55 protein-coding genes (2 of these 55 only partly in view) are annotated in these 54,873 nt (G+C 74.0%); 20 read left to right on the forward strand and 35 right to left on the reverse strand.

Translation table 11 applies throughout. The features are described from left to right. The 3 genes in view from HCC30_RS25075 to wecB are tightly spaced (at most 53 nt apart) and all read right to left on the reverse strand, a layout consistent with a single transcriptional unit that may run on beyond the window. On the reverse strand, nucleotides 1-210 hold the start of the coding sequence (locus HCC30_RS25075) for a glycosyltransferase (protein ID WP_169445050.1). Its footprint begins 1,116 nt before the window's first position; 210 of the gene's 1,326 nt are visible here — the first part of the coding sequence; the start codon lies at nucleotides 208-210; its stop codon lies off the left edge, out of view. Nucleotides 211-217: 7 nt separating this feature from the next. Continuing rightward, the gene (locus tag HCC30_RS25080; RefSeq protein ID WP_169445051.1) at nucleotides 218-379 is read right to left on the reverse strand and encodes a hypothetical protein; all 162 of its coding nucleotides are present in this window, start codon (nucleotides 377-379) and stop codon (nucleotides 218-220) included. Nucleotides 380-432: 53 nt separating this feature from the next. After that, complete coding sequence (wecB, locus tag HCC30_RS25085; protein ID WP_169445052.1) at nucleotides 433-1,677, reverse strand: UDP-N-acetylglucosamine 2-epimerase (non-hydrolyzing); 1,245 nt, start codon at nucleotides 1,675-1,677, stop codon at nucleotides 433-435. A gap of 543 nt (nucleotides 1,678-2,220) precedes the next feature. On the opposite strand from wecB, the gene HCC30_RS25090 reads away from it, so the two are divergent. Both HCC30_RS25090 and HCC30_RS25095 read left to right on the forward strand, forming a co-directional pair. Then, complete coding sequence (locus tag HCC30_RS25090; protein ID WP_169445111.1) at nucleotides 2,221-3,495, forward strand: glutamine synthetase family protein; 1,275 nt, start codon at nucleotides 2,221-2,223, stop codon at nucleotides 3,493-3,495. Between the two features lie 29 nt (nucleotides 3,496-3,524). Next, entirely contained in the window at nucleotides 3,525-4,808 is a 1,284-nt protein-coding gene (locus HCC30_RS25095) for a cytochrome P450 (protein WP_346776796.1), read from the forward strand. 52 nt (nucleotides 4,809-4,860) lie between these two features. Here the strand turns inward: HCC30_RS25095 and HCC30_RS25100 are convergent, their stop codons facing one another. After that, nucleotides 4,861-5,682, reverse strand: coding sequence for an SDR family oxidoreductase (locus HCC30_RS25100; protein WP_169445053.1), 822 nt, complete (start codon nucleotides 5,680-5,682; stop codon nucleotides 4,861-4,863). A 198-nt stretch (nucleotides 5,683-5,880) separates the two neighbouring features. Between HCC30_RS25100 and HCC30_RS25105 the strand changes: the two genes are divergently transcribed. Both HCC30_RS25105 and HCC30_RS25110 read left to right on the forward strand, forming a co-directional pair. After that, entirely contained in the window at nucleotides 5,881-6,357 is a 477-nt protein-coding gene (locus HCC30_RS25105) for a GNAT family N-acetyltransferase (RefSeq protein ID WP_169445054.1), read from the forward strand. Between the two features lie 154 nt (nucleotides 6,358-6,511). Next, nucleotides 6,512-6,937, forward strand: a complete 426-nt coding sequence (locus HCC30_RS25110; RefSeq protein WP_169445055.1) for an OsmC family protein — start codon at nucleotides 6,512-6,514, stop codon at nucleotides 6,935-6,937. A 69-nt stretch (nucleotides 6,938-7,006) separates the two neighbouring features. Here HCC30_RS25110 and HCC30_RS25115 read toward each other — a convergent pair whose 3' ends face one another. Together HCC30_RS25115 and HCC30_RS25120 are read right to left on the reverse strand one after the other, a co-directional pair. Then, the gene (locus tag HCC30_RS25115) at nucleotides 7,007-8,704 is read right to left on the reverse strand and encodes an adenine deaminase C-terminal domain-containing protein (RefSeq protein ID WP_169445056.1); all 1,698 of its coding nucleotides are present in this window, start codon (nucleotides 8,702-8,704) and stop codon (nucleotides 7,007-7,009) included. 53 nt (nucleotides 8,705-8,757) lie between these two features. Beyond that, nucleotides 8,758-10,086 carry an NCS2 family permease gene (locus tag HCC30_RS25120; protein ID WP_169445057.1) on the reverse strand — a complete coding sequence of 443 codons (1,329 nt, stop codon included), beginning with the start codon at nucleotides 10,084-10,086 and terminating at the stop codon, nucleotides 8,758-8,760. A gap of 116 nt (nucleotides 10,087-10,202) precedes the next feature. Here HCC30_RS25120 and HCC30_RS25125 point away from each other — a divergent pair, with 116 nt between their 5' ends. After that, nucleotides 10,203-11,177, forward strand: a complete 975-nt coding sequence (locus HCC30_RS25125) for a LacI family DNA-binding transcriptional regulator (RefSeq protein WP_169445058.1) — start codon at nucleotides 10,203-10,205, stop codon at nucleotides 11,175-11,177. A gap of 34 nt (nucleotides 11,178-11,211) precedes the next feature. On the opposite strand, the gene HCC30_RS25130 is transcribed toward HCC30_RS25125, so the two are convergent. The 3 genes from HCC30_RS25130 to HCC30_RS25140 all read right to left on the reverse strand — a co-directional run bounded on the left by HCC30_RS25130 (nucleotide 11,212) and on the right by HCC30_RS25140 (nucleotide 13,705). Next, nucleotides 11,212-11,802 carry a pyridoxamine 5'-phosphate oxidase family protein gene (locus tag HCC30_RS25130; protein WP_169445059.1) on the reverse strand — a complete coding sequence of 197 codons (591 nt, stop codon included), beginning with the start codon at nucleotides 11,800-11,802 and terminating at the stop codon, nucleotides 11,212-11,214. A 62-nt stretch (nucleotides 11,803-11,864) separates the two neighbouring features. Continuing rightward, entirely contained in the window at nucleotides 11,865-12,500 is a 636-nt protein-coding gene (locus HCC30_RS25135) for a response regulator transcription factor (RefSeq protein ID WP_169445060.1), read from the reverse strand. Continuing rightward, nucleotides 12,497-13,705: a sensor histidine kinase gene (locus tag HCC30_RS25140; RefSeq protein WP_169445061.1), complete on the reverse strand. Its 1,209-nt coding sequence runs from the start codon at nucleotides 13,703-13,705 to the stop codon at nucleotides 12,497-12,499. Before HCC30_RS25140 ends, HCC30_RS25135 begins: the two co-directional genes overlap by 4 nt. A gap of 171 nt (nucleotides 13,706-13,876) precedes the next feature. Here HCC30_RS25140 and HCC30_RS25145 point away from each other — a divergent pair, with 171 nt between their 5' ends. Together HCC30_RS25145 and HCC30_RS25150 are read left to right on the forward strand one after the other, a co-directional pair. Continuing rightward, nucleotides 13,877-14,965, forward strand: coding sequence for an ABC transporter permease (locus HCC30_RS25145; RefSeq protein WP_169445062.1), 1,089 nt, complete (start codon nucleotides 13,877-13,879; stop codon nucleotides 14,963-14,965). Continuing rightward, nucleotides 14,962-15,642, forward strand: a complete 681-nt coding sequence (locus tag HCC30_RS25150; protein WP_169445063.1) for an ABC transporter ATP-binding protein — start codon at nucleotides 14,962-14,964, stop codon at nucleotides 15,640-15,642. The genes HCC30_RS25145 and HCC30_RS25150 overlap by 4 nt, the downstream gene beginning before the upstream one ends. Nucleotides 15,643-15,700: 58 nt before the next feature. Here the strand turns inward: HCC30_RS25150 and HCC30_RS28845 are convergent, their stop codons facing one another. From HCC30_RS28845 to HCC30_RS25165, 4 genes are all read right to left on the reverse strand, one after another. After that, entirely contained in the window at nucleotides 15,701-15,832 is a 132-nt protein-coding gene (locus HCC30_RS28845; protein WP_346776797.1) for a putative transporter small subunit, read from the reverse strand. 34 nt (nucleotides 15,833-15,866) lie between these two features. Next, nucleotides 15,867-17,597, reverse strand: coding sequence for a sodium:solute symporter family protein (locus HCC30_RS25155; RefSeq protein ID WP_169445064.1), 1,731 nt, complete (start codon nucleotides 17,595-17,597; stop codon nucleotides 15,867-15,869). A gap of 429 nt (nucleotides 17,598-18,026) precedes the next feature. Continuing rightward, on the reverse strand, nucleotides 18,027-18,866 hold the full coding sequence (locus HCC30_RS25160) for a phosphotransferase (RefSeq protein WP_169445065.1): 840 nt from the start codon (nucleotides 18,864-18,866) through the stop codon (nucleotides 18,027-18,029). Nucleotides 18,867-18,897: 31 nt separating this feature from the next. Further along, complete coding sequence (locus HCC30_RS25165; protein WP_169445066.1) at nucleotides 18,898-19,491, reverse strand: hypothetical protein; 594 nt, start codon at nucleotides 19,489-19,491, stop codon at nucleotides 18,898-18,900. Nucleotides 19,492-19,619: 128 nt separating this feature from the next. On the opposite strand from HCC30_RS25165, the gene HCC30_RS25170 reads away from it, so the two are divergent. Beyond that, the gene (locus tag HCC30_RS25170) at nucleotides 19,620-20,060 is read left to right on the forward strand and encodes a peptidase inhibitor family I36 protein (protein ID WP_169445067.1); all 441 of its coding nucleotides are present in this window, start codon (nucleotides 19,620-19,622) and stop codon (nucleotides 20,058-20,060) included. 72 nt (nucleotides 20,061-20,132) lie between these two features. Here the strand turns inward: HCC30_RS25170 and HCC30_RS25175 are convergent, their stop codons facing one another. Continuing rightward, complete coding sequence (locus HCC30_RS25175) at nucleotides 20,133-20,753, reverse strand: TetR/AcrR family transcriptional regulator (RefSeq protein WP_169445068.1); 621 nt, start codon at nucleotides 20,751-20,753, stop codon at nucleotides 20,133-20,135. A 36-nt stretch (nucleotides 20,754-20,789) separates the two neighbouring features. Between HCC30_RS25175 and HCC30_RS25180 the strand changes: the two genes are divergently transcribed. Genes HCC30_RS25180 through HCC30_RS25190 form a run of 3 tightly spaced genes read left to right on the forward strand, consistent with a single transcriptional unit; the run spans nucleotide 20,790 to nucleotide 23,387 of the window. Next, nucleotides 20,790-21,605, forward strand: a complete 816-nt coding sequence (locus HCC30_RS25180) for an alpha/beta hydrolase (RefSeq protein ID WP_169445069.1) — start codon at nucleotides 20,790-20,792, stop codon at nucleotides 21,603-21,605. Nucleotides 21,606-21,628: 23 nt separating this feature from the next. Next, a complete protein-coding gene (locus tag HCC30_RS25185; protein WP_169445070.1) occupies nucleotides 21,629-22,663 on the forward strand; it encodes an HD domain-containing protein in 1,035 nt (344 codons plus the stop codon). Nucleotides 22,664-22,694: 31 nt separating this feature from the next. After that, nucleotides 22,695-23,387 (forward strand): class I SAM-dependent methyltransferase, encoded by a 693-nt coding sequence (locus HCC30_RS25190; RefSeq protein WP_169445071.1) that lies wholly within the window; start codon nucleotides 22,695-22,697, stop codon nucleotides 23,385-23,387. Here the strand turns inward: HCC30_RS25190 and HCC30_RS25195 are convergent. From HCC30_RS25195 to HCC30_RS25210, 4 genes are all read right to left on the reverse strand, one after another. Then, entirely contained in the window at nucleotides 23,362-24,015 is a 654-nt protein-coding gene (locus HCC30_RS25195) for an HNH endonuclease family protein (RefSeq protein ID WP_169445072.1), read from the reverse strand. The genes HCC30_RS25190 and HCC30_RS25195 overlap by 26 nt on opposite strands. 160 nt (nucleotides 24,016-24,175) lie before the next feature. Continuing rightward, a complete protein-coding gene (locus tag HCC30_RS25200; RefSeq protein ID WP_169445073.1) occupies nucleotides 24,176-24,832 on the reverse strand; it encodes an SRPBCC domain-containing protein in 657 nt (218 codons plus the stop codon). Nucleotides 24,833-24,925: 93 nt separating this feature from the next. Further along, nucleotides 24,926-25,468: a PH domain-containing protein gene (locus HCC30_RS25205; protein WP_169445074.1), complete on the reverse strand. Its 543-nt coding sequence runs from the start codon at nucleotides 25,466-25,468 to the stop codon at nucleotides 24,926-24,928. A 132-nt stretch (nucleotides 25,469-25,600) separates the two neighbouring features. Next, entirely contained in the window at nucleotides 25,601-26,437 is an 837-nt protein-coding gene (locus HCC30_RS25210; RefSeq protein WP_169445075.1) for an AraC family transcriptional regulator, read from the reverse strand. Between the two features lie 107 nt (nucleotides 26,438-26,544). Between HCC30_RS25210 and HCC30_RS25215 the strand changes: the two genes are divergently transcribed. After that, entirely contained in the window at nucleotides 26,545-26,916 is a 372-nt protein-coding gene (locus HCC30_RS25215; RefSeq protein WP_169445076.1) for a cupin domain-containing protein, read from the forward strand. Nucleotides 26,917-27,031: 115 nt separating this feature from the next. On the opposite strand, the gene HCC30_RS25220 is transcribed toward HCC30_RS25215, so the two are convergent. The 5 genes from HCC30_RS25220 to HCC30_RS25240 form a co-directional block, all read right to left on the reverse strand. Beyond that, a complete protein-coding gene (locus HCC30_RS25220) occupies nucleotides 27,032-28,570 on the reverse strand; it encodes an AMP-binding protein (protein WP_169445077.1) in 1,539 nt (512 codons plus the stop codon). 100 nt (nucleotides 28,571-28,670) lie between these two features. Next, a complete protein-coding gene (locus HCC30_RS25225; RefSeq protein ID WP_169445078.1) occupies nucleotides 28,671-31,274 on the reverse strand; it encodes a hypothetical protein in 2,604 nt (867 codons plus the stop codon). Nucleotides 31,275-31,460: 186 nt separating this feature from the next. After that, entirely contained in the window at nucleotides 31,461-31,787 is a 327-nt protein-coding gene (locus HCC30_RS25230; RefSeq protein WP_169445079.1) for a hypothetical protein, read from the reverse strand. A gap of 37 nt (nucleotides 31,788-31,824) precedes the next feature. Continuing rightward, complete coding sequence (locus HCC30_RS25235) at nucleotides 31,825-32,922, reverse strand: hypothetical protein (protein WP_169445080.1); 1,098 nt, start codon at nucleotides 32,920-32,922, stop codon at nucleotides 31,825-31,827. A gap of 148 nt (nucleotides 32,923-33,070) precedes the next feature. Continuing rightward, nucleotides 33,071-33,982 carry a phenylalanine 4-monooxygenase gene (locus HCC30_RS25240; protein WP_240979869.1) on the reverse strand — a complete coding sequence of 304 codons (912 nt, stop codon included), beginning with the start codon at nucleotides 33,980-33,982 and terminating at the stop codon, nucleotides 33,071-33,073. 152 nt (nucleotides 33,983-34,134) lie between these two features. On the opposite strand from HCC30_RS25240, the gene HCC30_RS25245 reads away from it, so the two are divergent. Next, on the forward strand, nucleotides 34,135-34,920 hold the full coding sequence (locus HCC30_RS25245; RefSeq protein WP_346776798.1) for a polysaccharide deacetylase family protein: 786 nt from the start codon (nucleotides 34,135-34,137) through the stop codon (nucleotides 34,918-34,920). Nucleotides 34,921-34,932: 12 nt separating this feature from the next. Here HCC30_RS25245 and HCC30_RS25250 read toward each other — a convergent pair whose 3' ends face one another. After that, a complete protein-coding gene (locus HCC30_RS25250; RefSeq protein ID WP_169445082.1) occupies nucleotides 34,933-35,934 on the reverse strand; it encodes a phosphotransferase in 1,002 nt (333 codons plus the stop codon). Between the two features lie 128 nt (nucleotides 35,935-36,062). Between HCC30_RS25250 and HCC30_RS25255 the strand changes: the two genes are divergently transcribed. Then, nucleotides 36,063-36,902 (forward strand): NAD(P)-dependent oxidoreductase, encoded by an 840-nt coding sequence (locus tag HCC30_RS25255; RefSeq protein ID WP_169445083.1) that lies wholly within the window; start codon nucleotides 36,063-36,065, stop codon nucleotides 36,900-36,902. Nucleotides 36,903-36,933: 31 nt separating this feature from the next. On the opposite strand, the gene HCC30_RS25260 is transcribed toward HCC30_RS25255, so the two are convergent. From HCC30_RS25260 to HCC30_RS25275, 4 genes are all read right to left on the reverse strand, one after another. Continuing rightward, nucleotides 36,934-38,988, reverse strand: coding sequence for a phospholipase C, phosphocholine-specific (locus HCC30_RS25260; RefSeq protein WP_169445084.1), 2,055 nt, complete (start codon nucleotides 38,986-38,988; stop codon nucleotides 36,934-36,936). A 258-nt stretch (nucleotides 38,989-39,246) separates the two neighbouring features. Beyond that, nucleotides 39,247-40,239, reverse strand: coding sequence for a phospholipase (locus HCC30_RS25265; protein WP_169445085.1), 993 nt, complete (start codon nucleotides 40,237-40,239; stop codon nucleotides 39,247-39,249). 202 nt (nucleotides 40,240-40,441) lie between these two features. After that, complete coding sequence (locus tag HCC30_RS25270) at nucleotides 40,442-41,437, reverse strand: NAD-dependent epimerase/dehydratase family protein (protein WP_169445086.1); 996 nt, start codon at nucleotides 41,435-41,437, stop codon at nucleotides 40,442-40,444. Nucleotides 41,438-41,496: 59 nt separating this feature from the next. Further along, nucleotides 41,497-42,267, reverse strand: a complete 771-nt coding sequence (locus HCC30_RS25275) for a helix-turn-helix transcriptional regulator (RefSeq protein ID WP_169445087.1) — start codon at nucleotides 42,265-42,267, stop codon at nucleotides 41,497-41,499. A gap of 143 nt (nucleotides 42,268-42,410) precedes the next feature. Between HCC30_RS25275 and HCC30_RS25280 the strand changes: the two genes are divergently transcribed. Further along, nucleotides 42,411-43,220, forward strand: coding sequence for a sulfite exporter TauE/SafE family protein (locus HCC30_RS25280; protein WP_346776801.1), 810 nt, complete (start codon nucleotides 42,411-42,413; stop codon nucleotides 43,218-43,220). Nucleotides 43,221-43,303: 83 nt separating this feature from the next. Then, complete coding sequence (locus HCC30_RS25285) at nucleotides 43,304-43,930, forward strand: hypothetical protein (protein ID WP_169445088.1); 627 nt, start codon at nucleotides 43,304-43,306, stop codon at nucleotides 43,928-43,930. A gap of 9 nt (nucleotides 43,931-43,939) precedes the next feature. Here HCC30_RS25285 and HCC30_RS29235 read toward each other — a convergent pair whose 3' ends face one another. From HCC30_RS29235 to HCC30_RS25315, 6 genes are all read right to left on the reverse strand, one after another. Continuing rightward, entirely contained in the window at nucleotides 43,940-44,281 is a 342-nt protein-coding gene (locus HCC30_RS29235) for a dihydrofolate reductase family protein (protein ID WP_206324300.1), read from the reverse strand. A gap of 217 nt (nucleotides 44,282-44,498) precedes the next feature. After that, a complete protein-coding gene (locus HCC30_RS25295) occupies nucleotides 44,499-44,828 on the reverse strand; it encodes a hypothetical protein (protein WP_240979870.1) in 330 nt (109 codons plus the stop codon). Nucleotides 44,829-44,919: 91 nt separating this feature from the next. Next, nucleotides 44,920-45,603, reverse strand: a complete 684-nt coding sequence (locus HCC30_RS25300; protein WP_169445089.1) for a response regulator transcription factor — start codon at nucleotides 45,601-45,603, stop codon at nucleotides 44,920-44,922. A 176-nt stretch (nucleotides 45,604-45,779) separates the two neighbouring features. Next, nucleotides 45,780-48,245 carry a histidine kinase gene (locus HCC30_RS25305; protein WP_169445090.1) on the reverse strand — a complete coding sequence of 822 codons (2,466 nt, stop codon included), beginning with the start codon at nucleotides 48,243-48,245 and terminating at the stop codon, nucleotides 45,780-45,782. A gap of 207 nt (nucleotides 48,246-48,452) precedes the next feature. After that, nucleotides 48,453-48,971: a hypothetical protein gene (locus tag HCC30_RS25310; RefSeq protein ID WP_346776799.1), complete on the reverse strand. Its 519-nt coding sequence runs from the start codon at nucleotides 48,969-48,971 to the stop codon at nucleotides 48,453-48,455. A 242-nt stretch (nucleotides 48,972-49,213) separates the two neighbouring features. After that, nucleotides 49,214-49,882 carry a class I SAM-dependent methyltransferase gene (locus HCC30_RS25315; protein ID WP_169445092.1) on the reverse strand — a complete coding sequence of 223 codons (669 nt, stop codon included), beginning with the start codon at nucleotides 49,880-49,882 and terminating at the stop codon, nucleotides 49,214-49,216. Between the two features lie 164 nt (nucleotides 49,883-50,046). Here HCC30_RS25315 and HCC30_RS25320 point away from each other — a divergent pair, with 164 nt between their 5' ends. Further along, entirely contained in the window at nucleotides 50,047-51,420 is a 1,374-nt protein-coding gene (locus HCC30_RS25320) for an MBL fold metallo-hydrolase (RefSeq protein ID WP_169445093.1), read from the forward strand. 82 nt (nucleotides 51,421-51,502) lie between these two features. After that, the gene (locus HCC30_RS25325; protein ID WP_169445094.1) at nucleotides 51,503-52,252 is read left to right on the forward strand and encodes a sulfite exporter TauE/SafE family protein; all 750 of its coding nucleotides are present in this window, start codon (nucleotides 51,503-51,505) and stop codon (nucleotides 52,250-52,252) included. 35 nt (nucleotides 52,253-52,287) lie between these two features. On the opposite strand, the gene HCC30_RS25330 is transcribed toward HCC30_RS25325, so the two are convergent. Further along, nucleotides 52,288-52,566: a metal-sensitive transcriptional regulator gene (locus tag HCC30_RS25330; RefSeq protein ID WP_169445095.1), complete on the reverse strand. Its 279-nt coding sequence runs from the start codon at nucleotides 52,564-52,566 to the stop codon at nucleotides 52,288-52,290. Nucleotides 52,567-52,637: 71 nt separating this feature from the next. Between HCC30_RS25330 and HCC30_RS25335 the strand changes: the two genes are divergently transcribed. Both HCC30_RS25335 and HCC30_RS25340 read left to right on the forward strand, forming a co-directional pair. Continuing rightward, nucleotides 52,638-53,198, forward strand: a complete 561-nt coding sequence (locus tag HCC30_RS25335) for a rhodanese-like domain-containing protein (protein WP_169445096.1) — start codon at nucleotides 52,638-52,640, stop codon at nucleotides 53,196-53,198. Nucleotides 53,199-53,305: 107 nt separating this feature from the next. Then, nucleotides 53,306-54,873 carry the 5' portion of an AMP-binding protein gene (locus tag HCC30_RS25340; protein ID WP_169445097.1) on the forward strand. The gene runs 4 nt beyond the window's last position, so only the first 1,568 of its 1,572 coding nucleotides appear in the window; the start codon lies at nucleotides 53,306-53,308; its stop codon lies beyond the right edge, outside the window.

Consider the following 54,873-nt stretch of genomic DNA (forward strand, 5'->3'; position numbering starts at 1 on the left):
GATGACTTCCTGCTCGTCCAGGCACGGCACGAGGAAGTAGATCTGCCGCACGCCGCCCCGGCCGGTCAGTTCGAGCGGCACCGGTCCGCGCCGTCGCATGCGCCGTTCGTGGCGCAGTCCGCTGATCGTGGTGGCGAGAAAGTAGAGCAGCCCGGCGCAGATGACGACCGCGACGACGGCCTCGTACAGGCCCACCAGTGCTTTCGGCACCGCCGCCTCACCCTTCCCGGTTCGCGGCCTGCGCGCGGCGGCGGGCGATCGCCCGTACCGCGAGAGCACCGAGGACCACCGCCCCCACGGCACACAGCACCCACAGGATCAACGGCGTTCCGGTGTCGGCCAGTTCGGAAGGGGAGGGCGGGAGGGAAGGGGTGTACACGAAGGATTCTTCCGATCTTTCACGGGAGGCGTCCGGGAAGGGCGGTCATCAGGTCAGGCGCTGGCCAGGTCCGGTGGGTGCGGCGCGGCGCCGCGTGGAGCGGTGACGGGCAGGTGCGGGCCGGTGCGCTCTGCGGGCAGTTGCGCGGCTGCGCAGGCGCAGCCGGCCGCACGGTGCACCAGACGGGCGATGCGCGTGGAGGCGCGCCCGTCCCCGAACGGGCTGGGCAGGGACCGCAGTTGGTCATACAGGCCGGGGACCCGGGCCAGGCACTCGGTGACGGCCGTGGCGATCTGCCGCGGCGTCACCAGCCGGGCGAAGTCCGTCATGGCCTCGGGCCGTTCGGTGCTGCGCCGTACCACCACCAGCGGCCGGCCGAGTACGGTGCACTCTTCCTGCATCCCGCCCGAGTCGGACACCACCACGGCTGCCCCGGACGCGAGGGCCAGGAAGTCCCGGGGCGGCAGCGGCGAGGACGGACGGAGCGGGGCGAGCAGGCCGCTCAGGCCGTGGCGGTCGACCGCGGCCAGGGTCCTGGGGTGCAAGGGCAGCACCACCGGGCAGGGGAGGCGGCCGAGTTCGGTCAGGATTCGCCGCAGGACGGCGGGATCGTCGGTGTTCTCCGGCCGGTGCACCGTAGCCAGCACGTACCCGTTGATCCCTACGCGATGGGAGGCGGTGACGCGTTGCCGGTCGGCGTCGGTGGGCAGATTCCGCCGCACTGCCTCGACCACGGTGTTTCCCGTGACGAAAACCCGGTGCCCGGGAATTCCCTCGCGGGTGAGATTGTCTGCGTTCAACTCGGTCGCGGCGCACAGGACGTCCGACAGATGATCGACCAGAATGCGGTTGTGTTCCTCCGGCATGGACCGGTCCCGGGAACGCAGCCCCGCTTCGACATGGACCAGCGGAATACCTCGCGCATTGGCAGCCAGCGCTCCGGCCAGAGTGGCATTCGTATCACCCTGCACCACAACTGAGCGCACCTCGTGCCGGGCCAGCCAGGCATCCACACCGGTGACCCCCTCCCCGATCTGTCGTCCACGGCTGCCGCCGCCGACCGAGAGCTGGAGTTGCGCCAACGGCATCCCCGTCCCGGAGCCGACCTTTCCGGCCAGCTCCGGATCGAAATGCTGTCCCGTGTGGATCACACTCGCCGCGGCACCCAGCAGATTCACGAGCCCGGCAAGTTTCACCGTTTCCGGTCGCGTGCCCAACACCACCGCGACACTCGACGGCGGGAGCCGGGAACAGCGGAACTCGGCGAAGTGAGGCGTGGGCAGAACATCCAGAGACATTCGGCATCTCTCTGTGAGGGGGGGAGGGACGACACTTCAGCCCGAACATCTCAATTCATCATCCATAACGCTGTTCTCACACGATGAATGAATGAAGACTTGCCCCGCCAGGCCCATTCGTCGGATTTTCCGCATTCCCCCCTTGGCCCTACGGGACCGCGGGGACATCGCCACGGACCACGGCGAGGAGGGGGCCCGCACGGACAGACCCTGCCGACGCCCGTGTTCACGACGGCCGGACGGGAGCCCGAACACCCGGGCCCGGTGGGCCAATTCGGCACTCGGCCCTCTTGTGCCCGCCGCCGGGTCTCCCTAAGGTGCACAGTGCCCGGATATTGTTTGATCTCAAACGAGAACCGGCTCCCGCTCAAGTCCCGCACACCCGCCGCCCGGTGCGGCGCACCGTCCCGATCCGCTCCGCAGAAAGGCTGGGACACGGTGAGCAACGACGCAGCACCCTTCTCTCCCGCCACCACCCCCGACGAGGCCGTCGCCGCTCTCCGCGCGCAGGGCACGGACGTCGTCCGCGTCGTGTATCCGGACATGATCGGGGCCGACCGGGGCCGGGACGTCCTGGTCGAGCACCTGCCCTCGGCCTGCGGCCACGGGCTCTCCTTCTGTCACGCCGTGTACCACACCAGTCCGCAGGGCGACGTGGTGCGGGTCCCGGGCGGGCTGGACGCGGGGCTCCCCGACGTCCAGATCCGCCCCGACCTGGCCACCCTGCACCCGCTGCCCTGGGAGCCGGGCGTCGCCTGGTGCCTGGGCGACGCCACCGACCCGGCCACCGGAGCGCCGCCCCACGAGTCGCCGCGCGACCTGCTGCGCGGCGTCGTCGAACGGGTCTCGGGCATCGGCGGGACGGCGCTGACCCCGGTCGTGGGCCCGGAGTTGGAGTACTACCTGTGCGAGCGGGACGAGCGCGCGCCCGGCGGCTGGGCCCCGTACGCGCCGGCGCCCGGGAACGTGTACAGCGCGGGTCGGCGCGGCGATCCGGACTCGCATCTGCTGCGCACCCTGCGGCTGCTGCGCGATCTGGAGATCGGCGCGACCATGGGCAACCACGAGTTCGACAGCGGCCAGTTCGAGGTGAACCTCGACCACTCCACGGCCCTGGACGCCGCCGACCGCGCCTTCCGCTTCAAGTCCGCCGTGAAGGAACTGGCCCGCACCGAGGGCCGCCAGGCCACCTTCATGGCCAAACCCTTCAACGGCCTCGGCGGTTCCGGATTCCATCTGCACCTGTCACTGCTGGACACCAAGGGCCGCAACGTGTTCGACGGTGCGGAGGGCGACGACGGGCTGTCCGCCACCGCCCGGCACGCCGTCGCGGGCGTCCTCCGGCACGCCCCCGCGCTGGCCGCGCTGCTCAACCCCACGGTCAACTCGTACAAGCGGTTCGGCCCGGACACGCTGGCCCCCTGGCTGATCGACTGGGGGCTCGACAACCGCAGCGCCATGCTCCGCATCCCCCCGGAGCGCGGCGCGGGCAGCCGCATGGAGCTGCGGCTCGGCGACGCCTCGGCCAACCCGTATCTCGCCGTCGCGGGCACCCTCGCGGCGATCGGACTCGGGCTGCGCGACAAGTGCGAACCGCCGGCGCCGCTGGACGGCTACGGCTACCGCACGGAGCTGTCCGCCGAGCTGCCCCGGACCCTGCCGGCCGCGCTCGACGCGCTGCGGGCCGACACCGAGTTCGCCGGCCTCCTCGGCCCCGGCTTCACCCGCTCCTTCCTCGCCTACAAGCGCGACGAGGTCCGGCGGTTCCAGCAGCACATCACCGACTGGGAGTTCACCGAGTACGCGGCTCTGACGTGAGCGCACCGCCCCCGACCGAAGGAGTCCCCGTGACCGCCCCGACCACCGCCCGCGCCACCGGTCCGCTCCCCCTGGAGGAGGTCGATCTCGCCGACAACGACAACTTCACCGACGGCGACCTGCCCTGGCGGATGCTGGAGACGCTGCGCCGCGAGGACCCCGTGCACTGGCAGCCGGAACCGGCGCCCAACAGCGGCTTCTGGGCCGTCACCCGGCACGCGGACATCGTGACGGTGGACCGGGACGCGGAGACCTTCACCTCCACCGGGTTCACCAATCTCGAAGAGGTCGACGACGCCCTGAAGGACAAGCGGCGCTCCCTCCTCGAAACCGACGGACTGCGCCACCGCGCCCTGCGGACGCTGCTCCAGCGCCGCTTCACCCCGCGCGCCCTGGCCCCGTACGAGACGTATCTGCGCGGGCTGACGGCCACCACGCTGGACGCGGCACTGGCCCGGGGCAGCTTCGACTTCGTCAAGGAGGTCTCGGCGGACTTCCCGATCAACGTGCTGGCCCGGCTCCTCGACGTCCCCGAGGGGGACACCCGGCAGCTGATCGACTGGGGCAACCGGATCATCGGCAACACCGACCCCGACTACGCCGACGTCCTCCTGGAGAGCGAGGACAGCGAGCGCTACCGGGACCTGCCCTTCCGCTCCCCGGCCGCGCTGGAGGTCTTCGAGTACGGCCGCGCGCTGGCCGCAGCCCGGCGCGGCAAGGACGGCGGTGACCTCGTCTCCGCCCTCGTCAACTCCGCACCCTCGGACGGTGTCCCGCTCTCCCCGCAGGACTTCGACAACTACTTCCTGCTGCTGGTGGTGGCGGGCAACGAGACGACCCGGCACGCCATTTCGCACGCGATGCACGCCCTGATCGAGCACCCGGAGCAGCTGCGCCTCCTCCAGCGGGACCCGTCGCTGATCCCCGGCGCGGTGGAGGAGTTCCTCCGCTGGGCGTCCCCCGTCTACCACTTCCGGCGGACCGCCACCCGGGACGTCGAACTGCGCGGCAAGCGGATCAGGCGGGGCGACAAGGTGGTGCTGTGGTTCGCCTCGGGCAACCGGGACGAGGACGTCTTCGAGGAGCCCGGCCGCTTCGACGTCACCCGCCGGAACGTGGACCACGTCACCTTCGGCAAGGGAGGCCCGCACTTCTGTCTGGGGAACTCGCTGGCCCGGATGGAGATGCGGATCATGTTCGAGGAGCTGCTGCCGAGGATCGCGGACATCCGGCTCGACGGCGAAGTGCGGCGCGTCCGCTCGAACTTCGTGAACGGCATCAAGGAACTCCCGGTCACCGTCACCCGGGCCTGATTCCGCAAGCACGGTGCGGCACCCGGCGAGGGGGCGGGTGCCGCACGGCCGGTCAGCCGGTCCTGGGCTCCAGGCGGTAGTCCAGGGGGACGTAGCCCGGGTCGACGGTGGACGTGCCGCCGTCGACGGTGAGCGCGGCCCCGTTGACGTACGAGGCCCCGGGCCCCAGGAGCCACAGCACGGCGCGGGCCACCTCCTCCGGGGCGGCCGGCCTGCGCTGCGGGACCAGGGCGGTGGCCTCGCGGTAGGCGTCCTCGGTGGAGAGTCCGGACGGGGCGCCGAAGGCGGCCATTTCGGCGTCGGCCATCTCCGAGCGGGTCCAGCCGGGGACGACGGTGTTGGCGCGTACGCCACGCGGGCCCGCCTCGGCGGCGACGACCGTGGTCAGCATGTGCGCCCCGGCCTTGGAGGCGGCGTACGCGGCGGAGCCGGGCGCGGCCCGCAGTCCCGCCACCGAGCCCACCGTCACCATCGCCCCGCCCGTGTCCTCCAGAGCCGGGAGCGCGGCTCTGGCGAGGAGGAAGACGGAGGTGAGGTTGGTGGCGAGGGAGGACTCCCAGTCCTCGTCGGTGAGTTCGCGCAGCGGTGCGGCCCGCATCACCCCGGCACAGGCCACCAGTCCGTCGAGCCGTCCGTGCGCGGCGAGCACGTCCTCGACCAGCTGCCGCACCTCGGCCGGGGAGGTCGCGTCGGCCGGGTGCGCGGTGCCGCCGCACTCCTCCGCGAGCCGCCGCAGCGGGTCCGCCCGCCGCCCGGCCAGGGCGATCCGGGCGCCACCGGCCGCCCCTTCCCTGGCCACCGCGGCGCCGATCCCGCTGCCCGCGCCGACGACCAGGTGGACGGGGGCGGCGGGATGCGTCGGGCGAGCGTTCATCCGGGTCCTCCTCGGGGCGGCGGCAGGGGCCGAACCCGGCGGCGTGGACTGCCGGTTGGGGACACCGGGTTTCATTTGGCCTCAAACGCTAGCCGTCGGCTCCCGTCCCCACAACAGCCCCGCCACCCCGGGCGGCCCGACGCCCCGAACCCGCCTGGCAGACTGCCCCCGCCCGCACCCCGGCGTCCTGGAGCCCGCATGCCGTCACAGCCCGTCGTCCGTCCCGCCCACGCCGGGGACCTCGCGGCGCTCCAGGAGCTCGCCCGGCGCACGATCGACGCCTGCTACCGGCCCTTCCTCGGTGACGAGAACGTCGACGGGTTCATCGGCTCGGGCGCCTCGGACGAGCACCTCGCGCACCATCTCGGGCAGGGGCACGTCCACTGCCTGGAGGCGGACGGCGCCGTCGCGGGACTGACCGTCCTCGACGGGCCGACCGTCGACCTGGTGATGACCGACGTCCGCCACCACCGCCGCGGCCTGGGCACGGTGCTGCTCGCGCGGGCCGAGGAGCTGCTGTTCGCCCGGTACGAGGAGATCCGGCTCGACAGCTTCACCGGCAACACGGCCGCCTTCGCCTTCTACGAGGCGCGCGGCTGGCGGGTGTCGGGCTACACGGAACCGGACGGCGGGCTGCCCGCCAGGGCCGGGTTCGTCAAGCGCCGGCCCGCGTAGCGGCGCGGGCCGGGTGGCGGGAAACGCACGTTCGCCGCACGGGGCGCGGCCGGTGCGGCGGCGGGAAATGCGGCGAATGTGGTCGGATGGCGAGCGGTGCCCGTACGCACGCGGGCCCGCGCAGTGACACTTCCGAGAAGGTGAAGGATTCCACGTGGCAACCACGCGCACCGCACGAACGGTCTGGGAAGGCGAACTCCTCACGGGCAGCGGCAACGTCGCCTTCGAGTCCTCCGGCATCGGCACCCAGCCGGTGACCTGGCCGTCGCGCGCCGAGCAGCCGAACGGCAGGACCAGCCCCGAGGAGCTGATCGCCGCGGCGCACTCCAGCTGCTTCTCCATGGCGCTCTCGCACGGCCTGACCGGCGCCGGCACCCCGCCCACCCGGCTGGAGACCCAGGCGGACGTCTCGTTCCAGCCGGGCGAGGGCATCACCGGCATCCACCTGTCCGTCCGGGGCGAGGTTCCGGGGCTCGACGCGGACGGCTTCGCCGCGGCCGCCGAGGACGCCAAGAAGAACTGCCCGGTCAGCCAGGCCCTCACCGGCACGACGATCACCCTGACCGCCGAACTCGTCTGACCGCACGGCCCGTTCACCCCGCCGCCCGGCCGCCCCTCGGGGCAGCCGGGCGGCGGTGCGTCGGCGCTCTCAGTGGCAGCAGTCGAGGATCTGCGGGGTCCAGTCGCGGGCGAGGACGTCGACGAGGCCCAGGTCGGTGATCTTCATCGTGGGCGAGACGGCCAGCGTCAGCGTCGAGACGCTCATGAACGGGTTGCGGTGACGCCACCCCCAGGCGCCCAGTTCCGCACGCACCCGGCGGGAGGCCTCGGCGACCTCGGCGGCCGGCCCGTCCGACATGACGCCGCCGACGCCCAGCGGCAGCCGCGCCGTCACCACGCCGTCCCGCGCGACGGCCACGCCGCCGTCGTCGGCGAGCACCGCCTCCGTGGCGGCCCGCATCGAGGCGCGGGCGGAGCCGAGGGTGACGAGGTTGTGGCTGTCGTGCGCGTAGGTGGTGGTCACCGCGCCGTCGCCCAGTTCCATGCCGGTGACGGGGACGCAGGCGGTGTGGTCCCGGCCGTGCCGGTTGCGCACCCAGCACAGGGCCGTGTGCCCCTCCCACTCCACGACGCCGCCGGTGACGGCCAGTTCGACCTCGGCCGGTTCGGTGTAGGTGTCGACGGGGTTGACGCGCAGGCCGCGGAAGCGGTGCCGCCCGTCGGGCAGGTCGACCCGCCAGCGGTACTCGTCCTCCGGCACACCCCGCACGTGGACGGAACCGGCGAACGGGTGGGTGACCGCGCGGGGTTCCTCGTACGCGGCCTGCCCGCCGGTGGCCACGATCCGGCCCCCGGCGAGCACCGTGTCGACGGCGAAGTCCTCCAACGGGCCGTCCAGCAGCACCAGATCGGCCCGCTTGCCGGGGGCGACGACGCCGCGGTCGAGCAGCCGGAGGCGCTGCGCCGGGGTCCAGGTGAGCGCGCGCAGCACGTCGAGCGCGGGGAGGCCTGCGGCGACGGCGGTGCGGGCGATGTGGTCCAGGTGGCCGCTGCCGGTGATGTGGTCGGCGGCCAGGTCGTCGGTGACGAGGCACAGCGGGGGCAGCCGGGGCAGGTCCAGCAGGGCCCGGACGACCTCGGGTTCGAGGCACTTCTCCTGGAGCATGACGGTCATGCCGAGCCGGGCCTTCTCCACCACCACCTGTGGGCTGTTCTTGGTGTGGTCGGAGTCGATGCCGGTCGCCATGTAGCGGCTGAGCTCCTCCCCCGTCAGCCCCGGGCAGTGGCCGTCGAGGACGGTGCCCCGGCTGCGGGCCGCCTCGATGATCGCGTGCATGCGGGGGTCGCCGGAGACGACGGCGCGGTAGTCCATGACCTCGGCGAGCGCCTGGACGCCGTCCCAGCCCAGGAGTTCGTCCACGTCCCCGGCGTCCAGGTGGGCGCCGGAGTGCTCGAACCCGGCGAGCGCGGGCACGCAGGAGGGCACGCCCCACAGCTGGGTCTGCGGGGTCCCGCGTCCGGCGTCGATCATCCAGCGCATGGCGGTGCGTCCGGCGACGTTGACGATCTCGTGCGGGTCGGCGAGGACGCTGGTCGTGCCGCGCGGCAGGGTCAGCCAGGCGAAGGCGGCCGGGGTGAGGAAGGAACTCTCCACGTGCATGTGCGCGTCGACGAAGCCGGGGACGATCAGCCGGCCTGCCGCGTCGACCGTCTCCGCCGCCGCTCCCCCGGTGCCGGGTGGCACGACCCCGCTGATCTCCTCGCCGGTGACGAGGACGTCGGCGGTGAAGGTCTCGCCGGTGAAGACGGAGACGACGCGGCCTGCGGAGATGCGGATGTCGTGCACGGGGCTTCCTCGTCGGTGAAGTGGGGGGCTCTCGGGCGGGGTTCGGCGCGTGGTCAGTGCAGCGAGGTGGCGAAGAAGTACAGGAGGAAGGGCAGCATCGCCCACATCCCGGGGTGGATCTCGCGGAACCGTCCGGCCGCCGCCTTGACCAGGATGTACGCGGTCAGACCGGCGGCGATGCCGGTGCCGAAGTTGCCCCAGAAGAGGGTGCAGGCGGGCACCAGCGCCGCGGGGACGGCGTCGGTCGGGTGCGTCATGTCGATCCTGCGCAGCCCGGCGAGCATGGACAGCCCGATGAAGATCAGCACGGGCGCGGTCGCGGCCTGCGGGATCGTCGTGGCGAGCGGGGTGAACAGCAGGAGCAGCGCGAACAGTCCGCCGGTGACGACGGAGGTGAGTCCGGTGCGCCCGCCGCTGTCGGAACCGGCGGCGGACTCCAGGTAGGTGGTGACGCTGGGGCCGCCGACGGCCGATCCGCCGATCACGCCGACCGAGTCGACCAGGAAGGGCTTGTTGACGCCGGGGAACTGCCCGTTGTCGTCGGCGAGTCCGATCCGCTGCGCGACGGCCATCACGACGCCGGTGGCGGAGAAGAACTCGGAGGCGAAGAGCGCGAACAGGTACGGCAGGTACTCCGGCTTCAGCGCACCCAGCAGGTCCACCTCGAAGGCCACCGGCGCGGGGCTGCCGGGCAACTGGACCCAGGTGTCCGGGAGTTGGGCAACGCCGAGCGGCAGCGCCACGACGGTGACCGCGGCCATGGTGATCAGCAGCGTGCCGGGGACCTTCCGCGCGGACAGCGCGGTGACCAGCACGAGCCCGGCGAGCGCCAGGAGCGCGGCGGCCGAGGTGAGGTCGCCGAGCTTCATGCCGTCGGCGTCGGCGTGGATCAGCCCGGCCGACTCGAAGCCGAGCTTCGCGATGTACAGGCCGATGGCGGGGCCGATGGCGAGCCGTACGCAGTCCGGGATGATGCGGGTGACCAGCTGCCGCACGCCGAACAGGGTCAGCAGCAGGAAGGCCACGCCGGACCAGAAGACCATGCCCATGGCCACCGGGTAGGGCACGTGTTCGTGCTGGATCAGGGTGACCGAGACCAGCGCGACGCCGCCGAGCCCGGGCGCGAGAACGAAGGGCAGGTTCGCGTACAGGCCCATGAAGAACGTGGCGAGCACGACGGTGAGGATCACGCCGGTGGTCGCCGCCGCGTGCGGCACGCCCGCGTCGGCCAGCATGCCGGGGACGACCACGACGACGTAGGCCGAGGCGAGGAACATGCTGACGCCGGCGAGGAGTTCGGTGCGCACGGAGGTGCCGCGTTCCCTCAGCCGGAACATCCGGTCCACGGCCGACGCACTTCTTGGCGCGCTCTCGGTCTCCATCGCCGCTCCTCATGAGTGCAATCGTTTGCAACAATCGTGTGCCGGAGTAGAGTACGGGCGGGCCGGGCCGGCGTAAAGAGCGGGCCCGGGGACGGATCACGGGAGAGGCGGACGGGATGGCGCGACTGGCGGACGTGGCCCGCGCGGCCGGGGTCTCGGCGGCCACCGTGTCCCGCGCGCTCAGCCGCCCGGACATGGTCTCCGAGGCCACCCGCACCCGCGTACGGGAAGCCGCCGATGAGCTCGGCTACCGGCACCACCCCGCGGCCCGCGCCCTGATCACCGGCAGGTCGGGACTGCTCGCCTTCAGCGTCCCCAGCCTCGCCAACCCGTTCTACGCGCCGGTGATCGCCGGGGCGCAGGCGGCCGCCGAGGAGGCGTCCTGCGAGCTGATCGTGGTCGTCACCGACGGCTCACCCGACCGCGAGGAGGCCCTCTTCCACCGGCTCGCCGACCGGGTGGACGGCTTCGCGGCCGCCGCGCCCCGGCTGCCCGGGCCCCGACTGGCCGCGGCCGCCGGGCGGTTGCCGCTGGTCACGGTGAACAGGCGGGTGCGCGGCGTCGGTTCGGTGGTGATCGACACCCCGGCCGGGATGGCCGAACTCGGCGCGCACCTCGCGGAGCTCGGGCACCGGCACCTCGCCTACCTCGGCGGCCCCGAGGGCTCCTGGATGGACCCGCGACGGCTGCGCGGGCTCCGCGAGGCCGTCCCCGGGTGCGAGGTCACCGCCCTCGGCCCGTACCCGCCCGAGTTCGAGGCCGGCGTGCGCGCGCTGGACGCGCTGCGGGATTCCGGCGCGAGCGCGGCCATCGCCTACAGCAGCACCCTGCTGTTCGGCGTGCTGCACGGGATGACCCTGCGCGGCCTGCGGGCACCCCGGGACCTCAGCCTGGCCTGCGCCGACGACCTCTCGGCCGCCGGCCTGGCCATGCCGGACATCACCGCGCTGCGCGTCCCGGCGGCCGACGCCGGACGGCAGGCCGTGGAACGCCTCCTCGGCCTCGTCGGCGCCCCCGCCACGGCCGCGACCCACCGCCTCCTCCCGGTGAGCCTCTCGCCCCGCGCCTCCACGGGGGCACCGCCCGGGTGACGGACTCCGGGCGTCCGCACGGGAGTTGACGCGGTCACCCCGACGGGAGGGGCGGCAGCGGGAGCGGGAGTCCGGGGAGGCCGTCGATGCTGGTGGCGACGTGCTCCTTCGCGTGGAAGTAGGCGTCCAGCGACGCGTCGGACTCGCGGGCGAAGCGCGAGCCGTGCAGGGTGCGGTCCTCGTCGTAGGTCATGAACGGGACGCCGTACCCGCAGGTGTCGCGGATCTTCTCGGCGCGTACGACGACGACGGCGCGCAGGCCGTGCCGGGTCGGGTCGATGTCCGGGAAGTGCGCCAGGAGCGCGGCCCACCGGGCGTCGTCCCGGAAGACCGGCTCGCCCCGGCCGTGCACCCGCACGATGTTGGGCGGCCCGTCGAAGGCGCACCACATCAGGGTGATGCGGCCGTTCTCGCGCAGGTGGGCGATCGTCTCGGCGTTGCTGCCCGCGAAGTCGAGGTAGGCCACGGTGTGTTCGTCGAGCACGGCGAACGAGCCGTCGAGGCCCTTGGGGGAGAGGTTGACCGTGCCCTCGCCGTCCAGCGGCGCCGTCGCGGTGAAGAAGATGTGCTGCGTCTCGATGAACGTGCGCAGCCTGCCGTCTATGCGCTCATAGCTCTTTCCCATGAGGGCGATTATGCGGCGGAGTCGACCGCTCACGCACGGGTGTCCGAGGCCCGGACGGGGCCTCAGCGCCGGATGTGTCCCAGGGTCGTGGCGGTGGCGACGGCTGCGGTGCGGGAGTCGACGTCGAGCTTGGTGTAGATGCGGGTGAGGTGGGACTTGACGGTGCCTTCGGTGAGGTGGAGGCGGGCGCCGATCTGCTGGTTGGAGAGGCCGTCGGCGACCAGGGTGAGCACCTCCGTCTCGCGCCGGGTCAGTGCCGTGCCGGGGGTGCGGAGCCGGTTCATGAGCCGGTCGGCGACGGCCGGGGCGAGGGTGGTGCGGCCGGCCGCGGCGGTGCGGACGGCGGCGGCGAGTTCCTCGGGCGGCGCGTCCTTGAGGAGGTAGCCGGTCGCCCCGGCCTCGATGGCGGGCACCGTGTCGGCGTCGCTGTCGAAGGTGGTGACCACCAGGACACGCGGGGCGCCGGGCCGCGCGGTGATGGCGGCGGTCGCCTGCGCGCCGCCCATGCCGCCGCCGAACTGGAGGTCCATCAGGACGACGTCGACGCCGCCCGCGGCGGCGCGCGCGACGGCCTCCTCGGCGGTGGCGGCCTCGGCCACGACGGTGAGCCCCGGCTCGGTCTCCAGCACGGCGCGGAGCCCGGCGCGCACCACCGGGTGGTCGTCGGCGAGCAGCAGGCGGATGTCGGGTGCGGTCATGGGCGTGCCTCGGTGTCGGGTGCGGGCGGGGCGAGGGGGATGCGCGCGGCCAGGGCGGTGCCCCGGCCGGGCGCGGATTCGATGCCGAGGGTGCCGCCGAGCGCCTGCGCGCGGGCGCGCATCGCGGGCAGGCCGAAGCCGCCGGACGCGTCCGCCGCGGGCAGGCCGTCCGGGTCGAAGCCCGCGCCGTCGTCGACGACGTCCACGGCGACGTGCTCGCCGAGGTAGCTCAGTGTCACCTCGGCGGTGCCGGCGTGCGCGTGCTGGACGGTGTTGGCCAGCGCGGACTGGGCGATGCGCAGCAGCGCGACCTCGTACGCGGTGGGCAGCGCGACGGCCTCGCCGGTGTGGTGGAAGCGGACGGTCAGCGGGTGACGGGCCGAGGTGGTGGCGCAGAGCCTCTCCAGGGCCCCGGCCAGGGTGGCGTCCTCGTCCTCCAGGGCCGGCGGGGCGAGGGCGGCGACGAAGCGGCGGGCCTCGGCGAGGTTGTCGACGGCGGCCTGCCGGGCCTGGCCGACGTGCGCGGTGGCGGCCTCGGGCCGGTCGGGCAGGGCGCGTTCGGCGGCGCGCAGCAGGAGCTGGATGCTGGTCAGGCCCTGGGCGAGGGTGTCGTGGATCTCGCGCGCGAGGCGTTCCCGTTCGGCGAGCATGCCCGCGGTGTGCTGGGCCTCGGCCAGGTCGGCGCGGGTGGCGGTCAGTTGCTCGATCAGGCGGCGCCGCTCCTCGCTCTCGCGGTACAGCGCCTGGTAGCCCCACACCACGGCCATGGCCACCCCGCCGCCGAGGAGCGGGCCTATGGCGGCGGCCGGGGTGAAGGCGCCCTGGTGCGCGGCGAAGGCGACGATGGCGGCGGCCGCGGTGACGGTGACGGCGGCCGGGGCCAGGCGGCGCGGGAGCAGGTGCAGCTGGAGGAAGTACATCGGGAACGCCACCCACACCCCGTCGGCCGAGAGGGCCAGCAGGAGCAGCCAGACGAGCCAGAGCACGGTGAGCCACCAGGCGGCGGCCCGCCGGGAGCGGCCGACGGCCGGGATCGCGGGCCCGGCCGCATAGGCCAGGCCGACCAGCCCGACGGCGGCCACCGTCCAGGCGGGGTGCGGCTGGCCGGCGCCCAGGGCACGGCCTGCGGTCAGCCCGAGCAGGCCGAGCACCAGCAGGTGCAGGCAGCGGACGAGGATCTTCGAGATGGGGGTCGGCTCGTTCACGGTCACTCCAGCCTAGGAAGCAACGGGCGCGGCGGCATCAATCGAAAGTCACAGATCGCCCGCTCACTTTCCGTCCGCGAAGTGCCGTCCTGAGCGCGATGCCCGGGCGGGGGTCCGGCGGCGACGGTGGGGACCGTACCGATTCCGCCGTATGAAAGGGCTGGCCAGGACATGTTTGTCGGCTGGAGGGACCTGCGGTTCGCCAAGGGGCGTTTCGCTCTGATGGGGACCGTGATCGTGCTGATCACGCTGTTGGTGGGGCTGTTGTCCGGGCTGACGGCCGGGCTGGGGCAGCAGAACATATCCGCCGTCACGGGGCTGCCAGCCGACCGGATCGCGTTCGCCGCGCCGGGCGGCGGCCAGGAGCTGTCGTACGCCAACTCGTCCGTCACCGAGCGGCAGTGGAAAGAGTGGGCGGCGGAGCCGGGTGTGGAGAGCGCCGAGCCGCTGGGCATCTCGACCACGAAGGCCGCCGCGGGTGACACCACCACCGGCGTCTCGGTCTTCGGCGTGCGCCCCGGGTCGGCGCTCGCGCCGGACAGCGGAAAGCTGGAGCGGGGGACGGCGGTGCTGTCGCGGCCCGCTGCGGAGGAGCTCGGGCTGCGCGCGGGCGGGACGTTCCGGCTGGCCGGGCAGGAGCTGGAGGTGGCCGCCGTCCGCGGTGATGCCTCGTTCAGTCACACCCCGGTCGTCTTCACCAGCCTGGACACCTGGCAGCGGACCGCGCCGCCGGACGGCGGGGCGGACGGTCCCACGGCCACCGTCATCGCCCTGAAGACCGGTTCCGGCACGGACGTGGCGGCGGCCGACGAGCGGGCCGGCACCAGCACCGTCACGCGGGAGGAGTCGCTGTCCGCGATCGGCTCCTACACCTCGGAGAACGGCTCGCTGCAGCTGATACGCGGCTTCCTGTTCGCCATATCGGCGCTGGTCATCGGCGCGTTCTTCACCGTGTGGACGATCCAGCGCAGCGGTGACGTGGCCGTGCTGAAGGCGCTGGGCGCCTCGACGGCGAACCTGCTGCGCGACGCCCTCGGGCAGGCCGTCGTCCTCCTCGTCGGAGGCACGCTGGCCGGGACCGCACTCGCCGCCGCGATCGGCGCGGCGCTGTCCGGCGGGCCCGTGCCCTTCCTGCTGACGCCCGCCACCGTCCTGGCACCGGCCGCCGTGATCGTGCTGCTCGGCGCGCTCGGGGCCGCCCTGTCCATCCGCCGGATCACCTCCGTCGACCCGCTGATCGCCCTGGGGAGCGCACGATGACCCTCGACCTGAACGACGTCACCCTCACCTACCCCGACGGTGACCACCGGCTCACCGCCCTGGACCGGGTCAGCCTGCGGGTCGACCGGGGCAGCCTGGCGGCCGTCGTCGGCCCCTCGGGGTCGGGCAAGTCCAGCCTGCTGGCCGTCGCCGCCACGCTCATCACGCCGGACTCGGGCACGGTCGGCATCGACGGGACGGTGACCACGGGCATGTCCAGGCGTGAGCTGACCGCGCTGCGCCGGACGAAGATCGGCATCGTCTTCCAGCAGCCGAATCTGGTGGCCTCGCTCACCGCGGCCGAGCAGCTCCAGGTCATGGCCCAGATCGACGGACGTTCCCCGGGCGGGGCGCGGCCCCGCGCCATGGAGCTGCTCGACGCCGTGGGCCTGGCAGGTCAGGCCGACCGGCGGCCGCACCAGCTCTCCGGCGGGCAGCGCCAGCGGGTGAACATCGCGCGGGCCCTGATGAACGACCCCACGGTGCTGCTGATCGACGAGCCCACCAGCGCCCTGGACCACGAGCGCGGCGCCGCCGTCCTCGGCCTGATCACCGAGCTGACCCACCGGAACGCGACCGCCACCGTCCTCGTCACCCACGACCGCACCCATCTGACCGCGGTCGACCGGATCGCCGAGGTCCATGACGGCCGCCTCACCACTCCGGTGCCGAACTGACGGGCGGGCGCGGACAGTTGGGGGGCGGGGCGCTCCCGGAGCGCCCCGCCCCCGTGCCTCAGATCAGGCGGCGGTTCTCGCGGCGGGCCTCGGCCCATTCGCGGAGGAAGCCGCGGCAGATCACGAAGAGCACGCCGGCCACGAGGGCCGGCCACATCAGGACGTACACGGTCAGCGCGAGAGTGCTCACCGGATCCCCTTTCCCTGTGCGGTGGTTGCTGTCCTCACGCCGTGCCCGCCGGCGCTTCCTCGGCCGGCCCGTCGCCGGCCGGGCGCGGTGCCGACTGCCCCGGCGGCTCCGGTGGCCGTTCCGCCGCTCCGTCGCCGTCGAAGTCGCCGGTGCGGCGGGCGATCACGGCGAAGTCGAAGTCGCGGCCGCTGCGTACGGACATCGCCCAGCAGACGACGGTGCTCACCGCGTACGCGACGAGGGAGCCGCACAGCGTCGCGTACTCGTGCAGGGTGCCGAGGGCGAACGGGGCGGCGGCCAGCGCCGCGAGGGTGCCGACGATCCGCGCGGCCCGCACGCCGAGGAAGCCGAACGTCATCAGGCCGAGGACGACGCCGATCCCGACGACCGACAGCACGTCGACGGCGATGCCGAGGAGACCGCCGGTGGGGAGCCAGCCGAAGCGCACCGGCAGGAACACCGCGAGCGCCGCGAGGACGGAGGTGGTGAAGGCCCGGCTGGTGACCTTCTCCCAGTAGAAGCTGGCCAGTACGGGGAAGACCAGCGCGCCCCAGAGGGCGCCGACGAACACCAGCAGGTCGAGGATGCTCAGCCGGAGGCTGGCGAAGGCCACGGCCGCGGCGGTGGCCACGACCATCGTGACGCGTCCGACGAGCAGCATCGTCCTGGGGTCGGCCTTCTCCTTGCCCGCGACGGTCTGGCCGTAGACGTCGGTCATCACGATCGAGGACAGTGCCGCGAGGTCGGAGTCGGCGGTGGAGGACAGCGCGCCGATGATCATGATGAAGAAGACCGCGAGCAGCACCGGCGGCAGGTAGGTGGCCGCCATCTCGGGGATGAGGTTGTTCAGGTCGCCGCCCGTCGGCTCGAACCCGAGGTAGAGGGCGAGCACGCCGATCATGCCGACGCCGATCACCATGGCGCCGTAGCCGAGGGTCGCGGTGACGAAGGTCGGCTTGATGAGGCTCTGTTTCACCGCGAACAGCCGTTGCGCGATGGTCTGGTTGCCGATGGCGTAGGCCAGTACGGCGGCGATGTAGGGAGCGCCCTGGTTCATGAAGGCGTCGCTGGAGAAGAAGTCGCCCTGCTGCGGGGTCAGTTCACCGGCACCGGTCTCGAATGCCGCGGGGAATCCGGCGGCGAGGAAAATCACCGGCACGATGACGACCACCGCGCCGAGCATTGCGACGACCTGGACGAAATCCGTGAGCACGGAGGCGCGGAATCCGGACCAGAGGGTGTAGAGCAGCACTCCCCCGGCCACCGCGAAAACGCCCTGGGTGAAGGTGAACGGCGAGAGCAGCGAGATCAGTACGCCGCCCGCGAGGAAATTCGACATCAGGCTGATCAGGCTGCCGACGAGGTTGGAGCCCGCGAGCAGCAGCTGACTGGAGCGTCCGTGCCGGGCGTACATGACCTCGGCCAGGGTGTGTGCCCGTGGCGCGACGGCGCGGATGCGCTTGCCGAAGGGGTAGATGAACAGAATCATCAGGGCGCCCCAGAGCCCGTAGTGAATGGGCCCCGAAATGCCGTAGGTGTAACCGGATGTCGCCGAGGCGTACATCGAGGAGGCCCAGATCCAGGTGGCCGTCATGCTGGCGGCGGATATGCCGAATCCGATGTTGTTGCCGCCGGTCATGTATCCGTCGGCGTTCTCCTCCTTCCTGCCGATCCGGGCCGAGAGCAGGAAGGTCCCTCCGTAGAAGAGGACCAGCAGGCCGATGAGTACCGCTGCGCTGAATTGAGCCGATTCCGTTCCGCTCACACGCACCACCTCCACACGCGTCGGGGAGCCCGGTGGCCGGCGGCGCACCCGGCAACCCCGGCATGCGGCCGGGCGCCTGCGGAGCACCCGCTCCTGGGAAGGCAGGGCCGGGCTCCGGCCCGGGGCGGCGTCGGAGGCGCCGGCCCCGGAGTCGTTCACAGCAAGGCAGGCCCTTTGAGCCCGCAAACAACCGGCACCTTAGCAAGCTCTTTACGCACTCTTGACGCTCCGCCAACGCGGGCCCCACGCACGGCCGTTACACCCGGTTCGGCACGCTTCACCAGGAATGCTCACGGATTCCGCGCCCGCAATGCCCGTATCGCACCGGCCGCACTGTCCACATCCACCCGCTTCTTCACAAGTAGCATCCGCGACGTCAACGGCTCGGCAGGTAACAAGGATCACCAACGGCGGGGGCTGGAGGGCGCGTCAGCGGGCGGCGTCCTCCGGTGGTTCGGGCGTCCACGCGTCCTGGATGGCGCGGTGGAGGTCGAGGAAGAGGCCGCGGGCGGCCGTCTCCCGCTCGGCGAGCGGGCAGTGCTCGCGGTAGGCGGCGAGGAAGCGCCGCTCCGCGGCCGGCGCGTCCTCCGGTGTCGCGCCCGCAGTCAGGAAGAGCTGCCAGCTGACGACGTCGTGCAGGAGCGGACCGCGGCTCGGGGTGCCCCAGTCGATCAGCGCGAGCGGACCGGGGCCGCGCAGGATCTCGGGAGCCGGGTCGCCGTAGAGCACGCCCTCGGTGAACGTGGTGCGGGACAGCGCCTTCAGCGCCTTGCGCAGGGCGGCGCCGCGGCGCCTGCCGAGGCGCCGGGCCTCGCCCCGGTAGTGGTCGAGGAGGTGCCCGGCGGGCCGCGGCACCTCCGGCAGGGTCGTGAGCAACCGGTGCACCCGGCCGAGGAGTTCACCGGCCTCCCCGGCGGCCGCCCCGTCGGAGGGCTCCAGCGGCGCACCGGGGACGAAGGTGTGCAGGGCCAGCGTCCAGGGGCGGCCCCGGTGGCGGACGACGGGGCGGTACAGACTGCCGTCCGGGGCGGGGACGGGTGCGCCGGTGGGGACGCCGGCCCGGTCGAGCACGGAGGCGATGCGCAGCCCCGGTGCGACGTAGGCCGGTTCGTCGAAGGTCAGCTTCGCGACGTAAGGACCGTCCCCCGTCTCCACCCGCCACACCCGCGAACGGTCGCCGAGAACGGTCAGTTCGGCCGCGACGCGCGGCCTGGTGAGCTGCCACGGGCCGAGCAGCTCGGGCAGGCGGTCCTCCCGACTCGGGTTCATGCGGGGGCGGTTCCTCTCTTCCCGGTGAAGGTCACGGTCGCGCCCAGGGGCCGCCGGGGCGGCGCATTCGACGCCACGGCCTGCGGGACCCGCGCCCGGTCAGTGCGGTGTACGCGTGCTCCAGGCCCGCCGTGCGGCCGTGGCCCGTCTCGACGTAGCGCTGCCCCGTCGCGGCGCACGCCTCGCGCAGCGCGGCGCTCCGTCCGCTGATCCACTCGGCGGTCCGGCGGTAGGTGGCCTCGTCGGCCCCCTCCAGCCACTCCGGGGAGATCCGCAGGCCGTCGGCCGTCATCGCCGTGTCACCGAGGAAGACGGCGGTCACCGGGAGCCCCGACTCCCGTGCCGCCAGGACAACTTCGGGCGTGACGACGTCGCCCTCGACCACGTAGGGCTCCTCCTCCCCCAGCCCGTCCGCGGCCGCGCGCAGGAACTCCAGCAGGAACGGACGGGCCGACTCCGCCTTCCCGGCATGCGTCCCGTGCCGCACCCCCAGCTCCGGAGCGGCCTGCGCCGGCATCGACACCCACACATCCGTCGGACACCCCGGAACCCCGTCCCGCTCCAGCAGCATCCCGGCCAGGGTGCTCTTCCCCACCCGCGGCGGCCCACCGATCGCCCAGATCACCCCCTGGACGCTAGGGCGGGGGCACGGCGCGGGGCAACGCGATATTCGGGGAGCGGGGTGTCATACGTGCGACCGGCCCCGGTCGTGTAGTCGGTGTCGGTACCCAACTCACGGGGAGGAACGGAGACATGACACTCAGCATGCGCCGCAAGGCAGCCGCTGCCCTGCTGGGCTTCGCCACCGTCGGGGCACTCGGCGCGGCCGCCGCACCGGCCGGAGCCAGTGTGCCCACGTCCGCCACCGCACAGCAGCCGCCGTCGTCACCGCGGACGCTCGACGCGGCCACGAAGGCACGCATCCAGGAACAGTGCCCGCCCGGCAACGTGTGCTTCTGGGAGACCCGCTACTTCGGCGGCGCATTCCGCGCGTACCCGGACCCCTGGGCCGGCGGGATCTGCGAAGCCACGCCGATCCGGGCGGGGTCGGTCTACAACCGCGACGACCAGACGTGGAACTTCTACAAGGCGCCGGGCGACGACTGCTCGAACGAGGCCCTCAAGTTCAGCCTCGCGCCTGAACAGTGGAAGAACGGCGTCGAGTTGATGGACCCGGTCACGGCCTGGAACTGACCCGCGGCACGGCCCGGAGGAGCCGGCCCCGGGTCGCACCCGGCGGCCGGTGACTCCCCGCCGGGCTCACCGTCAGCCCTGCTCCCCCACAAGCTGCCCCCCGATCAGCTCCCGTGCGAGCCCCGCCGTGGTGAGCAGGGAGGTGCGGGGGATGCCGAGGTTGGCCTGGACGGAGAGGCCGTGGACGACGGACTGGAGGAGGCCGGTGAGGGCGGCGGTGTCCGTGCCGGGGGTGAGGTCGCCGTCGCGGGCGGCCCGGTCGGCGCGTGCGCGGAGGGCCCGTTCGTTCCAGCCGTGGAGTTCGGCGTAGTAGGCGGTGGTGTCGAGGGTGCGGGTGCTGTCCGTCATCGCGGCGCTGCTGAGGAGGCATCCCGGGTGCGTGTCGGCGGGCATGGTGAACTCGTGGACGGAGTCGGTGAGAAGGCGTTCGGCGACGGTGCCGAAGTCCGGTTCGGCGACGGCCCGGCGGTAGATCTCCCGGTAGCGCTCGGCGTAGGTGCGCACCGCCTCCTCGAACAGTCCGGCCTTGCTGCCGAAGGCGGCGTACAGGCTGGAGGTCGAGAGCCCGAGGGCCGCGGTGAGGTCGCGGGTCGACGTGCCGGAGTAGCCGCGCCGCCAGAAGAGGCGGGCGGCGTCGAGGATCGCGCGGTCGCGGTCGAAGGCTCGTGGTCGTCCACGGGTCGGCTGGGACACCCTTGCATTGTAGAACGGGTGCTCCATAATGGCTTTATGGAGCGAGCGATACAGAAAACGCTGCCGGTCGGTGACGGCAGCTGGGTCACGGTCGACGTGTACGGGGACCCGGGGGCGCCGGGACTCGTCGTCGTCCCGGGCGCGATGAGCGACGCGCAGGAGTGGCGGCAGGTCGCGTCCGCCGTCGCCGCCTGGCCGTCCGTCGCGGTCGTCAACCGCCGGGGCCGCGCCCCCTCGGGGCCGCTGACTCCCGGGTACGCGCTGCGCACGGAGGTCGAGGATCTCGGTGTCGTGCTCGACGAGTTCGAGGGCACGCGGGCGCTGTTCGGCTGGAGCTACGGCGGCCTGATCGCGCTCCTGGCGGCCGACGGGCGCCCGGTGCCGCACGTGATCGCCTACGAGCCGGTGATGCGGCCGTTCGGCGCCCACGTACTGCCGGACCTGCGAGCCGCCGAGGAGGCCGCGGACCGGGACGCCACCGTCGAGACGGTGCTGCGGAAGCTGGCCGGTCTCGGCGCGGAGGACGTCGAGGCACTCCGCGCCGACCGTCCCGGCTGGGCGGCGCTGCGGCACGTGAGCAGGGCCTCGTACGCCGAGCTCGCCGCGATCAACTCGGCCTCGCTTCCCGGGGAGTTGGCGCGCCGGGCACAACGGGTCGATCTCGTCGTCGGCGGGCGCAACCAGGGAACGGCCCCCTACGGGACCTCGTTCGACGACGTCCGGGAACACGTCCCCCGCGCCGGCACGCACGTGCTCCCCGGCCAGGGGCACCTGGCCCACGCGGAGGAGCCGGACGCGCTCGCCCGGCTGCTCGACGGCCTCGCGGGGGCGCCGCTGGATGACGCCGGCTGACGGCCCGCCCTAGAGTGCGGCGGATGGACGATCGGGGTGAGCGGAAGCCGGGCGGGCCCGACGGGGTGGGGTGCGTGCCGAGTCATGTGGCGGGGCGGGCGCGGGAGTTCACCGATCCGCTGTGGCGGGTGCGGGTCGCGCTGCGGCCGGTGGAGGCGGAGCTGCTGCGCACCGCGCCGCTGCGCCGTCTGCACTCCGTCGCGCACGCCGGGGCCTCGGCGCTCACCACCCTCCAGACGTACTCCCGGCTGGAGCACACCCTCGGCGTGCTCGCGCTCGTCGCGCACTTCCGGCCGGAGGACGAACCGCTGCGCGCCGCCGCCCTGTTGCACGACATCGGACATCTGCCGCTGAGCCACAGCGCCGAGGGCGTCGCCGGGTTGGACCATCACGCCCTCGGCGCGCGGCTGCTGCGGAGCGATCCCGTCCGCCCCGTCCTGGAGCGGCACGGGATCGGGGCCGAGCACGTCGCGGCGCTGCTCGCCGGTGACCCGCCCTCACCGCTCACCCGCCGCTCGGGCCTGCTCAACCTCGACCACCTCGACTCCTATGTCCGCAGCGGACGTTCGGCCGGGCAGCTCGACGAGGACCCGGCCCGCCTGCTGGCCCGCCTCCGCCTCGCGGACGACGCGGTCTCCACGGACCGCGCGACGGCCGCCACGCTCGTCTCGCTGGTCGGCGCGGAGGCCCGGCTGCACACCTCCTGGGACAACGTGGCCCCGGTCTCCGTCGTACGCCATCTCGTCGGCCGTCTCCTGGAGAGCGCCCCGCTCTCCCCCGCCGCGCTCGCCCGCATGACGGACGCCGAACTGTGGTCGGCCCTCGCCGCCTGCCCCGCCACCCGCGCCGAAACCGCCCGGCTCCACCACGAGCCCCACCGCCTGCACGTCACCACCGCCCACGCCCCCGCCACGGCCCGCCCCTTCGCCCTCCGCAAGATCTACCGCTCGGCCCCGCTCGTGCACGGACGGCCGCTTGCCTCCTCGGCACCCGAACTGGCCCGAGAGCTGGACGGGTTGGGCGCCCTGCCGACGGAGTTCCGGGTGTGGTGGGACTGAGGTTTCCCTCCCGGGCCAGTACCGTCGGAGCATGGGCCACGACGGCGTCCTGCTGACCGAACAGCTCGCCTGCTACCGGGCCGCGGCGGCCGAGTACGACCGGCCCTACACCGAACGTGCGGACCTGCGGCGGCTGTTGGCGCGCGCCGGTGAGCTCCCGGTCCGGGGCGAGGTGCTGGAGCTCGCCTGCGGGACGGGGCGGTGGACGCCGGTGCTCGCCGCGCTCGGCGACTGTGTGACGGCCGTCGACGCGGCGGCCGAACCGCTGGAGCTCGCGCGGGTGCGCGTCACCTCGCCCACGGTCCGCTTCGTGCAGGCCGACCTGTTCACCTGGCGACCCGAACGCCGGTACGACACCGTCTTCTTCGCCTTCTGGCTCTCCCACGTGCCCCCGTCGCGGCTCCCCGCCTTCTGGGACACCGTCGCCGCCGCACTCGCCCCGCACGGCCGCGCGGTCTTCGTCGACGACGGCCCCGCGCAAGCAGCGCACGAGGACGTCCTCCCGGACCGGACGGCCCCCACCGTGCTCCGCCGCCTCGACGACGGCAGCCGGCACCGCGTCGTGAAGGTGTTCCACGACCCGGCGAAGCTCACCGCGGACCTCGCGGCGCTGGGCTGGACGGCACACATCCGCCCGGCCGAGGGGAACTACCTCGTCGGCACCGCCATGCGGGAGGCGGACGCCTGTCACCCCGTGGTCAGCAGCGGGCCAGCATCTTCCTGAGGGCCGCCTTCTCGGACTCGGTGACCGTCAGCTCGTACTGGTGCTTCACGTCGATCCAGTCGGAGGCGTAGCGGCACCAGTACGACTTCAGCGGCGGCCGCCACTGGTCCGGTGCCTTGTCGCTCTTCTCCTGGTTGACGTTGTCGGTGACCGCGAGGAGCTGCTTGCCCTTCAGGTCGTTGGCGAACGTGCGGCGTTCCTCGTCGGTCCACTCGTCGGCGCCGCTGATCCACGAGTGCGCGAGCGGGACCACGTGGTCGATGTCGACATCCGAGGGGTCGGTCCACTTCTCGCCGTCGTACGGGCTGGTCCAACTGCCGCGCTCCGGATAGCAGTCCGAGCCGGTCTCCACCCCGTCGCCGTCGCGCTTGAGCACGGCCTCGCGGGTGTCGCAGCCGTCGCCCTGGCTGATCCAGTGCGGGTACTTGTCGCGGTCGTACCCGTCCATCGAGCCGCGCGGCGCGACGGTCAGCCCGTCCAGCCGCTTCCCCGGGTCACCGGCCGGCTCCGAACCACCGGGCGCGGCCGGGGACTCGCCGCTGCTCCCGCCGCCCGGTCCCGTACCGCAGGCGGTCGCTCCCGCCAGCAGGACGGCACAGGCCAGGACGGTCAGACGTGCACGACGCATGGGACCCCCGAAACGGACGCGGTGAACGGGCGTGAGGTACTTACCCGCCCGCGCTCGCACACATCCGGACGACGGGAGTCCGGTCACGCCCGGTCCCATCCGGTCGGGTGCGGTCTCAGCCGGACTCGTGGGGAGAACACACCGGGCACCCGGCGGCGGTTCAGGCGTCGGCCTCGGCCGGGGGCGCGCCGGCGGACAGGTAGAAGCCGAGGGAGTTGTTGGTGGCGTGGATCAAGTGCTCCTCACCCGCGCCCCATTCGGCGAGGGCCGCGGCCCAGCCGAGGACGCTGGCACGCTTCACGGCCGTCGCCTCGGCCGAGGTCTGCCAGGTCTCCGGGTCGGTGACGGGCTCGCCGCGCAGATGCAGGGTGAGGCCGAGCAGGATCAGGTCCCAGCCGACGCCCGCGGCCGCGGGCCCGAAGTCGTCCCAGTTCTCGGGGTCGTGGGTGGCGAGGTGGTCCAGCGTGACCTGCGTGCCGCCGTCCGCCGCCGGGGCGAGCCGGACGGTCAGTTCGCTGGTGACGGCCTGCTCGCCGTACAGCCAGGTGAGCCGGATCAGCCGGCCGTCCCCGTCCGGGCCGCAGGCCAGCACGGTGCCGTGCGCGTTGCCCTCGACGGCGAAGTCTCCGCCCTCCCGCAGCTCCCCCGCGACGGGGGCGAGCCACGCGGCGAGCTCCTCCGGCTCGGCGCAGGCCCGTAGCACCCGCTCCACCGGGGCGGCCACCTCCGCCCGCACCGTCAGCCGCCGGCCCTCCTCGCCGTCCCCGACCGCACAGCTCACGACCTCCCGGCCGATCCGCTCCATCACATCCAGCACACGCCCACCCCCACACTCACCACAATCCGGCCGACCACCCTACCGACCTGTGGGAGGGGTGGTCGGGGGCGTCCTCGCCGCACGGCTCGGTGCCTAGACGTTGTCGAGGATGCGGGCGCGCCGCTCCCGGTACTCCGCGTCCGTGATCGCGCCTGCGGCGCGCAGCTGGTCGAGAGTGTTCAGCCGCTCCGCGATGTCACCGCCGGTGACCGGACTCGCCGGTGTCTCCGGGGACTTGGCCGCAGCGCCTCCCTGCGCGATCACCATGCGTAGCCGGTCGGACAGCGCCTTGCCGTCCGCCTTCGGCACACCGGTGATGTCCGCCTTGTTGCCCGACGCGAAAACGGTCAGGGTTCCGGTGACCGGCCCGCTGTGCCACTGCACGGAGGAAATCCTGGAATACGGGAAGTCCTCCAACCGCTGCGACATCACACCGTGCTTGAGGAAGATCAGCCGCCGGTCGGTCATGGCCAACAGCCCCACGCCGGCCCCGTACGCGCCCGTGGCGAGCAGCTCGACGTCCTCCCCTTCCCAGAGCACTTCGGGGAGGTGCGTGATCTCGCGTTTCGCGCCGATCGTCTGGCTCAGGCGTTCAGCAGCCGCGTCGATGTCGGGACGCACATGGATCCTGGCCATCAGAGCACCTCGCAACCTTGGCCCGGCCCGCGGTCACGAGCCCCGTACGGGGCGGCAGCCCGGAGACCAGGGACACCGCCATCTTCGCCCCTCGCCCGTGGGAACGCAGCTCCGCCCGGGACACCGGCTGCCTCACCCCCCGAAACCCCCGTCGAACCCGGCAGGTGGGCGGAGGTAGCGGGCCGGGGTGGTGCCGACGTGGCGGGTGAAGTGGCGGGTGAGGTGGGACTGGTCGTGGAAGCCGACGGTGGTGGCGACCTCGGCGGGGCGGTGGCCGTCGAGGAGGAGGCGGCGGGCCCGGCCGATGCGCCGGCCGGTGAGGTAGGTGTGCGGTGGCAGGCCGTAGGCGCGGGTGAAGCAGCGGATCAGGTGGGTGGGGTGGGCGTGGAGGGTGCTCGCGGCCTCGCGCAGGGAGATGCCGGTGCGGATACGTGAGTCGAGCAGCTCCCGCAGCTCGGCGGCGAGCCGGCCCGCCTCCCGGCCCGGTGCGCGGGGCCGGAGCGCGGCGAGGTGGGTGTGGAGCCGTTCGCGGATGAAGGCGAGGCGGGACTCGGCCTCGAGACCGTCACCGGGATGAGCGAGGGCGGCGTGCAGCTGGTGGATGCGGCGGCGCAGCGGCCCGTCGTCGAGGACCGGGGCCTCCACGGCGCGGCCGGCCAGCCGCTCCGGGAGCACGGTGTCGTCGAGATAGAGGTTGCGTTTGCGGAAGCCGGACGGGGTGACGGTCCGGCCGTCGTGCGGGACGCCCGGTGGCAGCAGGAGGACGGCGGTGGTGCCGGTCGCTCCGTGACGTCTGCGGTCGAGTGCGAAGTCGACGGTGCCGCCGTCGAGGATCATCAGGTCCCAGGTGTCGTGGGTGTGGGCCGGGTACGCGTGGTCGGTGAAGTGCGCGTGGAAGACCTCGGCGATGCCGGGGACCGGTGGTCTCCAGGCGCTGACGGACGTGCGGGGCCGGTCTGCGGTCGCCATGCGAGGAACGTACAAGACCGGCGGAGTCCGGCCGCGGCAGGCTCGTGGTGCCGGGCGGGGAGCCGGAAGGGTGCTTCCTCGCCGGCCTGAGAAAGGGGCGAACCCGTATGTCCGAGTCCGTTGTTCCGGTCAATCTCGCCGAGCGGCTGTCGCGGTTCGACGAGCTGTGGTCGCAGAAGACGGTGGCCGCGCTGAACGACTACGAGGTCAAACTGGCCAAGCTGAAGGGGGAGTTCGTCTGGCACACCCACGAGGACACCGACGAGCTGTTCCTCGTCCTCGACGGGCGGCTGACCATCCGGCTCAGGGATGCCGATGTGGTGCTGGAGACCGGTGAGCTGTTCGTGGTTCCGCGCGGGGTCGAGCACTGTCCGGTGGCGGACGAGGAGACCTCGGTCCTGCTGTTCGAACCGGCGGGGACGCTCAACACCGGTGACGCGGGAGGCCCGTTGACGAAGGCGGCCGAAATCCTCGGCTGACGGGCGGGCGCCGGCCTCCCGGGCCAGCGGGTCCGGGGGTCGGTGCCGAAGCCCGCCGTGCCGGCGCCTTACGCCGTCGTGCGGCCGGGACTTCGGCAGTGCGGTGGTGAGCCCCTCACGTCCCCGTCAGGGTCGTGCGGAGGTGTTCGGTGTCCGGCTTGCCGGCCGAGGTGAGGGGGAGGTCGGGCAGGAGGTGGAGGGTTTCGGGGGCGTAGAGGGGGCCCTGGCGGGCGGTGACGAAGGGGCGGAGGTCTTCGAGGGTGGGGTGGTGGCCGGGAGTGGGGACGACGGCGGCGTGGACGTGTTCGGTCTCGTCGGTGTCCCGTACGCCGAAGACGGCGCACTGGGCGACGGACGGGTGGGCCAGGAGGAGTTCCTCCACCTCGGTGGGGTGGACGTGGCCGCCCACGACGACGATGACGTTGCGGCGCCGGCCGACTACGAAGAGGTAGCCGTCGGCGTCGAGGTAGCCGAGGTCGCCGGTGCGCAGCCAGCCGTCGCGCAGGACCTGGGCGGTGAGTTCGGGCTGTTTCCAGTAGCCGGGCATGACGACCGGTGAGCGCACCTCGATCTCGCCCTCCTCGCCGGGCGGGAGGGTCCGGCCGGCCTCGTCGCGGACGGCGACCTCCAGCCAGGGCAGCGGGCGGCCGACGGTGACGCGGCCGTCGTGCCCGGTGACGGAGTGCTCGTGCGGGGCCGCCTCGGAGATCGCGGGCACCTCGCTCTGCGCGTACCAGCCGTACAGGATCGGGCCGAAGACCTCGGCGGCCTGGCGGAGCCGGGCGGCGGAGGCGGGTGAGCCGCCGTAGGTGATGCGGGTGAGGCTGCTCAGGTCCGTGGACGCGAGTGCGGGGTGGTCGAGGAGCCGGTGGAGCAGGGGCGGCAGGAGCCAGATGTGGGTGACGCGTTCGCGGGCGACGGCGGCGAGCACCTCGCCGGGGTCGAAGGTGAGCTGGAGGACGACGGAGCCGCCGCGCAGCAGGGCCTTGTCGGTGAGGAAACCGGAGAGGCGGGCGAGCGGGGTGCAGGCGAGGTAGCGCGGCGGGTCGCCCGCCTCGGCGACGGGGATGGCGACGCCGCGGCTGTAGGGGCCGTGGACGGTGCGGATTCCCTTGGGGATTCCGGTGGTTCCGCCGGTGTGCTGGATGCCGAGGTCGTCCTCGGGGCCGACGGGGGACGGGAACGGGACGGGCTCGCGCCGGCCGGCCGCGGCGACGACGTCCTCGCCGAAGCGGCCGGAGCCGAGGCCGAGCACGGCGGGCCCGTCGAGCAGCGGCAGGAGTTCCGCCGCCGTCCCGTGCCGGGTGGGGTCGACGAGGACGAGGGTGGTCTCGACGCTCTCGGCGATGCGGGCGAGCACGGCGGGCGCCATGCCCTCGTAGAGGTGGACGACGCGGGCGCCCGCGTGGTGCGCGGCGTAGCGGGCGGTCAGCGCCTCGGGGGTGTTGCCGGTGAGCAGGCAGACGGTGGTGCCGGGGCCGAAGCCGCGGGCGGCGAGTTCGGCGGCGAGCCGGTGGGTGCGTGCGCACAGCTCGCCGCCGGTGAGCCGCCGTCCGTCGGCGGCGGTGACGACGGGCCGGTCCGGTGCGGCGGCGAGCGCGTCGAGCAGGGTCTGGGTGTAGGGGACGAACGCGGGCGTGGGGCCGTCGGTCATGCGAGTGCGCTCCTTGGCACCGTGCTGCGGGCGCGGGCCCCGGCACCGCCGGGGCCGGCACGGACGGGGTCAGCGTAACGGGCGGTGGCCGGCGGGTGGTTCAGTCCGAGCCGTCCCGGGCCCCGCTGCCGTCCTCGGGGCACGGGTAGGTGTCGTCTCCCTGGGTCCACTCCCGTCCCGCGTCGATGTTGTTGCCGGACTTGCCGCACATCAGGACGACGGACGAGGTGTCGCCCTCGTGGTGGAGGACGGTCAGCAGCTTGTTCTCGGGGCGGGGTGCGCGCTCGGGGAAGTCGACGGCGCCGCTCGCCCCTTCCATCCCGAAGGTGCCGTTGGCGACGTACTGGTGCACGTTCCGGCGGTCCAGCTCGACGCCCGTCGCGTGGGCCTCGCTCGCGGCCTCGGCGAAGACGTGGACCGCGTCGCGGGAGAGCGCGGCGTGCCCGTCGTTGACCCACAGGTCGTCCTCGCGGAACTCCTCGGCGTACCGCTTGTTGTACGCCTGGGCCGTGGAGTTCCGGTCCGGGTGGCCGACCGGGAGGGTGTGCGCGGTGTGGAAGAGGTGGAGCCACGGGTACTCGGCGTAGCCGCCGCTCAGGGCCGTGTTGGTGAGTTCGTTGCCGCCCATGACGCTGAGGTCCTGGTTGGCGCAGTCGCCGATCCGGTACTCGTCGAGGAAGGCCTTGAACTCCCGGGAGCGGGACGTCCAGTACACCAGGGTGCGGTCGTTCCTGCTGACCCGGTCGCAGACGGCGTTCGCCAGCCCCTGGATGTCCCAGACCCGTTCGAGGCCCGGCTCGCCCGCGGTCCCGCCGGCGCGGTCGCCCGGCGTGAAGCCGATCCTGGCCCCGGAGCCGGTGAACGGCTTCTGCCGCAGGAACTCCTTGCCGAGTTCGTTGCTGTAGACGTCGGCGGGGTCGGTGACGACGGCGACGTCCGTGGCGGGTGCGCAGGTGCGCCCGCCGGTGCGGACGGTGTTGGCGTGCTGGAGGAAGGAGGCGGTCACCTCGGCCTCGCGGGCGTTGTTGGGCGCCATGCCGTGGTAGCCGAGGCCGATCTCCAGCGCGTTCGCCGAGGCGGAGGTGGTGACGACGGGGATCCGGGCCCGGTCGAGGATCTTCAGCGCCTCCAGCGTCTCGGTGCGGCTCTCGGTGAACCCGGTGACCCCGATCAGCCGCTCCCGGTCCGCCTCCCGCGCGATCTTCCGTGCGGCCTCCTCGGCGTCCCGGTACTCGACGCCCGCCTCGTACATCCTGATCCGGACCCAGATCCCGTGGTCGTCCCTGGAGGCCCGTTCGTTGAGTTCCTTCAACGCGATGGCCACGCCGCGCAGTTCGGGTATCGAGCCGCCGGAGCGCACCTCGTGCTCGTTGCCCGGGGGCCTGGAGTGGATCAGGCCGAGGGTGACGGTGCGCTCCTTCTCGCCCTTGCGTTCGGCGTACGCGCTGCGTTCGCGGATCAGGTCGAGCGCCTGCTCGTGCTGCTCCTGGAGGTCCCCGGCGCGGCCGCCGCCCTGCCGCACCCGGGTGCCGTCGATGCAGCGGTCGTCGTCCTCGTGCAGCGGTCCCGGGCCGACGAACGGCAGGAACGAGAGGGTGCCCAGCAGCCAGAGTGCGGCCAGCAGCGCGGCGCCCTCCAGGAACAGTTCGGTGGCGGGGCGCATGCGGAGCAACGGCCGCCACACGGAGCGCACTTCCATGGTCGAGGCGACGGGCGGCGGCAGCGTCACCGCGAAGGTGCCGGCGGCCTCGCGGCGGTCGGTCCGCAGCCGCCGGGCCGCCGCCGACAGGCCCTCGGGGCCCGGCTCGGTGCCGGGTTCGGGCGGGAGCGCGGCGACGACGACGGTGGCGGGGTTGGGGCACTCGCGGTGCCGTTCGTCGTAGAGCGCGAGGAAGGCGGTGACCACGTCGGCGCCCGGCCCGCCGCCGTCGAGCAGCAGCACGCTCCGGGGACGGCGGCGGCGCCGGCCCGGGTGCAGAACTCCCTGGCGGGCGTAGCCGTTGAGGTCGATCATGAGCGCGGTGAGGACCAGCGCGTCCCAGGCGTCCGGGCCCTGCCCGCGGGTCCCGGCGAAGCTGCGGACGGCGGCCCGGCAGGTGCGTTCCCCCTCGTGGTCCTCGGGCCACAGCGTCCGGTAGCGGCGGAGGCGGGAGAGCCGGAACGTCCAGCGCCACTCCCACAGGTGGCGCGGAATCCTGCGGGCCAGCTGGACGAGCGGGGCGAGCGGGACGGTGAGGATGCCGGCGCTGACGGTCCCGCCCTCCGCGTTCCCGCCCGGCGTCCCGCTCTCGGCGCCGGGCCTGATCCGCGCGTGGACCTCGGCGGGGAGCGGGGGTTCGCCGTCGTCGGCGCGGGCGGCGCTGTGGGTCACGAGGTCGTAGGCGGGCAGCCGCAGTCTGCCCATCTCCTGCGGTCCCTTGGCGCGCAGCTGTGCGGCGATCTCGGCGAGCAGTTCCTCGCGCGTGGCGGGCGGTGCGGGGACGAAGGCGTGCGGGACGCAGGAGACGACGCCGCGCGTCTTGGAGTACCGCAACAGGCCCTCGCGCAGGGCCGCCAGGGCCTGCGCCCCGTGTTCCGGCCGGGTGCGCAGCGCGACGGGAGGGTGCTTGGGCACCCGCTTGGCGCTCCGGCGTCTGGTCCGCACCGCCGAGCGGAACGCCTCGACGAAGTCCGTGCGGTGGCTCCATCCGGGAAATTCCTGCACCACTGCCTCCCCGTGTGCGCGGGCCGGGCCTCGCGCGGTCAACTGCCGTTCGTGCGGCACCAGTTGCGGACGTCACCATAGGTCCCGGCGCCCGGCCCCGGGAGGGGCTTCCCCGAACCGGTACCGCCCCCTCGCGCGGAGGACGGCGTTCCGCCCCGCTTCACCGCGCCGGGCCGCCGGGCGCCCTCACGGCCTGGGCCCGATCCCGGTGCCGAAGCCGGGGCGGGGGCCGGTGGCTGGGGCGTCCGGAGCGGTGGTTCCGGCGGGCGGCCCGGTGGTTCCGGCGTCCGGCCCGTCCTCCTCGTCGAGGAAGTCCTCGGGGGTCAGGCCCTCCAGGCCGCGCAGGGTCTCCTCCATGACCTCCGCGTATCCGGAGCTGGACGCGATCTCGCCGAAGGTGTAGATGCCCTGCTCGACGGCCTCGCCGATCTCGCGGGCCTCGGCGCGTCCGCTGTCGCGCAGGCGGGCCGCCAGCTGAGCGAGGATCCGGTCGGTCTCTTCGTCGTGTCGCACGGGTGGTGCCTCGTTCCGTCGGGGGTGGACGCGGGGTTCAGCGGCTCTGGTACTCGGCCAGCACCGGCGGTACGGAGTCGGCGGCCTTGAGCTCGGTGAACTCCCGACTGACGCTCTCCAGCCCGGAGTTGGCCGCCTGCACCGCGGCCTGGAACTCGGACGTGCGCGCGGCGATCCAGTCGACCTTCTCGCCGAGCAGCCGCGCCGACGCCTTGGACGCGCCGCTCAGCAGCGCCTTCACCAGGCCGATGCCGGTGGCGATGTCGATGACGGCGGAGATGGCGGGCGCGAGGTCCTGGTACGTCTGGTGCGCCGCGGCGGCGGCCTCCTCGTACAGGTCGGCGGCGTCCTCCAGGGGCTGCACCATGCCGTCCTGGATCTCCTTGGCGGCGTTGTGCACGGCGAGGTTGCAGGCCATGTACGCGTTGCCGTCCCAGACCGCCTCCAGCTGGTCGACGTGCGCGACCAGATTGGTGACGACGGCGCGGAGGCCGTCCGCGAGGTTCCGCAGCGCCTTGGAGATCAGGACGAACTGGTCCCAGTCCCCCGCGATCGGCCGCCCGATCAGCTCCAGCGGGTCGTGGCCGGTCACGAACTCGACGACGTACCGGACGTAGAAGGTGAAGCTGAAGTAGTCGAGCACGCCCGGGGGTTGCTGGACGCCCTCGATGCCGTCGCCGCCGACGGAGACGGGGGTGTAGTGGCCGTCCGGCTGCTCGGGCGGGGCGAAGGGCTGTCCCCGGCGGCCGGTGGCGGGCTCGCTCCCCCAGAGTTCGCTGTCGGATCTGCGCAGGTCGGCGACCATCCGGGCGTCGGCGCGGTAGAACTCCTCCAGCGTGCGCAAGGTGGCCTCCTCGGCCGCCTCGTTGGTCTCGTAGAGCCGGAAGGTGGCGTCGAAGTTCTCGCTCAGGGTGGTCGCGAAATAGGTGCGCAGTTCGCCGAGCCGGTCGTCGACGGCGGTCCGTACGGCCTCGTGTCCGCCCGACAGGCGGTTGATGATGCCTTCCTCGGCGAACGTGAGGGACATGTAGCCGTCGATGTACGAGCGGCCCTGCTGGGTGTCGCCGCCCAGGTTGTCCAGCGCGGGCAGGATCTTCCGTGCCTCGCTCTGGTCGAACTCGATGTCGTTTCCCATGCGGCCCACTCTCCGGACCCCACACCGCAGCGGCCACCGTCTGGGAGATCACGGGACATCCCGGCTGTGACCTGCGGGGAATCCGGTCCCGGTGGGACGTCATGGGACGTGGGTGACGGGCCCGGGCGGGCGGGCCCCGGCCGTGTGGTCAGGCGTCGGCGGGGCGGCCCATGAAGCCGCGGTCGGCCAGTGCGGGCAGGCCGCGGCGGTCCCTGGTGGTCTCGTCGAAGTCGTCCAGGAAACCGTGCAGGGTGTCCGCGAGCCGGTCCATCGAGTCCACCGAGAACAGGACCGGCTGATAGCCGTTGACCTGGTAGGGCAGGCGCGCCATCTCCGCGAGGTCGAACTCCCTGATCTGCGCGCGGGACAGCCGGCCGAGCTCCCCGTACGAGGAGAGCAGCGCGGCCCCGTACGCGCGCGGTTCGCCGTCCTCCAGGGCGACGCCGTACTCGAGGGTGAACCAGTAGACGCGGCTGATCAGGTCCAGGGCGTCGGCCGAGTCCACGCGGGAGGCGGCCCGGCCCACGGTGCGGTACAGGTCGGCGAAGAACGGGTCCGAGAGGTGGATGCCGTGCCCGAACACGTCGTGCAGGACGTCCGGTTCGGGGGTGTAGAGCGGCATCGCGGGGTGGCGTACGTACTGCACCGCGTGGAAGCGGCCGTCGGCCATCGAGCCGAGGAAGCGCTTGTTGGGCACGATGCCGCCGGCGAGGGTGAAGCGGAATCCGGTCAGGCGCTCCAGCCGGTCGGAGACGTCCTCGTGCTGGGGTACGCCGTCGGCGGGGACGGGTGCGTCGGCGCGGGCCCGGAGGATCTCCCGGCAGGCGAAGCGGTCCTGCGGCTGCCGCAGCGCGCGGTGCACGGTGCGCCAGGTGGCGTGCTCGTCCTCGGTGTAGGTGACCGTGGGCGAGGGGTCGCCGACGGCGTGGCCCTCGGCCCGCGCGGCGATCTCGTCGCGGCGGCGGACGTAGTCCCGGTCGGCGAACCCCGGGTGCTCCCCGGAGTGCCCGAACCGGGTGCTGCCGGGGTCCAGCGGGGTCAGGCTCATCCAATCGATCATGTGCCGATCCTGGCCTTCCCCTCCCCGGCCCGCCCGGCTGCCGCGCCCGCCTCCACCCGGACGGTCACCGCGATTCCGGCATGCGGCACGGCTCCTCGCACGGGCGGCGTACGGTCGCGTATCCCGGTGCCGGGGCGCGGCGTTGGACGGCCGTGATCCGTACACTCGCCGCCCGCCGCCTCCGCTTCCTCCGCCGTCTCCCGGGTGCGCCGCCGGGGCCGTGGGCCCGGCTGCTCTGCGCGCTGGTGGCGGTGGCCCTGGTGGGGGCCGCGGCGCCGCCGGGGGACGTGTCGGGGCTGTTCGGCGCGGAGGTCCGGCGGATGCCGACCGAACGGCGGGTGGTCGCGCTGACGTTCAACGCGGCCTGGGACGCCGAGGACGTGCCGGAGGTCCTGCGGACGCTCCGGCAGCGGAAGGCACCGGCCACCTTCTTCCTGACCGGGCAGTTCGCCGAGCGGCACCCCCGCGCGGCGCGGGCGATGGCCGCCGAGCACGGCATCGGCAACCACTCCCACAGCCATCCGCACTTCGACGGCCTCTCCCGGGCGGAGACCAGGGAGCAGGTGCTGCGCGCGGACCGGGCGATCCGCCGGGCCACGGGCACCCGGCCGCTGCCGTTCTTCCGTTTCCCCTTCAGCGCCATCACGCCGCGCGGCATCGCCCGCGTCAACGCACTGGGCTTCGCGGACATCGAGTTCACCGCCGACACCAACGGCTATCTGGGGACCGAGGGCGGCATGACCGTCGACAAGGCCGTCCGCCGGGCCCTGGACGCGCTCACCCCGGGCGAGATCGTGCAGCTGCACGTCGGCACCAGCGACCAGGGGGTGCGCGGACTCGACGCCCGCGCACTCCCCCGGATCATCGACGCCGTACGGGACCGCGGCTACCGGATCGCCGACCTGGGCGACCTCGCCCGGGGCAAGGCCGCGCGCTGACGTACCCGGCCGTCACGCCCGCGGTGCCACGCCCCCGGCGAAGGGCATCGCCCGCCAGGCGTCCAGCGCGGGCGTCAAGTAGCCGTGCAGTTCGGGGAGTTGCGGGACGAGGGTGAGGGTGGCGACGACGCGGAGCATGCCGACGGCGTTCACGAAGCGCAGGACGTCCTCGTCGAGGGTGCGCAGGCCCTGGTTCCGGGCGCCGCGGTCGTAGGCGGCCTCCAGCTCGGGGCCGAGGGCGGCCAGGTCCCACTCGACGGGGCCCAGGGTGACGAGTTCGAAGTCGGAGTAGCGGTCGCCGTCCACGCCGGAGAAGACGTTCGCGGGCGGGGAGTCGCCGTGCACGGGCTGGAGGCCGACTCCGGGGAAGGCGCGCTCGAAGGCCGCGCGGGAGCGGACGAGCGGTTCCAGCACCCGCCATTCGCGGTGGGCGCGGTCCAGGTCGGCCGGGCCGAGGAGGTCGGGGCGCTTCTCCAGCAGCGCGAGGCTGTCGGTGACGAACTCCGGTTCGGCGGCGGACAGGAAGGACAGCGGGCCCGGGTAGTCGCGCAGGGCCGCGTGCAGCGCGGCGGTGCTCTCGGCGTTGGCCGCGTAGTCGGGTTCCTTGTCCCGGTCCTCGGCGACGAGCTGCCAGAACGTCATGGCGAAGCCGTCGCGCCGCACCGGCTCCCTCGGCACGAGGGGGCTGGGCGGGATCACGGGGGTGCCCTGCGCGTCGAGCCAGTGGGCCACGTCCAGCTCGGCCCGCTGGCGCCGCTCCAGCGCGGCGGGGTCGGCGGCGGGCGGCAGGACGACGGGGATGCGGGCCACGACGGGGGCGGGCGCGAGGTGGACGACGACGGAGAACAGGTCGTGCAGCACCGTCCCGTCCGTCACGGTCAGCCCGAGCCCGCGCCCGGCCGCGACGGCCGCGTCGACGGCCGCCGCGGTGCGCCGGGCACGCTGCTCGGGCGTCAACGCGTCGGACGTCACGGGCTCGGGGGCGGTCGGGTCCGGGGTCACGGAATCGGTCATGGCCCGATCGTTCCATCCGGTGACGCGTATCGGCGCACCATTTTTCGCGGGGCCTGTTCGCCGGGCCGGACGGTGGGAGAGGATCGCTGACCGGCACGGCACGGAGGGGCTCGGACCGGGGAGGCACAGTGGGGCTGGGAACGGTGGTCGTCACCGGAGCCGCGGGGAAGGTCGGTTCGGCCGTCCGCGAGGCCTTGCGCGGGGAGGCGGGACGGCTGGTGCTGCTCGACCGGGTCCCGCTGCGGGCCGAGGCCGCGAACGAGGTGGTCCGCACCGTCGACCTGCTCGACGCGGCGGCCGTCGAGTCCGCGCTCGCGGGCGCCGACACGGTGCTCCACCTGGGTGGGATCCCGGACGAGGCGCCGCTGGACGAACTGCTCGACGCCAACGTGCTGGGCACCCACCACGTCCTGGAGGCCGCCCGCCGCACCGGGATTCCCCGCGTCGTCCTGGCCAGCAGCAACCGCGTCACCGGCTGCTACCCGGCCGCGCACCGCACCGCGCCGCGCGACCCGGTCCGTCCGGACGGCCTGTACGGGGTGAGCAAGGCGGCGCTGGAGGCGCTGGGGCGGCTGTACGCGGACAAGTTCGGGCTGTCGGTGATCTGTCTGCGGATCGGCAGCTTCGAGGAGGAGCCCTCCGAGCCGCGCCACCTGGCGACCTGGCTGAGCCCCCGGGACGCCGTCGGCTTCTGCCGCGCCGCCCTCACCGCCCCGCCCTCCACCCGCTTCGCCACGGTGTACGCCGTCTCCGCCAACACCCGCCGCTTCTGGCGGCTCCCGACGGAGGCGGACTCCTCCACCGCCGAGGACTTCCTGGCGTACACGCCTCTGGACGACGCCGAGGGGTACGCGTCCCGGATCGACGGCGCCGACGAGGCGGCCGGTCCCGGGGAGCCGCAGGGCGGGCGGTTCGCGCTGCCCGGGTTCACGCTGCCGCACCTCCGGTCCGGGGCCAACGGCCGCTGAGGGGACGGCCGTTGGCTCCGGGAGCCGCGCGTCAGGCGGTGCGGAGGGCCGGGTCGCTCACGCCCGGGCCGCCGGTCTCGACGTGGCCCGCGAGGCGGCGGCGCCAGCCGTCGTCGGTGTCGGTGGTGACGGTCAGGTCGTACCAGCGCTCGCTGTCGCCGAGCCCGAGGGTGCGGTGCAGCCGCTCGCCGGGGCGCACCGGGTACGTGCGGGACGGGCCGCCGTACGCGTCGGTCACGGTGAGGCGGCAGGCGTCCTTGCCCCGGTTCGTGAGGGTGAGCGCGAGGTCGCCGCTGTCCGCGAGGTGACGGGCCGTGACCTCGGGGCCCTCCGTGCCGCCCGGGCCCTCGAAGGTGCGCAGGAAGCCGTTGGGCCCGTGCACCGTCAGCGCGTAGGCGCCGTCGGAGGCGTCCCAGGAGTCGGAGAGTTCGGCGCCCGCGTGCGTGGTGTACGTCCAGGGCCCGTCGGTGCGGTCGGCCGCGGTGACGAGGAAGTGCGCCCCGGCCTCCGGGCCGCCGCTGAAGGTGAGCGCGAACCGGCCTTCCCCCGCCTGGAGTTCGCCGTCGGTCACGGGCGCGTAGGGCAGCGGACGCGTGGGCCGGGAGCCCCGCTCCTGGCGGGGCAGCGCGGGTTCGGCCGGCGGCTCGGGGACGTAGTCGTCGTGCCGCTCGTGGTCCGGCGGCTCGTACGCGTCGGTCGCGGGCAGGGAGGCCGGTTCGGTGTCCTTGAGGGAGAAGTCGAAGGCCGAGGTGAGGTCGCCGCAGATGGCCCTGCGCCAGGGCGAGACCTGCGGTTCGTGCACGCCGAACCTGCGCTCCATGAAGCGCAGGATCGAGGTGTGGTCGAAGAGTTCGGAGCACACGTACCCGCCGGTGCTCCACGGCGAGACGACGAGCATGGGCACGCGCTGGCCGAGACCGTACGGTCCCGGCTCGTACCCGGCGACCCCGCCCCGGTAGGAGTCGAGTTCGGTCTCGACGGTGGACCGGCCGCGGTCGGCGTCCGCCGGCGGGAAGGGCGGGACGACGTGGTCGAAGTAGCCGTCGTTCTCGTCGTAGGTGAGGAACAGTGCGGTCTTCGCCCACACCTCGGGGTCGGCGGTGAGCGCGTCGAGGACCTGGGAGACGTACCAGGCACCGTAGTTCGCGGGGAAGTTGGGGTGCTCGGTGAACGCCTCGGGGGCCGCGATCCAGGAGATCTTCGGGAGGGTTCCGGCCTTGACGTCGGCCCTGAGGTCGTCGAGGAGGGTGTCGCCGTTCTTGGCGTCGGTGCCGGTACGGGCCTTGTCGTGGAGCGGGTCGCCGGGCTCGGCGTTCTGGTAGGCGGTGAACCAGAGCAGCGAGTTGTCGCCGTAGTTGCCCCGGTAGGCGTCCTCGATCCAGCCCCAGCCGCCGTCCTTGTCGAGGCCGTCGCCGATGTCCTGGTAGATCTTCCAGGAGACCCCGGCCCGCTCCAGCCGCTCGGGGTAGGTCGTCCAGCCGTACCCGGCCTCCTCGTTGCCCAGCACGGGCCCGCCGCCGCTGCCGTCGTTGCCCGCGTGCCCGGACCACATGTAGTAGCGGTTGGGGTCGGTGGCCCCGATCATCGAGCAGTGGTACGCGTCGCAGACGGTGAACGCGTCGGCGAGGGCGTAGTGGAACGGGATGTCCTCGCGGGTCAGATAGGCCATGGTTCCGGTGCCCTTGGCCGGAATCCACCGGTCGTACTTCCCCTCGTTCCACGCCTCGTGACCGCCGGCCCAGTCGTGGTTGAGCCCGGCGATGAACTGCATGCCCAGGTTCTCGGCCTCGGGCCGGAAGGGCAGCACGTCCTTCGTGCCGTCGGACTGGTGCCAGACGTCCTTCTCCCCGGCCGGTGCGGCGGGCCGCGGGTCGCCGAAGCCGCGGACGCCCTTGAGCGAGCCGAAGTAGTGGTCGAAGGACCGGTTCTCCTGCATCAGCACGACGATGTGCTCGACGTCCTCGATGGTGCCGGTGCGGCGGGCGGCGGGGATGGCGGCGGCCCGCTGGATGCTGCCGGTGAGCGCCGCGCTTCCGGCGGTCGCACCGGCGATCTGGAGGAACCTGCGGCGGTTGAGTTCTGGCATGTGCCTGCTGACCTCACGGGAGGAGTGCGGATGCGTCGGGGCCCGTCGGAGTCTGCCACCCCGACCCTCCCCGGGGAAGCCAACCTGTCTGAACAAGCAGCGAACTCCCGAGAGACGGCCGACCTCCGCATACCCGCTCTGCCTGGCCGAACACTGTGAACAGGCCCACTCTCCAGCCCTGACCTGCGCACAACGCAAGTCCGGATACGCGGACGGGGACGCCCGCGCCGGGCGCCCCCGTCCGTCGGCCGCGGCAGGTCAGCTGCCGAAGGGGATGTCCTTCGGTCCTGCCATGCGGCGGGTCTCCGGGTGGGCCTTCACGTAGTCCTGGATGTACGAGAGCGCCTCGCGCACACCGCCGTCCTTGGTGCCGCAGCCCTTCGGGCCGCTGACGCCGTCCGGGTAGCAGGACATGCGGTTGCCGTAGATCAGCGCGTCCACGTCGGCACCCGAACGGGAGGAGTCCAGCAGGGCGTCGGAGCGCTCCCGGTCGCCCTTGCCGACCGTCCAGCCGACGGTGCGGGCCAGTTCGCCGCGGTCACGGGCCTGGCCGGCGAAGCGGAGCTCCTTGTGGATGCTGTCGGACTTCAGCGCCATGCTGAACAGGCCGTTGTCCATGACGCGCTGGTTCCGGGGAATGTCCGGGCCGTGCTTCGCGAAGCCCTCGCGGACCTCCTGGTCGGAACCGCTGAAGCTGACGGCCTCCTTGGAGTTCAGCTCACCGATGGTCTTCTTCCAGCCGCTGCCGCCCTCGCTCCCGTAGAAGCCGTACAGCACGCGGATACCCTCGGGCTCCAGCTTGCTGCGCGCCATGTCGCGGAGCGCGGCGACGGAGCATTGGCGCCACTTGGCGTCGTCGCTGTCGCACCAGTCGGGGTTCTTCATGTCCAGCCAGACGAAGGAGACATGGCGTCCCTTCCGGTGCTCGCGCACCACCTGGTCGAACATGTCCTCCATCGTGTCGCCGTAGCTGGTGAGGGTGCCGTCGTGGTCGGCCCACCAGCCCTTCTTCCAGGCGGTGGCGTCGATCTCCAGGGCGTTGGCCCCGTGCTTCGTCGCCGAGGTCACTCCCTCCGTGGTCAGGACCCGGTGCGCGATGGCCCAGGTCGGACGCTGCTGGGTGGAGTCGGACGTCTTCTTCTCCGCGGGCTCGGTCTCCCCGGCGTCGGCGGTTCCGGCCACCAGGGCGGTGGCGCAGACGGCCAGGGTCAGGGGGAGCAGGGTCCCGCGAAGTCGACGTGCGCTGGGCATGTACGAATGCGTCCTTCCGTTTTCCGGACCGGCCCGCGGCGGCCGCGCGGCCCCGTGCCACGCGGCGGCCGTGCTCCGGCCGTCGCGGGACGGACCCCGCGACCCGCAGCAGCGTACGTCAAGTTACCCACGGGTAATCAACCGTCGCGGTCCGCGCACGGGCGGGCGGCGGGATCGCGGTCCGCCGCGCGGGCTCCGGCATTCAGTCCAACTCCCCCAGCAGACCCAGGAGTTCACGTTCGCGTGCGGCGTCGAGTCCGGCCGGGCGGGCGCGGTCCAGGCCCTGTGCGCGCTCCCAGGCCAGGGTGTCCGCCAGCAGCCCGTCCCGGGGCCGGTGGCGCAGCCCCGCCGCCCGGGCCGCCGCCCCGGTACGGGCCGACCAGCCCTCCCAGCCCGGTTCGACGAGCCACATCGGCAGCGATCCGGGCCCCATGAACGCGGCGACGCCCCGCTCCCGCAGCCACCCCGAGTCCGCGGCGACCACCCGGCCGGTGTGGCCGCCCACCGCACGGCTCCGCTCGACCCACTCCCCGAACGGGACGACCGGGCCGACGGCGTCGTAGGTGCCCGCCCGCCCCGCCTCGGCCGAGTCCAGCAGCCAGGCGCACAGGTCCCGTACGTCCACGGCCTGGGTCGGCAGGTCCGGTTCGTCGGGGACCAGCATCGGGCCCAGCGGATCGCGCGCGGCCCGGGCGACCCAGTAGCCGGTACGTCCGGTGTGGTCGCCGGGACCGGCGATGAGCCCGGCGCGCGCGGTCAGCAGCCGGTCGCCCACGGCGGCCGCCGACGCCTGTTCGCAGGCGGCCTTGGCCTCGCCGTACAGGTCCCGGCCCACCTCGTCCAGGGCCGTCGGGGCGAGCAGCGGGGTGGACTCGTCCGCGCCCACCGCGTCCCGGGAGGCGTAGGCGCTGCCCGAGGAGACGTACGTCCAGTGCCGGGCCCTGGCGGCCAGCGCGTCGAGGGCGCCGCGGACGAAGCCGGGCTGCCAGGACACCTCGAACACCGCGTCCCAGTCGCGGCCCAGCAGCGGGGCGTACGCGGCGGGGTCCCGCCGGTCGGCGGCCACCAGCGCGGCGCCGTCGGCGACCGTCCCGCTCACGCCCCGCGCGAGGCAGGTCACCGCGTGCCCCCGCTCCCCCGCCTGCCGTGCCAACTCCCGTCCCACCCACGCCGTTCCGCCCAGCACCACGATGTCCATCCGTCCAGCGAAGCACCGCACGCGCCCGCGCGAGCGCGGATCTGCCCACGGCAGAGTTCTCAGGCGCGGGAGCGGCCGGTGAAGCGGGACGGGGGTGTGCCGAAGGCGCGGGTGAAGGCGGCGGTGAAGGCGGCCGGTGAGGCGTAGCCGAGACGGCCCGCCGCCTCGGTGACCGTGGCGGTGCGCAGCAGCGGGATCGCGGCGAGGAGGCGGGCGCGGGCCCGCCAGTCGGCCGGGCTGCGGCCGGTCTCCGCGCGGAAGCGGCGGGTGAAGGCACGCTCGCTCATGGCCGCGGCGGCCGCCCAGCCCGCGTTGGTGGTGCCGGTGTCGGGCGCGGCCAGGTAGGCGCGGCAGAGACCGGCGAGCGCGGCGGAGGCCGGCAGGTGCAGGTGGTACGGGAGCGGGGTGCGGGCGGCGATCTCGTGCAGCAGCAGCGCGGCGATGTGCCCCTCGCGCCCGGTGAGGTCGTACTCCGGCGTGAACTCGACGGCGGCGCGCAGCAGTTCGCGCAGCAGCGGCGGCACGTCGACGACGGTGCAGGTGGCGGGCCACCAGGGGACGGCGCCGGGTTCGACGTACAGGCTGCGGGTGCTCACCTCCAGCATGTGCACCCGGTGCGGGGTGGCGGCCGGGATGAGGACGCCGCGCTCGGGCGGAACGGTCCAGGTCCCCGCGTCGGTGTCGACGACCATCACGCCGGTGGCGCCGTAGAGGAACTGGGCGCGGCGGTGCTCGTGCCAGTCGAGCAGATGGCCCGGCGGATAGTCGGTGCCGATGGGGAGGACGGCCCGGTCGAGGTGGTCGACGTCGGCCAGGGGGACGTTCTTCACCGGGCCACCGTAGCCGCCGTCCCCGCGGGCCACGGGGGTGGCCGGGACGCGAAGGAACTGTGCCGACCTTCGCATGCGGGCGCGGGCGCCCGGCTGGTGGGGTGGCGGGTGTGAACGCGGCGGATGTGACGGGTGTGGTGGGTGTGGACGTGCTGGCGCTGATCGGTATCGGGCTGCTGACCGGGGCGACGACGGTGCTGTTCGGCTTCGGCGGCGGCTTCGTCGCCGTCCCCGTCGTGGTGTGGGCGGACGCCGCGCTCGGCGGGGACGCGATGCGGGTGGCGACGGCCACCTCGGCCGTGGTGATGGTGGTGAACGCCGGGTTCGCCACGGCCGTCACCCCGCGCCGGGTGCTCACCGCGCTGCGCGGCAGCGGCGGGCTGCTCGGGCTGCTGGTGCTGGGCGCGACAGCGGGGGCGTGCGCGACGCGGGTCGCGCCGCCGGCGCTGGCCCGGTGGGCGTTCGTCGGCTACGTCGCGCTCACCGTGGCCGACCTGCTGCTGCGGCCGGGGTTCCTCCGGCCGGGCGCCGGGGACGGGGACCCGGACGGCGGGGGCGGGGCGCGGCCGCTGCCGGTGGTCCTCGGGATACCGGTCGGGGCGGTGGCGGCGTTCCTCGGGGTGGGCGGCAGCGTGATGACGGTTCCGGCGATGCGGCGGGCCGGGCACCCCATGCGGGTGGCGACGGCGCTGGCCAACCCGCTGACGGTGGCGATCGCGCTGCCCGCCGCCGTGGTCTGCCTGGCGGCCGGGGCGGCGGTCCGGGACGGCGCGGACGTGTTCCTGGTCGGCCTCGTGGACCCGGTCGCGGCCGGAGCGCTGCTGCTGGGGGCGCTGCCGGTGATCACCGTCCTGCGCCGCCGCCCGCCCCGCATCCCCGACCGGGCCCACGCCTGGGGCTACATCGCCCTGCTCACCGTCGTCGCCCTCGCGATGCTGCCGCCGGGCGGATGAGACGGGGCCGGGCGCCGGCCAACCGGGCCGTGCGCGCGGGAAGTTGATGGTGGGCGCGGTGGAACCCCGGTATCTTCGGTGGTATGGGGGACACCGGCATGACGGACACCACGGACAGCCCCGACGACGACCGGCCCCGCGAGGCCCCGCGCGTGACGAACCTGATCAACGGCGAGGTCAGCCACAGCGTGGTGATCCAGGCCGGTTCCGTCGAGGGCGAGGTGCATGTGCACGCGCCGCCCGGGCAGAGCGCCGAACATGCCGCTGCGCTGGGCGAGTTGGAGGAGCGCGTGGCCGCCCGGGAGCGGGCGGAGCGCGAGGAACGGGAGCGGCACGAGCGGGAGCGGGACGAGGCCGAGCGCCGCCGGCGGCAGGAACAGCTGCGCAGGCGCCGGAACCGGGACCTTCAGGCGATGGTCGAGGCCGAGGAGGAACGCGCCGAGACCACCAGGAAGGTGCTGACCGGCGTGTCCCTGGCGCTGGCGGTCGTGGTACTGGCCGTCGGCATGCTGAGCCGCAGCATCTGGGTCGTCTATCTCGGGCTCTTCGTTGCGGGCGCAGGCGGGTTGGCGGCGCGCCTCCCCAACGCGGCCCTCCAGGGCGGCCGCCGGGAGACACAGGCCGACGCCGCCCTCTCCCGCCGGGCCGCCTCCGAAGCGGACCGGGACCGGGGATGGTCCCAACTCCCGGGGCGCTCCTCCTGGTTCTGACCGGCTCTCTCAGCCGGTGTCCCGTGCGGGCCGGCAGGTGGTCAGGAGGAGGCCGTCGCCGACAGTGCGGGTGCAGGTCAGGCGCATGGGCTTCCGGGCGCCGGTCTCGCCGAAGGCGCGCCCGCCGGGCGCGCCGAGCACCACCGGGCAGGTCATCAGGCGGAGTTCGTCGACGAGGTCGTGCTCCAGCAGCGTCCCGACGAGCCGGAAACCGGCGTGGACGACCACGTCGCCGTCCACCCGCACCACCTCGCCGACCACGTCGGCACCGTTCAGCACCGTCGAGTTGGCCAGCCCGGGTCGTCGAGGTGACGACGTACTCCGGCAGGGCGTTTCAGCCGGTCCGCCCACGCGCCGCTCCGGGACGGCCACCGGGCGGCGAACCACTCGTGGCTCCGCCGCCCGAGGAGCAGCGCCGCCGCGGCCATGGCCTCCTCGCACTCGGCCTCGGCCCACGCCGCGCGGTCCCGGCTCCCCAACAGGCCGAAACCAGGTGCAGAACGTGCGACCGGCCGCGGTGGGCACGCACGGCCGCACGGTTCGCTCCGTCGGCCCCTCGTGGCCGGGCTCAATCCGAGCCCTGGGCGCGGCCCTTGCGGAGGGTGTGGGCGCACCAGCCGATGAGGAAGGCGTTGACCAGCGCGCCGAGGCCGACGGACAGGTAGACCATCGAGGTGTGGTCCGGGAGCACGAGGAGGATCAGGCTCACCGGGGCGGTCGCGAACAGGGGGATCACTCCGGCGAACGAGGCGTCCGGCCCGTGCGAGCTGACCACGACGGCCCAGACCTGCAGCCCCGCGCAGAGGACGAGGTACAGCAGGGCGAAGGGGCTCCCGAAGGCGGCGCGCAGCAGCCCGCCCTCGGTGCGGGAGGTACGGGAGGTGTCGGGACGGGTCATGGTGCGGTGCTCCTCGGAAGTGGCGTGCGGACGGCGGGAGTTGGTGGGTTGCGGGGCTCGTGGGCAGGGCTTCGTGGTCGAGGCCGGGTGGTCAGGGCTGTGTCCTGGGTGGGTTGGCGTGGGCGAGGCCGAGGTCGTAGGCGAGGATCGTGGCCTGGACCCGGTCGCGGAGTTCGAGCTTGCGCAGCACCGCGTTCACATGGGACTTGACGGTGCCGACGGTGATGTCCAGCTCGGCGGAGATCTCGGAGTTGTCGAGCCCCGAGGCGACCAGCGTCAGGACGGCGCGTTCCCGCGCGGTGAGCCGGTCCAGGACCGTCGGGCCCTGCGCCGCGGACGGGCCGGTGGCCGGACCGGCCGCGTAGTGGCCGATCAGGCGACGGGTGGCGGAGGGCGCGAGGACGCTCTCGCCGGCGGCCACCGTCCGGATGCCGTGCAGGAGTTCGGCCGCGTGCACGTCCTTCAGCAGGAACCCGGAGGCACCGGCGCGGAGCGCGTCGAAGACGTACGCGTCCAGATCGAAGGTGGTCAGGACCAGCACGCGGGACGGGCTCTCGCGCGAGGTGAGGATGCGGGTGGCGGCGATCCCGTCGAGCCCCGGCATGCGGACGTCCATGACGATCACGTCCGGCGCGAGCTCCCCCGCACGCGTCACCGCCTCGGCCCCGTCCCCCGCCTCGGCGACGACGGTCAGATCGGGCTCGGCGTCGATCACGGCGGCGAAGCCCGCCCGGACGACGATCTGGTCGTCCACGACCATCACGCTGACGGTCATCGGGCCATCACGCTGAGAGCCATCGTCATCCTCCTGGCGGTCTGGGGCTTGTGGGCCGGATCGGGGGCGTGTGTGGGGGTGTTGGGGTGCGTCGTGGCCGGGGCATGAGCGGGTCTGGGCCTGCGGGCGGAAGTCGTCATGTGCCTTGGGGTGGGTCGGGGTGAAAGGGCAGGGAGTCAGGGGGCCGCTGGAGCAGCTGTCAGGGGAAGCGTCAGGTGCAGGGTGGCGGGCCGGTGGGTGGTCAGGGTGCCGCCGAGGGCTGTGGCGCGGGCGGACAGGCGTTCCGGGGCGGTGGAGCCGGTGGCCCGGGGGACGTCGGTGGCGGTGAGGGTCAAGGTGCCGTCCGTGGCGTCGAATTCGAGGACGGCGCCGTCGTCGCCCGCCTCCAGGACGGTCTCGGCCGCGCGGTAGGCGGCCAGGTCGACGGCCGTGGGCAGCTCCTCGGGGACCCGGTCGGAGACGCTCAGGCGCACACGGCGGCCGGTGGCCCGGCACTGGTGCGCGAGCAGGTCCAGGGCGTGCAGCGTCGGCTGCGGGCTGCGGGCCGGCTCAGGGGCGGTCTCGGGCTGTGTCTCCCCCAGTTCGCCGGAGCCGGACCCGGCGGACGCTTCGGGCTCCCCCGCCTCGCGGACGGTGTCGAGCAGGGCGCGCATGGCCGTCAGGGCGCTGCGGGCCTCCGCGGCGGTCCGCGCGAGGTGTCCCGCCTCGGCTTCCTCGACGACGCGGGCCGTACGGGCCAGGACGGTGGTCTCCAGCCCTGTGGTGATCCGGCGGCGCTCGGCCCACGCGTCCCGTACGGCCTCCCCTGTCCAGCTCGCGAGGCGGTGGTGGTGCGCGGCGCGGCCGGCCTCCCGGCGTGCGCGGTGGCGGGCGCCGGAGAGCCCGGCGACGCCCACGGCGAGCGCCGCGACGGCGGTGGCGACGGCGGCGAGCCCCCAGCCGGGCATCCCCGCCGGGCCCCGGGCGGACTCACCCCGGGCGAGGAGGGAAACGGTCAGCGTCACGGCGTGCACGGCGACGGCGGCCGCGCCCATCACGGCGACGTGCGGACGTGCGGCCGGGGACGCGTCCCCCGCCCGGGGCCGACGTCGGCCGAACGCCCTTGCCCGGACGGTGACTTGACCGTCCGCGCCGGCCTCGCCGCGAGGGGCGGCCGTGCGGAGGGCGAAGGCGACGCAGGTGATCAGCAGGCTCAGTGCGGACGGGAGGAGTGCCGGGCCGGTGTACCCGCCCGCCGGCATGGCGAGGGGCCAGAGCGCGGCGAGGGTGAGGAGTACGGCGGGTGCCGTCCGCGGGGCGCGGCGGAGCCACAGCAGGGTGAGGGTCTGGGCAGTGGCGAGGAGGGTGAAGAGCGCCCCGGCGGAGACGCCCGGACCGGCGGGGACGGTCTCGCTCCGGATGACGAGCAAGGGCAGCAGCGGCTGGAAGCACAGGCCTGCGGCGGCGACACCCTGCGCGAGGCGGTGGCCCCGCCCGGCGCGGACCTCCGTCGGCGTGCCTCCGGCACGGCCCGGGAGGACCGCACGGACCTCCCAACCGCCGTCCGGCGTCGGGCCGCTGGTGAGCGTGCCGCCGGCCTCGCGCGCCCGCTCGCGCAGGAGCGTCCGTCCGCGTCCGCCCCCGAGCCCCTCGGGCCGGCGGCCGCCCGTCTCCGGCGCGGCGTTGGTGACGACGACCTCGGTGCGGGCGTCCTCGTACGTGCAGCGGACGGTGGTGGCGGCGCCGGGCGCGTGCCGTACCGCGTTGGTGAGGGCCTCGCGGACGATCCCGAACACGGCGTCGCCGACCGCCCCTTCGGGCAGGCCGGACGGGTCGTCGGTGTCTCCCCATGCGCAGGTGAGCGGCTGGCCGAGGGCGCGGAAGCCGGTGACGAGCTCGCGCAGCCGCTCCCCCGTGGACGGGAGGTCGTCCGCCGACGGGGCCGGGGCCTTGACGGCGCCCAGCGCCCGGGTCACCTCGCGCCCGGTGCGGGCCGCGAACCGCAGGGCCTCGTCGGCCAGTTCGGGGCGGCGTTCGCGCAGCCCGAGCGCGGCCTCCACGGTGACCACGACCGCCGTCAGGTGGTGTGCGCTGACGTCGTGCAACTCCCGCTCCATGCGGCGCCGTTCCGCCGCAGGGAGCCGTCGGCGTTCCGCCTCGGCCCGGCGTACGCGCTCCTCGGCGGCCCGGCGGGCGGCACTCCGCCGCCGCGCGTACCGGCCGGTGCCGGTCGCGGTGGCGTACAGCAGGGCGGTCAGGACGAGGTCGAGGCCCTGCGGATCGCCGAGGCCGTGCAGGCTCAGCCCGTGGACGAGCTGCCAGAGGGCGAGGGTGCCGACGCTCAACAGCGCGGTGGGCGCGTCGCGATCGGCGGCTACCGTGTGCAGCGCGAGGGCGACGCCCGCGGTGCCGAGCACGGCGACCGCGCCCGTGGGCAGGGCGGCCGCGCCCATGGCGCAGACGGCGGCGGCCAGGACGAGGACGGGCACGGGCCGGGTGCGCCGGGCAGTCAGCGCGGCCGCGACCAGGCCGTCGGCCAGGGCCGCGCCGAGCAGCTGCCCGACCGTCGGCAGGGCACCGCTCAACAGGGCGGTCCCGGGCCACACCATGGCCTGGACGCCCAACAGCAAGATCGGCAACAGCCGTTCACCCGTGCGTTTCATGATGACCCCAGGCTATGGCGGCCCGCCCGTGGCCCACGTCGCCCTTCGGGCCGATTACCGGCTCCAACCAGGGTTAGACGTTCCACCGCCCCGCGCCCCGCCCCCAGGGGGACCCGGGCGAGCGCCCCCGTCCCCGAGGGCACACCCGTTCGCACTCCCGGGCACACCGGCGTCCGCCTGAGGTACGACGCACGCGGGGCCCCGGGTTCACGGCCGCTGCTGGTACGCGCCGAGCCGTGCGCGGGCCTCCTGCTCGGTGAGGCCGAGGCCCTGGCCGACGGACTCCCAGCTCAGGCCGTCGGCCCGGACCGCGCCCGCGGCGTCCCTGGCGATGCGCGAGGTGGCGCCCTCCAGCAGCGCGACGGCCCGCAGGGCCGCCAGCGGCGCCTCCTCGGCGAGCGCCGTCAGCCGTTCCTCGGTCTGCTGGAGCAGTGCCTCCAGCCCGGCGGGCAGCGGGACGGAGCGGCCCTCGACCTCGTCGACGTGCCCCTGCCAGTCGCCGTACGGGCCGGCGGGGTCGACGTCCGCGTCGCCGCAGCTCCAGTCGATCGGGTACTCCCGCCGCCCCCGCCAGCCGCAGGAGCAGGCGCCGCGGACGGAGGCGGCGCGCTGGGTGCCGAGCGTGCCGTCGTAGACCCACCACTCCGAGGTCTTGTGGACCCGGGCGCCGCTCCCGATGTCCAGGTGGACCGGTTCGGGCTCGCTGCCGTCGATCAGGAGCGCCACCGGCCGGCCTTCGTGCGACGCCCCGAACTGCTCACTCCGCCACCCCACATGACCCTCCTGACGCTCGTGCCGCAGCGCCTGCGGCCACCGCCCAGGGTGCCCGAGCGCGGAAGCCGCGTCAGGAGAACGCGGCGGACTCACCACCGTCCGACCACGGGAGTACAACGCCGGCACCCGTGTCCTACTCCCGTGCCACCGGGCGGAGGCCGGACCGGGGACACCTGTGCGAGCCCGCCCGCGCCTCACTCCCCCTTGCGCATCAGCAGGTGGCCGCGGCGGAAGCGTTCCGACTCGCGCGGCTCGCGGAGCATGCGCCCGGTCTCGGTGAACCCGGCCGCGGCGGCGAGCCGGGCGAGTTCACCGACGGGCCACCGGTAGGCGGTCGTCACCTTGTGGTCGAACTCCGTCACGGGACCGCCCTCCGCCTCGAAGAAGGCGAGCAGCAGATACCCGCCGGGTGCCAGCACGCGCCCGAACTCGGCGAGGTACGCGGGGATTTCGGACGGCGGGGTGTGGATGACGGAGTACCAGCCGACGACGCCGGCCAGCGCGCCGTCGGCCACGCCCAGGGCGTCCAGCGCGTCCATCGAGCCGAGTTCGAACCGCAGGTCCGGGTACGCCGCGCGGGCGAGGTCGATCATCGCGGGCGACAGGTCGACGCCGAAGGCGTCCAGGCCCAGGCCGCGCAGGTGCGCGGTGAGCTGGCCGGGGCCGCAGCCGAGTTCGGCGACGGGGCCGGGCGCGGTGCCGAGGACGTGTTCCGCGAAGGCGGCGAGCAGGGCACGGTCGAGCGGGAGGCCGTCGAGGTCGTCGCGGGCGAGTTCGGCGTAGAGCTCGGCGACGGCGTCGTAGGCGTCGGCCGTGGACGGGTTGCCGGAGGGCGTGGAGGGCGTGGAAGAGGTTTCGGTCACGAGCGATCACCCTAGAGCGCCCCCGGCGCACGGGGACGGCGGGTCCGCCCCTCCGACAGGGCGCCGAGGAGGCGCAAGAACCCCAGGTGGAATACCCCCCTAGGTATCCCTGTTACGGTGGAGACAGATACCCCCCGGGGTACACCGGAACAGAAGGAGGCGTCGTGTACTTCGTCGACACCCTGGAGACCGAGGGACTGGGCAACCGCAGCTACCTGAGCGGCGGACCACGGGCCGCCGTGGTGGTCGACCCGCCACGGGACATCGACCGCGTCCTCGCGGCCGCCACCCGGCGCGGCGTGCGGATCGCGTACGTGGCGGAGACCCACCTGCACAACGACTACGTGACCGGCGGACTGGAGCTGGCCCGCGTCAGCGGCGCCCGCTACCTGGTCCCGTCCGGCGCCCCGGTGTCCTTCGCCCGCACCCCGGTCGACGACGGCGACGTCTTCGCCGTGGACGAGGGCGTCGCCCTGCGGGCCGTCGCCACCCCCGGCCACACCCCGCACCACACCTCGTACGTGCTGGAGGAGGACGGGCGCCAGGTCGCCGCGTTCACCGGCGGCTCGCTGCTGATCGGCACCGTCGGCCGGCCCGACCTCGTCGAACCGCGGCTGACCGGCCCGCTGGCCCGCGCGCAGCACGCGTCCGTCCACCGCCTGGCCGACGAGCTGCACGACGAGGTGTCCGTGCTGCCCACCCACGGCTTCGGCAGCTTCTGCGCCGGCGCTCCCGCCGACGGCACCGAGAGCACCATCGGCCGCGAGCGCGCGGTGAACGCCGCGCTGACGCAGGACGTCGAGACCTTCGTCGCGGAGCTGCTCGCCGGACTGGAGGACGTGCCCGCCTACTACACGCACATGGGCCCGGCGAACGCGGCGGGACCCGCGCCCGTGGACCTGACGCCCCCGGAGCCCGCCGACGCGGAGCAGATCGCCGCCCGGCTCGCGGCCGGTGAGTGGGTCGTGGACCTGCGCAGCCGGGTCGCCTTCGCGCAGGGGCACCTCGCCGGGTCGTTCAACTTCGAGGGCGAGGGCAAGCTCGCCGCGTACCTGGCCTGGCTGATCCCGTGGGGCAAGCCCGTGACGCTGCTCGCCGAGACCCCGGAGCAGATCGCCGACGCGCAGCGCGAGCTGGCCCGCGTCGGCATCGACCGGCCGGCCGCCGCCGCGAGCGGCGGGCCCCGGGAGTGGACGGTCGCGGGCGAGGAGCTCGCGTCCTTCCCGCGGGCCGACTTCGCCGGGCTCGCCGCCGCCCTCGCCCGCGGCGAGGAGCCGGTGGTGCTGGACGTGCGCCGCGACTCGGAGCGGAAGGGCGCGCACCTCGCGGGCTCGGTGCACATCCCGCTGCACGAACTGCACGCGCGTCAGGGCGAGGTGCCGCCCGGCACCGTCTGGGTGCACTGCGCGGGCGGGATGCGCGCCGCGATCGCCGCCTCGCTGCTGGACGCCGTCGGCCGCGACGTCGTCGCCGTCGACGACGGTTTCGACGCGGCCGGGACGGCCGGTCTCCCCGTCGTCCGGACCGGCACCCCGTGACCCGCCGCATACCGGACGGCCCGCCGACTGCCGGAACGGGGCGGGCCGTTCCGTCCGGCAGGGCAGTACGGGGCCGGCGCGGATGAGTGCGCTGATCCTGGCGCTGATCGCCGGTGCCGTGGTGGGGCTGGCGCTCGGGGCGCTCGGCGGGGGCGGCGGCGTGCTCGCCGTCCCGGCCCTGATCTATCTGCTGGGCTTCACCCCGTCCGCCGCCACCACCGCGGGGCTGCTGATCGTCACCGCCACCTCGCTGACCGCGCTGTGGACGCGGGCCCGCGCCGGGCATGTGCGCTGGCGGGCCGGGGCGCTGTTCGCCGCGGCCGGACTCGTCCCGGCGGCGCTCGCCGGGGCCGCGGCCGCGCACCTGCCCCAGCCGGTGCTGACGGGCGCCTTCGCGCTGCTCGCCGCCGCTGCCGCCGTCCGGATGCTGCGCCCGGCGCGCGGCACCGGGGACGGGTCCGCCGCCCCGCGTCCCGGCCGGGCGGCCGGGGCGGGGGCCGGGCTGGGCGCCGTGACGGGGCTGCTGGGGGTGGGCGGCGGCTTCCTCGCCGTGCCCGCGCTGGTGGCCGTACTCGGGCTGGAGATGCAGGCGGCGGTCGGCACCAGCCAGCTCGTCATCGTCGGCAACTCGCTGGCCTCGCTGGCGACCCGCGGGTTCACGGCGAGCGGGCTCGACTGGGCGGTGATCGCGCCGTTCACGGCGGCCGCGATGCTGGGCGCCTGGGACGGCAAACGCCTGGCGGGCAAGCTCTCCGGGCCCGCGCTCCAGCGGGTGTTCGCCGTACTGCTGCTGGCGGTGGCGGCGTTCATGCTCGTGGACGCGCTCTCGTGAGGCGCCCGCGGCGGGCGGGCGCCCCGGAGCGCGGGTCAGGCCAGGGAGAGGAAGAGCTTCTCCAGGCGGGCCCGCATCTCGTCCTTGTCCTGGGTGGCCGTCTCTGCGTCGCCCATGCAGTGCTGGAGCCCGGTCGCGATGATCGAGAATCCGGCGCGGTCCAGGGCCCGGGAGGCGGCGGCGAGCTGGGTGACCACGTCCTCGCAGTCCCGGCCCTCCTCGATCATCTTGATCACTCCCGCGATCTGGCCCTGCGCGCGGCGCAGCCGGTTGACCGCGGTCTTCAGTTCCTCAGCCGCCATCGTCAGTTCCACGACCGTTCCCTTCTGTATACCCCTACGGGTATGGTACCGGAGGGGTGCACCGAGAAGAACAGGAAAACCTCATGATCACTTCCCTCACCCCCGAGCAGGCCCTCCCCCGGCTCGACGAGCTCACCGTCGTCGACGTCCGCACGCCCGGCGAATACGCCTCGGGCCACGTGCCCGGAGCGCACAACGTCCCGCTGGACCAGCTCGGTTCGGCCGTGCCCGCGCTGCGGACGGCAGCCGGCAAGCGGGAGCTGCTGCTGGTCTGCGCCTCCGGCAACCGCTCGGCGCAGGCCACCGGGCTGCTCGCCGAGCACGGCGTGGAGGCGGCCGATCTCGCCGGCGGCACCAGCGGCTGGAGCGCGGCCGGGCACCCCCTGGAGCACCCGGCCGAGAAGCGCGCCACCTGGGCCATGGAGCGCCAGGTGCGGTTCGCCGCCGGCTCGCTGGTACTGACCGGACTCATAGCCGGGCGGCGGCTGCCCGCCGTGCGCCTGCTCTCCGCCGGGGTCGCGGGCGGCCTCGTCTTCTCCGCGCTCACCGACACCTGCGGCATGGCCCGCGTCCTCGCGAAGCTCCCGCACAACCGCCCCTGCGCCGGCGAACTGGCGGACACCCTGGACGCGTTGGCCTCCTGACGTCCCGGGGGGCCTGCCCGGGGCGCGCGCAGCCCCGGACAGGCCCCCAACTGCCCCTGTGCAGGCGGATTCTGTACCCGGCGCCCGCCCGTGGTTGCATACCGTGCATGATTCCTGACGCTACGCATCCACAGGCCACGTATCTCGACCGGATTCTGTCGGTCTGGGAGAAGGACGAGGACACCGAGGCCCTCGCGGACGGCAGCACGCGGCTGACCCGGCTCCAGGCCAGGGAGCAGCTGTTCCGGCTGGCCCGCGCGCTCCGGGACCAGGGGCTCGCCCCGGGCGACAGCGTCGGCCTGTTCCTGGCCAACCGCGCGCAGACGGTCCTGACCGAACTGGCCGTCCACCTCCTCGGCTGCCGCGTGGTGTTCCTCCCGCCGGAGCCAGGACCCGGCGAACTGGCCGGACTCGTCGACCAGTCGGGCACCCGCACGGTGCTCGTCGACCCCGCGTTCGCGGACCGGGCCGACGCCGCGCTCGCCCGCTGCCGCAGCACCCCGTCCGTACTGAGCCTCGGCCCGGCGCCGGGCGGCCGGGAGAGCCGGGACCTGCTCGCGCTCGCCGCCGCCCAGCCGGCCACCCACCCCGGCGAGGCCCCGCGCCCCGGCCTCTCGGACGTCGTGACCGTCCTCTACACCGGCGGCACCCTCGGCCGTCCGAAACTGGCCGCGCACAGCAGGCTGCTCTACGACGCGATGGCCGGCGGCGCCGCGCTCGCCCCCGGCGGCGACCGGATGCTCGCCACCACGATGGTCACGCACAGCAGCGGCCATCTGGTCATGCTCCACGCCCTGTTGACGGGTTCGACCCTGGTCGTCCTCCCCGAGTGGGACGCGGAATCCGCGTTCACCGTCCTCCGGGAGGAGGAGATCACCGTCACCGCGCTCGTCCCGCCGATGCTCTCCCGGCTGATGGACCTCCCCGGCTGCCGCCCCGGCGCGCTCCCCCGCCTGCGGCAGATCAACATCGGCGCGGCACCGATCGCACCGGCCCGCCTGCGCCAGGCCGTCGAGACCTTCGGGCCGGTGATCCACCAGGGGTACGGCCAGTCCGAGTGCCTGGGCATCACCAAGCTGCCGCCCACCGACCTGCCCGACCCCGCCGACACCGGCTCCCCGCTGTGGCGCAGCTGCGGACGCCCGCTGCCCGGCACCCAGGTCGAGATCCGCGACGCGGACGGCACCGTACTGGCCGCCGGCGAGACCGGCTCCGTCTGGGTGCGGAGCCCCGCGGTCATGCTCGGGTACTACCGCGACCCGGAACGCACGGAGGAGACGCTGCGGGACGGCTGGCTGCGCACCGGCGACCTGGGGCACCTCGACGGCGAGGGCTTCCTCTACCTCGTCGACCGCGAGAAGGACGTGATCGTCACCGGTCCGGTCGGGGGCAACGTCTACAGCCGCGTCCTGGAGGACTACCTGCTCACGCTGCCCGGCGTACGGGAGGCCGCCGCCGTGGGCGTGCCGGACGAGCGCTTCGGCGAGGCGGTCCGCGTCTTCCTCTCGGGCGAGGACCTGGACCCGGACGCCGTCTCGGCCGCCGTCACCGGCGAGCTCGGCCCGCTCTACACCCCGCGCGAGATCCTGCTTCTGCCCGCCCTGCCCCTGACGCCCGTCGGCAAGACCGACAAGCGGGCGCTGCGGAACCACGGCGGGGACGCCCCGTCCGCCGG

The sequence above is a fragment of the Streptomyces sp. HNM0574 genome (assembly GCF_012726235.1).
Lineage (GTDB): Bacteria > Actinomycetota > Actinomycetes > Streptomycetales > Streptomycetaceae > Streptomyces.

What these genes read in the sequence shown, in the direction of transcription:
- HCC30_RS25265 (WP_169445085.1), bottom strand. Translation starts at nt 40,239, where the DNA reads ATGCCCAGCGCACGTCGACTTCGCGGGACCCTGCTCCCCCTGACCCTG.
- HCC30_RS25220 (WP_169445077.1), bottom strand. Translation starts at nt 28,570, where the DNA reads ATGACCGACGGCCCCACGCCCGCGTTCGTCCCCTACACCCAGACCCTG.
- HCC30_RS25335 (WP_169445096.1), top strand. Translation starts at nt 52,638, where the DNA reads ATGATCACTTCCCTCACCCCCGAGCAGGCCCTCCCCCGGCTCGACGAG.
- HCC30_RS25145 (WP_169445062.1), top strand. Translation starts at nt 13,877, where the DNA reads ATGTTTGTCGGCTGGAGGGACCTGCGGTTCGCCAAGGGGCGTTTCGCT.
- HCC30_RS25135 (WP_169445060.1), bottom strand. Translation starts at nt 12,500, where the DNA reads ATGACCGCACCCGACATCCGCCTGCTGCTCGCCGACGACCACCCGGTG.
- HCC30_RS25150 (WP_169445063.1), top strand. Translation starts at nt 14,962, where the DNA reads ATGACCCTCGACCTGAACGACGTCACCCTCACCTACCCCGACGGTGAC.
- HCC30_RS25250 (WP_169445082.1), bottom strand. Translation starts at nt 35,934, where the DNA reads ATGACCGATTCCGTGACCCCGGACCCGACCGCCCCCGAGCCCGTGACG.
- HCC30_RS25130 (WP_169445059.1), bottom strand. Translation starts at nt 11,802, where the DNA reads ATGGGAAAGAGCTATGAGCGCATAGACGGCAGGCTGCGCACGTTCATC.
- HCC30_RS25305 (WP_169445090.1), bottom strand. Translation starts at nt 48,245, where the DNA reads ATGAAACGCACGGGTGAACGGCTGTTGCCGATCTTGCTGTTGGGCGTC.
- HCC30_RS25170 (WP_169445067.1), top strand. Translation starts at nt 19,620, where the DNA reads ATGACACTCAGCATGCGCCGCAAGGCAGCCGCTGCCCTGCTGGGCTTC.
- HCC30_RS25160 (WP_169445065.1), bottom strand. Translation starts at nt 18,866, where the DNA reads ATGAACCCGAGTCGGGAGGACCGCCTGCCCGAGCTGCTCGGCCCGTGG.
- wecB (WP_169445052.1), bottom strand. Translation starts at nt 1,677, where the DNA reads ATGTCTCTGGATGTTCTGCCCACGCCTCACTTCGCCGAGTTCCGCTGT.
- HCC30_RS25240 (WP_240979869.1), bottom strand. Translation starts at nt 33,982, where the DNA reads ATGATCGATTGGATGAGCCTGACCCCGCTGGACCCCGGCAGCACCCGG.
- HCC30_RS25120 (WP_169445057.1), bottom strand. Translation starts at nt 10,086, where the DNA reads ATGGAGACCGAGAGCGCGCCAAGAAGTGCGTCGGCCGTGGACCGGATG.
- HCC30_RS25105 (WP_169445054.1), top strand. Translation starts at nt 5,881, where the DNA reads ATGCCGTCACAGCCCGTCGTCCGTCCCGCCCACGCCGGGGACCTCGCG.
- HCC30_RS25285 (WP_169445088.1), top strand. Translation starts at nt 43,304, where the DNA reads ATGGGGGACACCGGCATGACGGACACCACGGACAGCCCCGACGACGAC.
- HCC30_RS25205 (WP_169445074.1), bottom strand. Translation starts at nt 25,468, where the DNA reads ATGGCCAGGATCCATGTGCGTCCCGACATCGACGCGGCTGCTGAACGC.
- HCC30_RS25190 (WP_169445071.1), top strand. Translation starts at nt 22,695, where the DNA reads ATGGGCCACGACGGCGTCCTGCTGACCGAACAGCTCGCCTGCTACCGG.
- HCC30_RS25180 (WP_169445069.1), top strand. Translation starts at nt 20,790, where the DNA reads ATGGAGCGAGCGATACAGAAAACGCTGCCGGTCGGTGACGGCAGCTGG.
- HCC30_RS25100 (WP_169445053.1), bottom strand. Translation starts at nt 5,682, where the DNA reads ATGAACGCTCGCCCGACGCATCCCGCCGCCCCCGTCCACCTGGTCGTC.
- HCC30_RS25260 (WP_169445084.1), bottom strand. Translation starts at nt 38,988, where the DNA reads ATGCCAGAACTCAACCGCCGCAGGTTCCTCCAGATCGCCGGTGCGACC.
- HCC30_RS25300 (WP_169445089.1), bottom strand. Translation starts at nt 45,603, where the DNA reads ATGACCGTCAGCGTGATGGTCGTGGACGACCAGATCGTCGTCCGGGCG.
- HCC30_RS25185 (WP_169445070.1), top strand. Translation starts at nt 21,629, where the DNA reads ATGGACGATCGGGGTGAGCGGAAGCCGGGCGGGCCCGACGGGGTGGGG.
- HCC30_RS25125 (WP_169445058.1), top strand. Translation starts at nt 10,203, where the DNA reads ATGGCGCGACTGGCGGACGTGGCCCGCGCGGCCGGGGTCTCGGCGGCC.
- HCC30_RS25295 (WP_240979870.1), bottom strand. Translation starts at nt 44,828, where the DNA reads ATGACCCGTCCCGACACCTCCCGTACCTCCCGCACCGAGGGCGGGCTG.
- HCC30_RS25270 (WP_169445086.1), bottom strand. Translation starts at nt 41,437, where the DNA reads ATGGACATCGTGGTGCTGGGCGGAACGGCGTGGGTGGGACGGGAGTTG.
- HCC30_RS25215 (WP_169445076.1), top strand. Translation starts at nt 26,545, where the DNA reads ATGTCCGAGTCCGTTGTTCCGGTCAATCTCGCCGAGCGGCTGTCGCGG.
- HCC30_RS25325 (WP_169445094.1), top strand. Translation starts at nt 51,503, where the DNA reads ATGAGTGCGCTGATCCTGGCGCTGATCGCCGGTGCCGTGGTGGGGCTG.
- HCC30_RS25090 (WP_169445111.1), top strand. Translation starts at nt 2,221, where the DNA reads ATGATCGGGGCCGACCGGGGCCGGGACGTCCTGGTCGAGCACCTGCCC.
- HCC30_RS25235 (WP_169445080.1), bottom strand. Translation starts at nt 32,922, where the DNA reads ATGGGAAACGACATCGAGTTCGACCAGAGCGAGGCACGGAAGATCCTG.
- HCC30_RS25195 (WP_169445072.1), bottom strand. Translation starts at nt 24,015, where the DNA reads ATGCGTCGTGCACGTCTGACCGTCCTGGCCTGTGCCGTCCTGCTGGCG.
- HCC30_RS25210 (WP_169445075.1), bottom strand. Translation starts at nt 26,437, where the DNA reads ATGGCGACCGCAGACCGGCCCCGCACGTCCGTCAGCGCCTGGAGACCA.